At 52.7% G+C, this 57,671-nt stretch carries 49 protein-coding genes and 1 pseudogene (1 of these 50 running past the window's edge); 20 read left to right on the forward strand and 30 right to left on the reverse strand.

The genetic code is table 11. The features are described 5' to 3' along the window. From J4645_RS21215 to torC, 5 genes are all read right to left on the reverse strand, one after another. Positions 1-244: ATP-binding cassette domain-containing protein (locus J4645_RS21215; RefSeq protein ID WP_031617863.1), on the reverse strand; the 244-nt coding region annotated here is incomplete at its 3' end. Between the two features lie 5 nt (positions 245-249). After that, positions 250-1,650, reverse strand: coding sequence for a cytochrome-c peroxidase (locus J4645_RS21220; RefSeq protein ID WP_000724469.1), 1,401 nt, complete (start codon positions 1,648-1,650; stop codon positions 250-252). Between the two features lie 189 nt (positions 1,651-1,839). Continuing rightward, a complete protein-coding gene (gene torD / locus J4645_RS21225) occupies positions 1,840-2,472 on the reverse strand; it encodes a molecular chaperone TorD (protein WP_000595421.1) in 633 nt (210 codons plus the stop codon). After that, positions 2,465-5,017, reverse strand: coding sequence for a trimethylamine-N-oxide reductase TorA (gene torA, locus J4645_RS21230; RefSeq protein WP_001636163.1), 2,553 nt, complete (start codon positions 5,015-5,017; stop codon positions 2,465-2,467). The genes torD and torA overlap by 8 nt, the downstream gene beginning before the upstream one ends. Then, positions 5,007-6,191 (reverse strand): pentaheme c-type cytochrome TorC, encoded by a 1,185-nt coding sequence (gene torC / locus J4645_RS21235; protein WP_001230254.1) that lies wholly within the window; start codon positions 6,189-6,191, stop codon positions 5,007-5,009. The genes torA and torC overlap by 11 nt, the downstream gene beginning before the upstream one ends. Before the next feature lie 129 nt (positions 6,192-6,320). On the opposite strand from torC, the gene torR reads away from it, so the two are divergent. Further along, on the forward strand, positions 6,321-7,013 hold the full coding sequence (torR, locus tag J4645_RS21240; RefSeq protein ID WP_001562512.1) for a two-component system response regulator TorR: 693 nt from the start codon (positions 6,321-6,323) through the stop codon (positions 7,011-7,013). On the opposite strand, the gene torT is transcribed toward torR, so the two are convergent. Further along, positions 6,986-8,026, reverse strand: coding sequence for a TMAO reductase system periplasmic protein TorT (gene torT, locus J4645_RS21245; protein WP_023208229.1), 1,041 nt, complete (start codon positions 8,024-8,026; stop codon positions 6,986-6,988). The genes torR and torT overlap by 28 nt on opposite strands. Positions 8,027-8,105: 79 nt before the next feature. Between torT and torS the strand changes: the two genes are divergently transcribed. After that, the gene (gene torS, locus J4645_RS21250; RefSeq protein ID WP_023214831.1) at positions 8,106-10,841 is read left to right on the forward strand and encodes a TMAO reductase system sensor histidine kinase/response regulator TorS; all 2,736 of its coding nucleotides are present in this window, start codon (positions 8,106-8,108) and stop codon (positions 10,839-10,841) included. A 25-nt stretch (positions 10,842-10,866) separates the two neighbouring features. Here torS and J4645_RS21255 read toward each other — a convergent pair whose 3' ends face one another. The 6 genes from J4645_RS21255 to yidA all read right to left on the reverse strand — a co-directional run bounded on the left by J4645_RS21255 (position 10,867) and on the right by yidA (position 16,705). Continuing rightward, entirely contained in the window at positions 10,867-12,204 is a 1,338-nt protein-coding gene (locus J4645_RS21255; protein ID WP_000253524.1) for an MFS transporter, read from the reverse strand. A gap of 84 nt (positions 12,205-12,288) precedes the next feature. Continuing rightward, a complete protein-coding gene (dgoD, locus tag J4645_RS21260) occupies positions 12,289-13,437 on the reverse strand; it encodes a galactonate dehydratase (RefSeq protein ID WP_000704735.1) in 1,149 nt (382 codons plus the stop codon). Further along, positions 13,434-14,051, reverse strand: a complete 618-nt coding sequence (locus J4645_RS21265) for a 2-dehydro-3-deoxy-6-phosphogalactonate aldolase (protein WP_001636174.1) — start codon at positions 14,049-14,051, stop codon at positions 13,434-13,436. The genes dgoD and J4645_RS21265 overlap by 4 nt, the downstream gene beginning before the upstream one ends. Continuing rightward, positions 14,035-14,913: a 2-dehydro-3-deoxygalactonokinase gene (locus tag J4645_RS21270; RefSeq protein WP_001533869.1), complete on the reverse strand. Its 879-nt coding sequence runs from the start codon at positions 14,911-14,913 to the stop codon at positions 14,035-14,037. The genes J4645_RS21265 and J4645_RS21270 overlap by 17 nt, the downstream gene beginning before the upstream one ends. After that, on the reverse strand, positions 14,910-15,599 hold the full coding sequence (dgoR, locus tag J4645_RS21275; protein ID WP_000174317.1) for a D-galactonate utilization transcriptional regulator DgoR: 690 nt from the start codon (positions 15,597-15,599) through the stop codon (positions 14,910-14,912). Before dgoR ends, J4645_RS21270 begins: the two co-directional genes overlap by 4 nt. A gap of 260 nt (positions 15,600-15,859) precedes the next feature. After that, positions 15,860-16,705 (reverse strand): sugar-phosphatase, encoded by an 846-nt coding sequence (yidA, locus tag J4645_RS21280; RefSeq protein ID WP_000985570.1) that lies wholly within the window; start codon positions 16,703-16,705, stop codon positions 15,860-15,862. 305 nt (positions 16,706-17,010) lie between these two features. Here yidA and J4645_RS21285 point away from each other — a divergent pair, with 305 nt between their 5' ends. The 3 genes from J4645_RS21285 to J4645_RS21295 all read left to right on the forward strand — a co-directional run bounded on the left by J4645_RS21285 (position 17,011) and on the right by J4645_RS21295 (position 20,491). After that, positions 17,011-18,273: an MFS transporter gene (locus J4645_RS21285; protein WP_000061262.1), complete on the forward strand. Its 1,263-nt coding sequence runs from the start codon at positions 17,011-17,013 to the stop codon at positions 18,271-18,273. A gap of 13 nt (positions 18,274-18,286) precedes the next feature. Further along, positions 18,287-19,480 (forward strand): mandelate racemase/muconate lactonizing enzyme family protein, encoded by a 1,194-nt coding sequence (locus J4645_RS21290; protein WP_023197151.1) that lies wholly within the window; start codon positions 18,287-18,289, stop codon positions 19,478-19,480. Between the two features lie 114 nt (positions 19,481-19,594). After that, positions 19,595-20,491 carry a LysR family transcriptional regulator gene (locus J4645_RS21295; RefSeq protein WP_001054589.1) on the forward strand — a complete coding sequence of 299 codons (897 nt, stop codon included), beginning with the start codon at positions 19,595-19,597 and terminating at the stop codon, positions 20,489-20,491. Between the two features lie 18 nt (positions 20,492-20,509). On the opposite strand, the gene gyrB is transcribed toward J4645_RS21295, so the two are convergent. The 4 genes from gyrB to dnaA form a co-directional block, all read right to left on the reverse strand. Next, entirely contained in the window at positions 20,510-22,924 is a 2,415-nt protein-coding gene (gyrB, locus tag J4645_RS21300) for a DNA topoisomerase (ATP-hydrolyzing) subunit B (RefSeq protein WP_000072047.1), read from the reverse strand. A 28-nt stretch (positions 22,925-22,952) separates the two neighbouring features. Beyond that, entirely contained in the window at positions 22,953-24,026 is a 1,074-nt protein-coding gene (gene recF, locus J4645_RS21305) for a DNA replication/repair protein RecF (protein WP_000059372.1), read from the reverse strand. A 197-nt stretch (positions 24,027-24,223) separates the two neighbouring features. After that, a complete protein-coding gene (gene dnaN / locus J4645_RS21310; RefSeq protein WP_000673474.1) occupies positions 24,224-25,324 on the reverse strand; it encodes a DNA polymerase III subunit beta in 1,101 nt (366 codons plus the stop codon). 4 nt (positions 25,325-25,328) lie between these two features. Next, the gene (gene dnaA / locus J4645_RS21315) at positions 25,329-26,729 is read right to left on the reverse strand and encodes a chromosomal replication initiator protein DnaA (RefSeq protein ID WP_000059093.1); all 1,401 of its coding nucleotides are present in this window, start codon (positions 26,727-26,729) and stop codon (positions 25,329-25,331) included. 660 nt (positions 26,730-27,389) lie between these two features. Here dnaA and rpmH point away from each other — a divergent pair. From rpmH to J4645_RS21375, 13 genes and pseudogenes are all read left to right on the forward strand, one after another. Next, positions 27,390-27,530, forward strand: coding sequence for a 50S ribosomal protein L34 (gene rpmH, locus J4645_RS21320; RefSeq protein ID WP_000831330.1), 141 nt, complete (start codon positions 27,390-27,392; stop codon positions 27,528-27,530). 16 nt (positions 27,531-27,546) lie between these two features. Then, positions 27,547-27,906, forward strand: a complete 360-nt coding sequence (rnpA, locus tag J4645_RS21325) for a ribonuclease P protein component (RefSeq protein ID WP_000239725.1) — start codon at positions 27,547-27,549, stop codon at positions 27,904-27,906. Next, positions 27,870-28,127, forward strand: coding sequence for a membrane protein insertion efficiency factor YidD (yidD, locus tag J4645_RS21330; RefSeq protein WP_001307474.1), 258 nt, complete (start codon positions 27,870-27,872; stop codon positions 28,125-28,127). The genes rnpA and yidD overlap by 37 nt, the downstream gene beginning before the upstream one ends. A 2-nt stretch (positions 28,128-28,129) precedes the next feature. Then, the gene (gene yidC / locus J4645_RS21335) at positions 28,130-29,776 is read left to right on the forward strand and encodes a membrane protein insertase YidC (protein ID WP_000378283.1); all 1,647 of its coding nucleotides are present in this window, start codon (positions 28,130-28,132) and stop codon (positions 29,774-29,776) included. Positions 29,777-29,917: 141 nt separating this feature from the next. After that, positions 29,918-31,282: a tRNA uridine-5-carboxymethylaminomethyl(34) synthesis GTPase MnmE gene (mnmE, locus tag J4645_RS21340; RefSeq protein WP_000019081.1), complete on the forward strand. Its 1,365-nt coding sequence runs from the start codon at positions 29,918-29,920 to the stop codon at positions 31,280-31,282. Positions 31,283-31,605: 323 nt separating this feature from the next. Further along, positions 31,606-32,823: pseudogene (locus tag J4645_RS21345) on the forward strand (integrase arm-type DNA-binding domain-containing protein); the annotation flags it as partial. A gap of 324 nt (positions 32,824-33,147) precedes the next feature. Continuing rightward, positions 33,148-34,110: a retron St85 family effector protein gene (locus tag J4645_RS21350; RefSeq protein WP_000461377.1), complete on the forward strand. Its 963-nt coding sequence runs from the start codon at positions 33,148-33,150 to the stop codon at positions 34,108-34,110. Continuing rightward, positions 34,110-35,045, forward strand: coding sequence for a retron St85 family RNA-directed DNA polymerase (locus tag J4645_RS21355; protein ID WP_000353754.1), 936 nt, complete (start codon positions 34,110-34,112; stop codon positions 35,043-35,045). Before J4645_RS21350 ends, J4645_RS21355 begins: the two co-directional genes overlap by 1 nt. Positions 35,046-35,302: 257 nt before the next feature. After that, positions 35,303-35,431: a hypothetical protein gene (locus J4645_RS22365; protein ID WP_001641723.1), complete on the forward strand. Its 129-nt coding sequence runs from the start codon at positions 35,303-35,305 to the stop codon at positions 35,429-35,431. A 514-nt stretch (positions 35,432-35,945) separates the two neighbouring features. Next, complete coding sequence (locus J4645_RS21360) at positions 35,946-37,133, forward strand: MFS transporter (RefSeq protein WP_000819622.1); 1,188 nt, start codon at positions 35,946-35,948, stop codon at positions 37,131-37,133. Then, positions 37,102-38,061, forward strand: a complete 960-nt coding sequence (yidZ, locus tag J4645_RS21365; RefSeq protein WP_000749364.1) for an HTH-type transcriptional regulator YidZ — start codon at positions 37,102-37,104, stop codon at positions 38,059-38,061. The genes J4645_RS21360 and yidZ overlap by 32 nt, the downstream gene beginning before the upstream one ends. Positions 38,062-38,218: 157 nt before the next feature. Further along, a complete protein-coding gene (locus tag J4645_RS21370) occupies positions 38,219-38,974 on the forward strand; it encodes a 4'-phosphopantetheinyl transferase superfamily protein (RefSeq protein WP_000190678.1) in 756 nt (251 codons plus the stop codon). 16 nt (positions 38,975-38,990) lie between these two features. Continuing rightward, positions 38,991-39,557: an NADPH-dependent FMN reductase gene (locus tag J4645_RS21375; RefSeq protein ID WP_023214832.1), complete on the forward strand. Its 567-nt coding sequence runs from the start codon at positions 38,991-38,993 to the stop codon at positions 39,555-39,557. A gap of 44 nt (positions 39,558-39,601) precedes the next feature. On the opposite strand, the gene adeP is transcribed toward J4645_RS21375, so the two are convergent. Further along, positions 39,602-40,939 (reverse strand): adenine permease AdeP, encoded by a 1,338-nt coding sequence (adeP, locus tag J4645_RS21380; RefSeq protein ID WP_001521829.1) that lies wholly within the window; start codon positions 40,937-40,939, stop codon positions 39,602-39,604. Between the two features lie 168 nt (positions 40,940-41,107). Between adeP and yieH the strand changes: the two genes are divergently transcribed. Further along, on the forward strand, positions 41,108-41,773 hold the full coding sequence (yieH, locus tag J4645_RS21385) for a 6-phosphogluconate phosphatase (RefSeq protein WP_000078081.1): 666 nt from the start codon (positions 41,108-41,110) through the stop codon (positions 41,771-41,773). Between the two features lie 94 nt (positions 41,774-41,867). On the opposite strand, the gene phoU is transcribed toward yieH, so the two are convergent. The 7 genes from phoU to J4645_RS21420 all read right to left on the reverse strand — a co-directional run bounded on the left by phoU (position 41,868) and on the right by J4645_RS21420 (position 48,899). Then, entirely contained in the window at positions 41,868-42,593 is a 726-nt protein-coding gene (phoU, locus tag J4645_RS21390) for a phosphate signaling complex protein PhoU (RefSeq protein ID WP_000377800.1), read from the reverse strand. A 14-nt stretch (positions 42,594-42,607) separates the two neighbouring features. Further along, positions 42,608-43,381: a phosphate ABC transporter ATP-binding protein PstB gene (gene pstB / locus J4645_RS21395; RefSeq protein ID WP_000063118.1), complete on the reverse strand. Its 774-nt coding sequence runs from the start codon at positions 43,379-43,381 to the stop codon at positions 42,608-42,610. Between the two features lie 86 nt (positions 43,382-43,467). Then, the gene (gene pstA / locus J4645_RS21400) at positions 43,468-44,358 is read right to left on the reverse strand and encodes a phosphate ABC transporter permease PstA (protein WP_023214827.1); all 891 of its coding nucleotides are present in this window, start codon (positions 44,356-44,358) and stop codon (positions 43,468-43,470) included. Continuing rightward, complete coding sequence (gene pstC / locus J4645_RS21405) at positions 44,358-45,317, reverse strand: phosphate ABC transporter permease PstC (protein WP_000741630.1); 960 nt, start codon at positions 45,315-45,317, stop codon at positions 44,358-44,360. Before pstC ends, pstA begins: the two co-directional genes overlap by 1 nt. A 135-nt stretch (positions 45,318-45,452) precedes the next feature. After that, positions 45,453-46,493, reverse strand: a complete 1,041-nt coding sequence (pstS, locus tag J4645_RS21410; RefSeq protein WP_000867131.1) for a phosphate ABC transporter substrate-binding protein PstS — start codon at positions 46,491-46,493, stop codon at positions 45,453-45,455. 165 nt (positions 46,494-46,658) lie between these two features. Further along, positions 46,659-48,032 carry a fructose-specific PTS transporter subunit EIIC gene (locus tag J4645_RS21415; RefSeq protein ID WP_000162546.1) on the reverse strand — a complete coding sequence of 458 codons (1,374 nt, stop codon included), beginning with the start codon at positions 48,030-48,032 and terminating at the stop codon, positions 46,659-46,661. 48 nt (positions 48,033-48,080) lie between these two features. Continuing rightward, positions 48,081-48,899, reverse strand: coding sequence for a shikimate 5-dehydrogenase (locus tag J4645_RS21420; RefSeq protein WP_000166707.1), 819 nt, complete (start codon positions 48,897-48,899; stop codon positions 48,081-48,083). Between the two features lie 94 nt (positions 48,900-48,993). Between J4645_RS21420 and J4645_RS21425 the strand changes: the two genes are divergently transcribed. Continuing rightward, the gene (locus J4645_RS21425; RefSeq protein ID WP_023214828.1) at positions 48,994-50,751 is read left to right on the forward strand and encodes an SgrR family transcriptional regulator; all 1,758 of its coding nucleotides are present in this window, start codon (positions 48,994-48,996) and stop codon (positions 50,749-50,751) included. 150 nt (positions 50,752-50,901) lie between these two features. Here the strand turns inward: J4645_RS21425 and glmS are convergent, their stop codons facing one another. The 6 genes from glmS to atpG all read right to left on the reverse strand — a co-directional run. Then, a complete protein-coding gene (glmS, locus tag J4645_RS21430; RefSeq protein ID WP_000334059.1) occupies positions 50,902-52,731 on the reverse strand; it encodes a glutamine--fructose-6-phosphate transaminase (isomerizing) in 1,830 nt (609 codons plus the stop codon). Positions 52,732-52,919: 188 nt separating this feature from the next. Continuing rightward, positions 52,920-54,290: a bifunctional UDP-N-acetylglucosamine diphosphorylase/glucosamine-1-phosphate N-acetyltransferase GlmU gene (glmU, locus tag J4645_RS21435; protein ID WP_023214829.1), complete on the reverse strand. Its 1,371-nt coding sequence runs from the start codon at positions 54,288-54,290 to the stop codon at positions 52,920-52,922. A gap of 320 nt (positions 54,291-54,610) precedes the next feature. Beyond that, on the reverse strand, positions 54,611-55,309 hold the full coding sequence (locus J4645_RS21440) for a Bax inhibitor-1 family protein (protein ID WP_000009900.1): 699 nt from the start codon (positions 55,307-55,309) through the stop codon (positions 54,611-54,613). A 229-nt stretch (positions 55,310-55,538) separates the two neighbouring features. Further along, complete coding sequence (locus J4645_RS21445) at positions 55,539-55,958, reverse strand: F0F1 ATP synthase subunit epsilon (protein WP_001251971.1); 420 nt, start codon at positions 55,956-55,958, stop codon at positions 55,539-55,541. Positions 55,959-55,978: 20 nt separating this feature from the next. After that, positions 55,979-57,361, reverse strand: a complete 1,383-nt coding sequence (atpD, locus tag J4645_RS21450; protein WP_000190499.1) for a F0F1 ATP synthase subunit beta — start codon at positions 57,359-57,361, stop codon at positions 55,979-55,981. 26 nt (positions 57,362-57,387) lie between these two features. After that, a protein-coding gene (gene atpG / locus J4645_RS21455; RefSeq protein WP_000896506.1) for a F0F1 ATP synthase subunit gamma crosses the window boundary here: on the reverse strand, positions 57,388-57,671 show its final stretch. 580 nt of this gene lie beyond the right edge of the window; the window shows 284 of its 864 coding nt (coding positions 581-864); its start codon lies off the right edge, out of view — the gene reads right to left on this strand; the stop codon is at positions 57,388-57,390.

Here is a 57,671-nt window from a genome sequence, read left to right on the forward strand (position 1 = left end):
GGTGCCCTATCCACAGCAGGCCGGAATGGAAGCTGTCGCGCACGCGGCGCAGGGGCTCGCCCTGCCAGTACACCTCCCCGCCGTCCGGGCGCGCCAGCCCGGTCAGCAGGCGCAGCAGGGTGGTTTTCCCCGCGCCGTTGCCGCCGGTGACCTGCACCCACTCCCCGGCCTCCACGGTGAACGACAGCCCGCGAAACAGCGTCCTCTCGTCCCGCTCGCAGTACAGATCTCTGGCTTCAAGCATCATTGTCATTGCGCATATTCAGGTTGATATGGCGTATAAACACCGGTCAGGCTTTCCAGGAAGGCGACGATATCGTCAATATCGTTTTGCGGCAGATCGGTGCCAACCTGGTAACGCAGCATCAGTTTTACCGCGCCATCCAGCGTCGGTACGTCGCCCCGATGGAAATAAGGCGCCGTTAACGCGACGTTGCGTAAGCCCGGGACTTTTTGCCGTAATTTATCGCGAACCTCTTTGGTGACGTTCATACGACCAATATCCGCTGCGGTAATTTCGCCAAAATTAAAGTCTCGCTTTAATCCCAATGGTTCAAAAGAGCGCCCGCCTAAAATGATACCGCCGTGACAGGTTGCACATTTATTTTCTTTAAATAATTGATAACCGTGTTTCTGTTGCGCAGTCAGCGCATTTTCATCTCCACGTAGCCATTTATCAAAGGCGGAATCCGGCGTTATCAACGTTTTTTCAAATTCGGCGATCGCATCAGTAATATTTTCCCCGGTAAATCCTTGCGGATAAACCGCCTGGAAATCTTTTTTCAGGACAGGATCTTTATCAAGCTTGCTAATAATTTCATCCCAGGATTTAGAAGCCATTTCAATAGGATTTAACGGCGGTCCGCCTGCTTGCTCCTGCAGAGTTGCAGCACGACCATCCCAAAATTGTTCGATATTAAATACGGAGTTGAATACCGTCGGCGCATTTATTGGTCCTACCGCACCGCCAACGCCAATTGAGGTTTTTCTGCCATCGACACCGCCCGCATTTAACGCGTGACAATGCGCACAGGATATTGTGCTGTCGCCGGATAAACGTTCATCATGATAAAGACGGAAACCTAAGTCGACTTTTTTCGCATCGACGGGAATATTGCGCGGAATAGGCTGAACGGGTTCATTCCGGTGCGCGGCGTCGGTATCGGCGCTGGCATAGTTGCGCTCACGTTGATCGGCTATCCAGTTCAGGATGTCAGTACGCTCTTTATCGCTGACGCCCCCCGCCCAGTGCAGCGCGACATAGCGGGTTGGCGGCATAGTCTGATGTTGCATAACCCATTCAATTTTATTCAGTTCGCTTTGCGGCACCGGCGTATCCGCAATCAGGGCGGCCCGTACCGCCTCCAGGTTAAACGATTTGTAGCCAAGCTGGATATCGTAATCCATTAGCTGCTTCGCCACCGGAAAAGAGGAATAAAAAGGTAATTCAGCGGAAGGCGTATGACAATAATCACATCCTTTCTCCCTGAAATAACCCAGTATTTTATTATTTTCACCCACAACCGAGGCCTGCACATCGCTTTTTTTACTGCGCTGTTTGTCGTAATACCATACATACCCGGACAAACCTAAATAACATAACAGCCCAACGGTGATAACCGTTGTCGCATAGAGGGTAATTTTTTTCATATCACTATCCTTATGGGGTATTGCGGCATGATTAATTAAATTTTATTTTTTTACTCATGAGGCCCGTCAATACTAAATACAAACCCATCATGGATATTGATTGGTATCAATAATTACAATTGGCTAAACCTATAGATATGATAACCCCCGACTATCGTAAGATTTATTTTGCGATGCCCGTCACAGGGTTTATTCAGCCGCAACAATGGATAAATCCTCTTTTCCGTCATCAAAACGAACGATAGCCAACAATAATTGACTTAACGCAGCATAAAAGCCATATGGATCATGCTTAAGGCAATTATTCGTAAATTCCGGAAGCCATTCCAGTAATGACGACAATGTTTTCTGGCGTAATTTATTCATTCTCCGTTGTTGGAACGATTCACCCAATGAAAAATGTAAATGGCTGAGTAACTCCAGATAAATCGCAAGGTGGTCGGTCGGCTCTTTAAAATCGTCGTTGACTTCCATCCCGGCTTCAAGCAATAAATGTTTAATCATGCCGGGTTCCTGCTGCGGGTATTGCGAGGCGTAGGGCAAGGCCGATTTTTTATCCGTCATCAGGAACAATCCGCAAAAATCTGCGGCCAGCTCCAGCTGCGCATCCTGGCGCAGGCTAAGCGCGGCAATTTTTTGTTCGAGTAACGCCACCGACGCCGCCAGCGCAGGCTGACGCTTTAACAGCGCCAGCCAGTCCGCGATCTCCGCGGACTGTAATTGTATTAACCCTTCATCATCCACTTCCCGGAAAAAGAGTAACGCCAGCCATGCATATACGCAGGCGTACTGTTCCTGAGCAAGCGCTGGCTGCTTAATCATGCGGATTCCCCTGCGATGCGGGTACATATTCACACTGCGCGACCATCTCGACCGGACCGTTAAACGCCGTGACGTTATCAATAGGGCCGGTATATTTTTCAATTTCCACCAGCGTCGTATGCGCGCTGGTCGCCTGCGCGAGCTGTGATGTACCGATATCCAGCGTTAATACGTTAGGGTTGCCGTACTTACACAACGCATTGATGTCGCCGCCTTTATCAGGATCGTACCAGGCGCCTTCATGAATTCGCGCCACGCCAGGCGCATAGCGATCGGAAACCACCGCCCCCGCCAGTACCTGCCCGCGTGCATTGAATACCCGCACGATGTCACCGTTGCGGATCCCGCGCGCGCTGGCATCCTGTGGGTTAATAAAGACCGGTTCCTTGCCGCCAACGGCATATTGCTGACGCAGCGTTTCCGACTCGCACAGTTGGGAATGCAGACGGAAATCAGGGTGGACGGATTGTAAGTGCAGCGGCCAGCGCTGCGATCCCGGCCCGCCATGCGAGCGTTCGATTTTTTCGAACCACATGGGATGGCCCTGACAATCGTCGTATTGCATGTCGGCGATCGTTTTGGAGTAAATCTCGATCAAACCGCTTGGCGTGCCCAACGGCTCCAGGTCCGGATCTTCACGGAAAGCCTGATGGCGCACAAACATCTGCGGATGATCAAACTCGATGTACTCCTGTTGATTCCAGAACACCTCGAAAGTCGGTAAGTGGATACCGCGACCTTTTCCCTGCTGGCTCCCTTCCTGCCAGATGCGTTTCAGCCAGCCCATTTCATCAAGACCTTCCGTGAATGCCGCTTCACGGTTAAAGCGTCGGCAGAGATCGCGGAAAATATCAAAGTCGTTACGCGCTTCAAACTGCGGCGACACCACCTGTTTCATGGCGATAATGCCGCGGTTAGAGTGGTTGCCGAACTGATCGAGGTCGTTACGCTCAAATTGGGTGGTAGTCGGCAAAACGATATCCGCAAAACGGCAGGTCGACGTCCACTGGTTATCAATAGCGATGACCGTTTCCAGCTTGCGCCACCCTTCAATTATGCGGTTAATTTGTTGGTGTCGGTGGAACGGGTTGGTCCCGGCGAACACGCACATCTTCAGCGGCGGTAATTTAACCGATTTGCCGTTCCAGTTAATGACCTTGCCCGGTTCAAGAATGGCATCCATAAAACGCGCAATAGGAATGGTGCTGCTGTAGCCTTTGTAATCCGTGCTGTCGTGTACTGGCGGAACGGTCGTCGAACCGGAAAAGCCGCTTAAAATGATCCCTTTACGACCAGGCGTCCCGGCGCCGTTGTAGTGCCAGCCAAAACCAAAGCCGCCGCCCGGTAAACCAATCTGTCCCAGCATTGCCGCCAGCACGACGACCATCCATGACCACTGTTCGCCATGCTGCATACGTTGTACGCACCAGCCAGCGATGATTTGCGTTCTGTCGCCCGCCATCTGCCGCGCCAACGCGCGGATGGTGTCGGCGTCAATACCGCACAGTTTTTCCGCCCAGGCGGCATCTTTGGGCTGTCCATCTTTTTCGCCCAGCAAATAGGGGAGGAACTGGTCAAAACCGACGCAGTAGTTATCGAGGAAATTTTTATCGTACAGTTTCTCACTGTACAGGGTATGCGCCAGCGCCAGTTGTAACGGGACATCCGTCTGCGGGTTAATGGCGATATGTTTGACCTTATCGCGCCCCAGATAATCGTGCGTGGAGGTGACGACCGGGTCGATGCTGATGACCGAGATAGCGCCGCTGGCAACCTTCTCTTTTAATTGTTCATAGTACTGATAGACATCGTGATCCGGGCACCACCAGTTTGCCTGCTGGTTTTTCACCATATCAGAACCCCATAGCACAATCGTTTTACTGTTCTGTAAAACCAGAGGCCATGACGTTTGCTGCTCGTACACTTCCATTGAACCCACCACGCGCGGCAAAATCACCTGCGCCGCGCCGGTCGAATAGTCCCCTCCCGTGCTGACGCTATTGCCATGTAGCGCAATCGCGCGCGCCAGCATCCCGGAGGCGTTATGGAACATGCCGGTAGATTGCCAGCCGCTCGCCGTCAGTAACGCGCTCGGCCCGTAGGTTTTTTGCACCCGCTCCAGTTCCTGATAGAACAGATCCAGCGCTTCATCCCAGGAGACGCGCACAAAACGATTATCGCCGCGCTGCGAGGTGTCGCTTTGATGACCTTTGCGCATCCAGTCGACGCGCACCATCGGATAGCGAATACGCGCCGCGTTGTGGACGTGATCGGGCAGACCGGCGATCATTTTGGACGGGTATTTATCCTGTTCAAACGGTTTTGCCGCCACAAATCGACCGTCAACCACCGTGGCGCGAATCGCCCCCCAGTGAGAGCCGGTAAGGATACCCTCTTTCGTCGCGGCGCCTGGTGCAACGGCATCCGCCGCGCGGGCGCTACGGGGCGTCAGTAGTGACGGCCCCAGCATTCCTGCCACCGTCAAGCCGCCAAGCTGCGCCAGAAAACGTCGACGAGAGACGTGTAACGAGTCCTTATTTTTCATTGTGTTCTCCCTTATCGCTGTGCGGCGTGTTGGTGGTATCAGACGCATTCATCTGGAGATATTTCAACAAGGTACGTTCTTCACGCTTATCCAGACTGGTGAAACCGATCATGCCGTTGAGCGTGCCGATCCAGCCGTTAGCGTCAAAGTGCGCTTTGTCCGGCGCGCCGTGACACTGATTACAGGTGCCGTTATAGAGGGAGTCGGCATAGGCCCAAATCGGTTTAATGTCATTTACCATGTCGCCTTTTTGCATCCACGCGGTTGCCTGTAATTTGCTCCACTGAGTATTGGTCGCCGCGACGGTGGTCTCTTCCAGCGTTTTCACATGCTGTTGCACATCGCCGCGAATCGAGGCGACAAAAATACGTTTACCGGGCAACTGCGTCAGCACGCGCTGGCGACCGTCCGTCTCCGTCCAGCCTTCGATTTGCACTTGCAGCCAGTCACCGTCCCGTTTAAGGACTTTCACTTCAGAAGCAGGTAACAACGAACCTGCCGGTTCTTTATCGCCTTTAGCGGCGTAAATCGGCTTGATATCCAGCGAATAGAGCGTATCGCCGTCATTATGCGTACTGGCGCTGGCGCGCAGTTCATCAAACTGTTTGCGGAAACCGCTGCTCATATCCGGTAGCTGGTGGGCAATCCCTTTATGACAGTCGATGCAGGATTGATTTTCTTTCGCGGCGATTTTCATTTGCCGCGCCGCTTCCGGGTTCTGTTTCGCGTGATCCATCGCATCGTAGTTATGGCAGGAACGACAGGTCGCGGAGTTATTCTCTTTCATGCGCGCCCATTCACGCTCGGCAAGCTCGGCGCGTTTGGCTTCAAATTTTTCCGGGGTATCAATCGAGTGGGCGATAAATGTCTGGTAAAGATCGTTGCTGGCTTCCAGCTTACGTTTCACCATGCCTGGAATATCAGGGGGGATATGGCAATCGTGGCATTCCGCGCGTACGCCGGAAGCGTTCTGGAAATGTACGGACTGTTTATATTCCTGATACACCGGCTGCATACTATGGCAGCTGACGCAAAACTCTGTCGTACTGGTCAGTTTGATACCGACGTGAGGTAACACGATCAGCGCAACGCCGATCACAATCCCGACAATGACCAGCGCCAGTATCGACCAACGGGCGCTTGGCCTGAGTAGCGCTCTCCAGAGTTTTCGCATAATAGCCCCTGTAATTATATGGTTTAATGCGCAGATCTTATTCCGCAAATATGAACAGCGTCACTGGCCAGGATGAACGGGATACGGCAATATATGAACAGATATGAACAGAAAGAGACCGCGCGCAGGATGTCACATCACATTGTTATTGTTGAGGATGAACCTGTTACTCAGGCCAGATTACAGGCCTATTTTGAGCAGGAGGGATATCGCGTTTCGGTGACCGACAGCGGCGCGGGCCTGCGCGACATCATGGAGCATGAGCACGTTTCGCTGATCCTGCTGGATATCAACCTCCCCGATGAAAACGGGTTGATGCTGACCAGGGCGCTACGCGAACGCTCCACGGTGGGCATTATTCTGGTGACGGGGCGTTGCGACCAAATTGACCGCATCGTCGGGCTGGAGATGGGCGCGGACGACTACGTCACCAAGCCGCTGGAACTGCGCGAGCTGGTAGTACGGGTGAAAAATCTTTTGTGGCGCATCGATCTGGCCCGCCCCACGCCGCAAAATGCCAGTGAAAACTGCTATATGTTTTCCGGTTACTGCCTGAACGTGATGAATCACACGCTGGAGCACAATGGTGAAGCCATTAAGCTTACGCGCGCGGAGTACGAGCTACTGCTGGCCTTTGTGACCAACCCAGGCAAAGTGCTGCATCGCGAACGCCTGCTGCGAATGCTTTCCGCCCGCCGCGTAGAGACTCCGGATCTCCGCACGATTGATGTCCTGGTTCGCCGCTTACGCCATAAAATTACGCCGGAGCTGCTGGTCACACAGCATGGCGAAGGCTACTTTTTAGCCTCGGAGGTGTATTGATACAGATAGACGGGCCGAAATCCCGGAGGCGATAGCGAACGGCGAACGCGCGCGCTGTCGGCGTTGTTATGCGTCAAAATAAGTACCGGCGGGCTGATATTTTCAGGCACCGGTTGCCCCTGTAAGACCTTAATCGACTGCGTTATCGCTAATTCTCCCTGCCAGGCCATCTGATCGCTGAGCGCCATCAGGATATGGCCGCGTTTTAAACCGCGATAAACCTGATGCGTCAGATAAAATGAGACGATCGTGAGCGGAGTCGTCAAATTTCGCCCTTCGCCCATCGCCGCCTCCGCCGCTATCGCCGACCCGGCGACCACATTGGCGTCCGGATGACGCTCCAGCATTTCCTGGAGTAAGTTTCGCTGCACTTCAATGTCGTTATCGCCCCAGGCGATATCCACAATGTTGATGGCGCTGCCTTTAATTGCCTGACGAAAACCCGCCACCATCTCCTGACTGCCGCCGGCTTCTTCCGGCCCCGGGAAGAGTAAAACGTTAAGGGCTTTTCCTTTGCTCCACTGCACCAGGAAACGTCCCGGCAGATAACCCATCTGAAACCACGGCAGACCAACGCGGGTTGCGACGCTGGCATCGTGAATCATGTTCACCAGTTCAATAACCGGCACATTACCGGCATACCGTTCCAGTTCCGGGAAACGATCGGTACTGCTGCCAAGCAGAATAGCGTCGGCGCCCCACTCCCGGCATTGCATCATTTGCTGTTGTTGCGTCGCCAGTTGCCGATAGCCATTCGCTTCCAGCACTTTTAAATCAACGCCATACAATTTGGCCGCTTTTTGCATCCCGTAGTTGACGGACAACCAGTAAGAATCTTTCAGGCTGGGGTATAATGCGCACAGTTTCCAGGGCTTACTCGCATTGACTGACGTTTGCCGCCAGGGAATCGCCCGATCGGCGCACGTCCAGTGTAGCAGTCCGGTTTCGGCTGACGCCGTTTCTACATTCGAGACGATGATTATCAAAAAAAAGAACGAAATAAGCGCGCGCATGATAGCCCCACCAGCAACAAGGTTTTATCCTAATGGTTTTTCCGGCGGCAACTCAACCCATTTCACCCGCGGCGCATAAATGTCAACGCCTTCACTGACCCGCAGATTATGGCTGGCCTTCGCCCTGATGGCGACACTAACCCTGCTCAGCACCGTGATCGGCTGGATAAGCCTGCGCGTCATTAGTCAGGTGGAGCAAACCAATACGCAAGCGCTGCTCCCGACGATGAATATGGCCAGGCAGTTAAGCGAAGCCAGCGCTTACGAGCTCTTTTCCGCGCAAAATCTGACCAATGCCGACAGTGAGGGCGTTTGGCTGGCGCAGGGGAAGATGCTGAAAGCGCAAAGCCTTAAAATTAACCATCTTTTGCAGGCATTAAGCGAGCAGGGATTTAATACCTCGGCCATCGCCCGGCAAGAAAAAGAGATTGCGCAAACGCTTGGGCAACAGGGAACGCTGGTCGGTGAAATTCTCACGCTGCGCGCACAGCAACAGCAGTTAAGCCGCCAGATTGCGGAGGCGGCGGAAAGCATTGCCGCCCAGGCTCACGGTCAGGCCAATAATGCCGCGACATCTGCGGGCGCCACCCAGGCCGGTATTTACGATCTTATCGAAAGCGGTAAAGGGGACCAGGCTGAACGCGCGCTTGACCGATTGATTGATATCGACCTTGAGTATGTGAATCAGATGAATGAGCTGCGGGTCAATGCCCTGCGGTTTAAGCAGCTCATTGTGACCTTAAAAGACGCGCAAGGGCTGAGCGATGCCGAGGACACCGATGAAAAACTTAATCAGTTGGTTAAAATTTTATCCCGCCGCCAGCAGCGTATAGAAGATCCTACCGTTCGCGCCCAAATCGCCGACGCGCTGGAGAAAATAAACCAGTACACCACACTAGTTACCCTGTTTCGTAAGGAAAACGCCATCCGCGACCAGCTTCAAACGCTCATGGCCAATAACCTCTTTCAGTTTACCCGCTTCAGTACGGAAGTGTCGCAGTTGGTGAACGCCATCGAAAAACGAAACGAGGCTGGGTTAGCGCGTCTTACACACGCCAGTCAGCGTGGGCAAATAGGGTTAGTGATCTTAGGTATCCTGGCGCTGTGCTCATTAAGTTTTATTCTTTGGCGAGTGGTTTACCGTTCCGTATCCCGCCCGCTGGCGCAACAAACGCAGGCCTTACAGCGGTTACTGGAGGGCGATATTGACTCACCGTTTCCGGAGGCGGCTGGCGTCAGCGAACTGGATACCATCAGCCGTCTGATGGAAGCGTTTCGCGCCAACGTGCGCAAATTAAACCGCCATCGTGAGGATTTGGCGGAACAGGTGCGATCGCAAACGGCGGAGCTTCATGCGCTGGTGCTGGAACACCGGCAGGCGCGCGCCGAAGCGGAAAAGGCCAACGAGGCGAAATCGACGTTCCTTGCCGCCATGAGCCATGAAATTCGCACGCCGCTTTACGGCATTCTCGGTACGGTACAATTGCTGGCCGATAAACCGCTCATGGCAAACTACCGCGACGATTTACAGGCCATTAATGATTCAGGCGAATCGCTACTGGCGATTCTTAACGATATTCTGGATTACTCGGCGATTGAAGTAGGCGGCACCAACGTTTCTATTAGCGAGGAGCCGTTTGAACCGCGACAATTGTTGAATAGCGCGCTGCATTTAATGCACAGCCGCGTGCAGGTGGCGCTCATCGCCGACTTTAGCGAGCAACTCCCCTCCACGCTACAAGGCGATCCGCGCCGGATACGTCAAATTGTGATTAATCTTTTAAGTAATGCGGCGAAATTTACCGATCGCGGCAGCATAGTGCTGCGCACGTTTTGCGACGATCAGAGCTGGTTTATTGAGGTTGAAGATACCGGGTGCGGTATCCCTGAAGCAAAGCTGACGGCTATTTTCAAACCGTTTGTGCAGGCGACAGGACGCCGGGGCGGGACGGGCCTGGGGCTGGCTATCAGCGCCAGCCTGGCAGAAGCGATGGGCGGGACGCTAACCGTCACCAGTACGCTTCATGTTGGCAGTTGTTTTCGCTTACAACTGCCGGTTCGCCACCCCAAACCCGCAAGCAAAAATGCGTTCAGGGAACCGATAAATCTTAACGGACTACGCCTGTTGCTGATTGAAGATAATATGCTGACGCAGCGTATTACCGCTGAAATGCTCACGGGTAAAGGGGTGAAGGTCTCAGTAGCTGAAAGCGCGAATGACGCGCTACGCTGTTTAGCTGAAGGCGAGTCCTTTGATGTGGCGCTGGTGGATTTTGATTTACCGGATTATGACGGCTTAACCCTGGCGCAGCAGTTGATGAGCCTGTATCCCGCCATGAAACGCATTGGTTTTAGCGCGCATGTGATAGACGATAATCTTCGTCAGCGTACCGCCGGTCTTTTTTGCGGGATTATTCAAAAGCCCGTTCCCCGCGAGGAGCTTTACCGCATGATAGCGCACTATTTACAGGGCAAATCTCACAATGCGCGGGCGATGCTGAATGAACATCAGCTTGCCGGCGATATGGCGTCTGTCGGCCCGGAAAAGCTCCGGCAATGGGTCGCGTTATTCAAAGACAGCGCGCTGCCTTTAGTCGAGGAGATCGAGGCGGCGCGCGCCATGAATGACGACGTTAACATTAAGCGGCTGGCGCATAAATTAAAAAGCGGCTGCGCCAGCCTGGGGATGACGCAGGCAACCGAAGCCTGTCGGGAGCTGGAATTGCAACCGCTTAGCGATATAGATATTAAAACTATCGTGACGCAGGGAGTGACGGCGCTCGACGCATGGATAGCCAGTCATCCTTCGCCATAATAGCTTCCGGCTCGCCACGGCCAACTTATCCGACGCGTTTCACATCGCCCACTAACAGGATGTAAGACAGCGCACCCAGCAGAGCCACAACGGAGATATAGACCAGCGCCGGAGCAAAACCGTAGCTTTGCGCCAGATAACCAATCACTAACGGTACGCTAATCCCGCCCAACCCACCGATAAAGTTAAACATACCGCCGGTAAGGCCAATCAACCGCATCGGCGCAAGGGAAGAGATTAACGACCAGGTAATGGACGCAAATCCATTGCCGAAGAAAGCTATCGCCATCAATGCCATAATCCACAACGGATCGTTAGTGTAGTTAGCGCCCATAATGCACGTGGAGATGAGCAAACCGCAAATAATCGGCGTTTTGCGCGCCACGCCCAGCGAGAAGCCTTTTTTCACCAGTTTATCCGCCAGCCAGCCGGAGAGCAGTACGCCAAAAAAGGCAGCCAGGAACGGTACGGTCGTCATAAAGCCCGCTTTTAGCGCGGTAATGCCTTTTTCCTGGGTCAGATAATTAGGGAACCAGGTCAGAAAGAACCATAGCGTAGAGTTTACGGCGAACTGACCGAGGTAGACGCCCACCAGCTTACGATGGAACACCAGTTTCCAGTCGGCTTTCGTCAACGGCTGGCGGGCCTCTTTTTTCGCTGGCGCATCGCCATCCACCAGACCGCCGCCATCGCGAATATACTCCAGCTCCGCTTGGCTAAGGCTTTTCGTCAAACGCGGCGGTTGATAAACCTTAAACCAGACCAATGACCAGATAATCCCGATACCGCCGGTGACGATAAAGACCCAGTGCCAGCTCAGCATTTCCTGAATCCAGATCAGCAGCGGCGTAAGGAATGCCAGTCCGACGAACTGTCCGGAGGTGTAGAACCCGACTGCGGATGCGCGCTCATGCTCCGGAAACCAGCTAGTGACCATCCGGTTATTTGCCGGAAAGGCTGGTGCCTCGAAAATCCCGGTAATAGCGCGCAGGCCGATAAGCGACAATAGTCCCGTCGCAAATCCCTGCAATAGCGTCGCGACTGACCAGCCGAAGATAGCGATAAAATAGGTCAGCCGGGACCCAATACGGTCGAGAAACCAGCCGCCAGGGATCTGGCATAACGTATAGAGCCAGGCAAAAGCGGAGAAGACATAGCCCATTTCCGCTTTGGTAATGCCGAATTCTTTTTGAATATGCATGGAAGCCACGGCAAGGTTGGCGCGATCGACGTAGCAAATCACCACGGTAATAAAGATCATCACCAGCGTCAGATAGCGGCGACGCCCCGGCTGTGCTGCTGTAACTGAAATATCCATCGTCATCTGTCTCCAGATTCTGGGCATAGCGAGGCCGCTCACCATGCCCTGTAAATTACAGAGGGTGTGTTTTTATATTTAAATTGGGTTGCCCGGAGGGCGACGTTTGTTGAGCCTACAGCGTGGCGATCACCACTCGGCTACCGATCCGTCAGCGTGCCGCCACAACGGATTACGCCAGTCCGGCGCGCTTTTGCTAAGTTCAATCACCCTGGCCTCGTCAATGTCTACGCCAAGACCCGGTTTGGTTAAGGGTTTAAAGAAGCCGCCGTCCATGCTGAAGTCTTCTTTGTTTTTCACAAAGTCGAGCAGCTCCGCGCCCTTGTTATAGTGAATGCCCATGCTCTGCTCCTGGAATACCGCGTTGCGCGAAACAAAATCGATATGCAGGCAGGCAGCCAGGGCGATTGGACCCAGCGGGCAATGCGGTGCCAGCGCCACGTCATATGCTTCCGCCATTCCGGCGATTTTATAGCATTCGGTAATGCCGCCCGCGTGGGATAAATCCGGCTGTAGAATCGCCAGCCCGCCCGCGTCCAGCACGCGTTTAAATTCAAAACGCGAGAACATACGCTCGCCTGCGGCAATCGGAATATGCGTTTGCGCTGCCAGGCGCGGATAATATTCCGCCTGTTCCGCCAGCACCGGCTCTTCAATAAACAGCGGACGATAGGGTTCCAGTTCTTTAATCAGCACCTTAGCCATCGGCGCGCTAACGCGACCGTGGAAATCGAGCCCAAACTCAATTTCACTGCCGAAAGCTTCGCGGATTTGCGCCACGGTATTGACCGCCGCATCCACCGCACGGGAATTATCAATCACGCCCATCTCTTCACAGCCGTTCAGCTTGAAGGTGTCAAAACCAATACCGCGCAATTTTTCAATACCGTCAATGACGTCTGCCGGACGATCGCCACCCACCCAGCTATAGGCCTTGATTTTGTCGCGCACCAGGCCGCCCATGAGCTGCCAGACCGGCGCATTCAACACCTTGCCTTTGATATCCCACAATGCCTGGTCAATACCGGCGATGGCGCTCATCATAATCGGGCCGCCGCGATAAAAACCGGCCCGGTACATTACCTGCCACAGGTCGTTGATACGCGCCGGATCTTTCCCTATCAGGTAGTCGGCAAACTCATGTACTGCCGCCTCTACAGTACGTGCCCGACCTTCAATGACCGGCTCTCCCCAGCCAACCACGCCTTCATCCGTTTCGATTTTCAGGAACATCCAACGTGGAGGTAAACGGTACGTGGTGATGTGAGTTATTTTCATTTCACTGCCTCTCGATACGCATTAACAAATGCCGCAGCCTGCTGCGCGGTGCATTCAACGGATTGCCCGGCGCGATAGAGATCGCTACCCAGTCCCGCGCCCACACAGCCTGCTTTAATCCATTGCGCCAGGTTTTCCGGCGTCACGCCGCCGACGGCAAATAGCGGAACATCCGGCGGAAGTACCGCTTTCAGCGCGCTGATGTAGCCCGGACCAAACGCCGATGATGGGAAAATTTTTAACGCCTGTGCGCCAGCATCCAGCGCAGCAAAGGCTTCTGTTGCCGTGGCGCAGCCCGGACACACGGTCATGCCATAGCTCACTGCCCGGCGGATCACCTCCGGTTGGATATTTGGCGTGACGATCAGCTTGCAGCCCATCCCGGCAAGCTGGTCTACCTGTTCCGGTTTCAGTACGGTACCAGCGCCAATAAGCGCCCTGCCGCCATACGCCTTCACCACGGAAGAAATGCTTTTTTCCCACTGTGGGGAGTTAAGCGGAATTTCTATAGCGTCAAATCCCGCATCCACCACCGCGCCAACGTGCGCCAGGGCATCATCGGGCGTAATACCGCGTAAGATAGCGATGAGAGGGAGATTAGTTTGCCACTGCATGAGCGATGCTCCTTATTCCAGCCTGAAATGCCATGTCGCCATCCACGGTTGAAACATCACGCCCAATAGCACGAAACGCCTGTTGGTAACGTGAGATCAGCGCGGGTCCAGCGACGAGAGTGATAGCCTGTTGCGCCGCGAAGGATTCGCTCATGCTGGCGACTTCCGCGCCAATCAACAGGCCGGAGAGGAAGTCGCTGACCTGCTCACGCGCAAGATGTCCCAACACGTGCGAGGCGCGAACCTCAAAAAGAGAAGGCAGGACGGCAGGAGAATTAAGACCGCGCTCCAGCCCCGCGGCATAGGCGTCGCCAGAAGCTTCCTGTTCCGGCAAACCAGCCCCGACCAGCGAGTGACGCAGCAACAAGTGATGGAGTTCGCCTGTCATCACAGTACGAAAATCATGAATTTGTTGCGTATCAGTCTGTACCCATTTGCAATGCGTGCCGGGCATGACATAGACAGAAGAAGGAGAAAGTTCGCGGGCGCCAAGCAGTTGCGTCTCTTCGCCGCGCATCACGTTGTGGTTATCCTCGCGTGAGACACACAATCCGGGGATGATCCAGATGTTGTCGCCAACGGCGGTTAACTGTTCGCCAATAGCGGAGAACAGGGCGGGAACCGGCAGATAAGGCGCATTTTGCCAGCCTACGTTACTGCCGATCATGCCCGCCATTACCACGGGGGTGGCGCTGTTGCGCCAGTGTGTTGTGATTTCTGCTAACACCGCGTCAGGAGATTTACCGTTCAGGCGTGTAACGCCTGCTTCTGATTGCCTGCTCTCCAGGCATTTGTCGCCCTGGTAAAGCCAGGCGCGCAGATTGGTCGATCCCCAGTCAATTGCGATGTAGCGAGCTGTCATGTGATTTCCTTTAACCTTCGTGTCGAGCTGGCGATCATGGTTAATGCCGCCTGCTCTGCCGCATCGCCATCCTGATGCCGTATCGCATCGAATAGCGCCTTATGTTCCTGGAGCGTTTTCGGCATGTTGGCCGCATCGCCCATCCAGGTCCGTTCAAATACCGCTCGCTGTAGCGAGCTGATCGCTACATTTAACTGTTGCAGCACCGGGTTATGCACCGACTGCAACACTGCCTCGTGATAGCGAATATCCGCCTCGTTAAACGCTTCCCGGTCCTGGTTGTTGGCAATCATGTCGTTTAGCGCCGACTCAATTTCAGCCAGATCGCTTGATGTTGCCCGTTCCGCCGCCCAGCGTGCTATTGCTGGCTCCACCAGGTTTCGTATTTCGCTCATCGCGCTGATAAGCCTCGGGTCGTAGTCATTTTCCAGCACCCATTGCAGCACGTCGGTATCGAGATAATTCCACTGGTTACGCGGTGCGATAAACGCGCCGCGATAGCGCTTCATTTCAATTAGCCGCTTCGCCATAAGCGAACGAAACACTTCGCGAATGATGTTGCGCGACGTTTCAAACTCCTCGCACAGATCCGCTTCCGCTGGCAGCGCCGAACCGGGTACGTATTTACCGCTGACAATCTGTTTGCCCAGCGTGATAACGATGCGATCGGTTTTATTGAGAGTCATAGAGAGTCCTTGTGCTCGATGTGAACTCTCTTACTTTACCGCGATAGCTGAATTACGCCGCAATTTTGTAGTACTAGCGTGATATCAACCGTCGTTATCATGTCATTAATGTAGTACAACACAATTATGTTGTACTACAATTTAGATCACAAAAACAACAATTGGTTATGGGGACGTTATAAGACGTAAACGAAAGACATAAAAAAACCCGCAGCAAGTGCGGGTCGTTAAGCGCGTATTTGCCCGATGGCGACTATGCCTTATCGGGCGGGGAAATGGCCGGATGAGTGATCGGGGTTCAGCACAAATTTTTCAATCGCCCAGGCAACACCATCTTCAAGGTTCGATTTAGTCACAAAGTTAGCCACCTCTTTGACCGACGGAATGGCGTTGTCCATTGCCACGCCCATACCGGCGTATTCGATCATCGCAATGTCGTTTTCCTGATCGCCAATCGCCATCACCTCCTCTGGCTTAATACCCAGCGCCTCGGCCAGTGATTTTACGCCGGTGCCTTTATTAACCCGTTTATCGAGGATTTCAAGGAAGTACGGCGCGCTTTTCAGCACGGTATACTTTTCCTTCACCTCTGCCGGTATACGCGCAATCGCCCGGTCGAGAACGGCAGGCTCATCGATCATCATAACTTTCAGGAACTGGGTGTTCGGGTCCATCTTCTCCGCTTCACAAAATACCAGCGGAATGGTCGCCACATACGACTCATGCACCGTGTAGTAGCTGATATCGCGGTTAGCGGTATAAAGCGTATTTCGGTCTAATGCGTGGAAGTGAGAACCCACCTCACGGGACAGTTTTTCCAGGTAACGGTAGTCATCATAGCTGAGCGCCGTTTGCGCAACCGTACTGCCATCCCCTGCTTTCTGCACCAGCGCCCCGTTATAGGTGATGCAATAATCGCCGGGCTGTTCCATGTGAAGTTCTTTCAGGTAACTGTGCACACCCGCATACGGACGGCCTGTGGTCAGCACCACGTTTACCCCTTTTTCACGCGCAGCGGCAATCGCGTTTTTAACCGCCGGAGAAATGGTGTGATCGGGCAGCAGAAGGGTGCCATCCATGTCGATAGCAATAAGTTTGATAGCCATGAAATCCCCGCATTAAATGAGTCCTGACTCATGCTAACGCGATTCCGCTCAAAAAACAGTAAAGAATCCGAGAGAAAGGGGGATAAGATTCACAAACGGGATTCCCCTTTTCAGGCCGTATTCTCCCATCCTGATGTATTAGATAACCTCATTAATCAAACAGAAAATACCGTTTTTCTAAAAGAATGTGTATTGCTACTTTGGACATCATCACTTAGAGCCTAATGGGATTGGTTCTTAATCAGTAAAAATCAACAAAAACTTATATTTTAAAATAACCTTATCCGATGAGAAGGAGATCGCTAATGTCGATGGCCCTTACCGCCCCCCCAACCAGGAAAAGATTTTTAATCGTTGCCTGTCTGTTTATTGGAATATTTATTGCTTATCTCGATCGCGTTAATGTTTCGGTATTAGCCGCGAATGAACCCTTCTTAGCCTATATGGGTATTGAAGGTATGCCATTGCAAATCGGCATGATGATGACCGTCTTTCTGGCCGCTTATGGTATCGCTAACGTTGTATTATCACCGCTTGGCGATTATCTCGGCCCCAGAAAAGCAATGATGCTTTGTATTCTGATCTGGACTATCGCTTTAATGGTTGGCGGCGTAGCAACATCATTCGCTCTAATTATTATTTGCCGTATATTACTGGGCATCGGAGAGGGATTTTATTATCCACTGCAAAGCGTATTTATTAAAAACTGGTTCCCGAAGCAGGAGCGCGGCAGAGCAAACGCGGCGTGGATCGTCGGCCAGTCGGTGGCACCCGCCATTGCGATGCCTTTTTTCACCTGGTGGATAGGCACCCACGGCTGGCGTTCCAACTTCTTTTTATGCGCCGCTCTCGGGTTAATCCCACTCTGGCTACTCTGGCGATATGTTGCTGATAAACCAGAACAACATAAAAGTATCAGCGAACAGGAACTGGCTTATATCAAAGCCGGACAGGAAACGGAAAGCGCAGGCAACAGCGAAAGTTTTATGTTGCGGGTCAAACCGGTGATCACCAACTATTGCTACTGGTTGCTGGTGCTGTGGTACCTGTGCCTGCAATGCCTGTACTGGGGGATGATTACCTGGCTGCCGACCTATCTTAAATCAGCCAGAGGATTTAGCTGGGCGGAAATGGGCTGGCTGGCGTCGCTTCCCTTTGTCCTGTCAATATTTTCTAAAGCCGCTGCGGGGATCTTCGTCGATAAAATAGGACGCAGCGCCCCCATATTAATGGTATTAATGTTTTTCGCTGGCGTCAGTATCTATTTCGGTACCATAACCGAACATAAATATATGTCAGCAGTACTCCTCTCCTTTGCTGTTGCTTTCTGTACGATGGGTACGCCCGTTGCCTGGACGTTATTACAGGGAATGATACCCGGAAAATCTATTTCCGCCGCCAGCGGCGTAATGAACGGCGTCGCCAATGGACTCTCTTCATTATCTCCCGTATTTATCGGCTTATTTATTTCTATCACTGGAACTTATACCGGCGGCTTACTATGCCTGGTTTTTATCAGCGCTATCGCCGTGGTATCGGCATTAATCTTAACAATTAAAAAATATTAATTACGAGGAGTAAATGATGAAAATTACCAGCGTTGATATTATTGATGTGGCGAACGATTTTGCGTCCGCCACCAGCAAATGGCGTCCGGTGGTGGTAAAAATTAATACCGACGAAGGCATTTCCGGTTTTGGCGAAGTCGGGCTGGCTTACGGCGTCGGCGCCTCTGCGGGCATCGGCATGGCAAAAGATTTAGCCGCCATTATCATCGGCATGGACCCGATGAATAACGAAGCTATCTGGGAAAAGATGCTCAAAAAAACCTTCTGGGGGCAGGGCGGCGGCGGCATCTTTTCCGCGGCGATGAGCGGCATCGATATCGCGCTGTGGGATATCAAAGGCAAAGCGTGGGGCGTACCGCTGTATAAAATGCTTGGCGGCAAAAGCCGCGAGAAAATCAGAACCTACGCCAGTCAGCTACAGTTTGGTTGGGGGGACGGCAGCGATAAAGATATGCTGACCGAGCCGGAGCAGTATGCACAGGCGGCGCTGACCGCCGTCAGCGAAGGCTATGACGCAATAAAAGTGGATACCGTCGCAATGGATCGCCACGGCAACTGGAACCAGCAAAACCTCAACGGGCCTCTCACCGATAAAATCCTGCGTCTGGGCTACGACCGTATGGCCGCCATTCGTGATGCGGTCGGCCCGGACGTGGATATCATCGCCGAAATGCACGCCTTTACGGATACTACATCCGCAATTCAGTTTGGTCGCATGATAGAAGAACTGGGTATTTTCTACTACGAAGAACCAGTCATGCCGTTAAACCCCGGACAAATGAAACAAGTAGCTGATAAAGTTAATATTCCACTGGCGGCTGGCGAACGCATTTACTGGCGCTGGGGATACCGTCCTTTCCTGGAAAACGGCAGCCTGAGCGTTATTCAGCCCGATATCTGCACCTGCGGCGGCATTACCGAAGTGAAGAAAATCTGCGATATGGCGCACGTTTACGACAAAACGGTGCAAATCCACGTTTGCGGCGGGCCGATTTCCACAGCGGTGGCGCTGCATATGGAAATCGCAATCCCCAACTTCGTCATCCACGAACTGCACCGGTATGCGCTGCTGGAACCGAATACACAGACCTGTAAATACAACTATCTACCCAAGAACGGCATGTACGAAGTCCCGGAGCTTCCTGGTATCGGCCAGGAGCTGACCGAGGAAACCATGAAAAAATCACCAACCATCACCGTAAAATAAGCCAACTGTCTGCCTGCGCCGCAGGCAGACCCCCTGTATTTGCGAGTCGTATCAACACGACCTTATCCAGCCTGAGATAAAATCCTCTCTGTAAAGGGGTAAGACAGGTGGCAAATGAATTTAACTATCCGGCAATTTCGCGCGTTTCTGGCCGTCGCGGATTTGCGTAGTTTTACCGCCGCCAGCAAATATCTGTGCATCACGCAGGGCGCCGTTAGCGGTTTAATCAACGAAATGGAAAGCCAGATGGAGGTTTCCCTTTTCGACCGCACTTCGCGCGTGGTGAAGCTATCGCCCGACGGCGAAAAGTTTTTACCCGCCGCCATGCGGGTTGTTGAAGAGTTTCAACGGGCCGAAAATTATGCCCGCGACCTGAAAGAGATCAAAAAATCCCTGGTGCGGGTTGTTGGCGCGCCGCTGATCGCCTGTGCTTTTCTGCCGCAAATCATCCATGCCTTTAAGCGGCAGCATCCGCATACCCACGTACAGCTTATTGATAAGCCCATGTCGCAATTACAAAAAAGCATTATGCTGGGAGAAGCGGATTTCGGTATCGGCCCTGAGCGGCCGCTGGAACCGGAAATCGATAAACAAACGCTGTTCACAACGGAAATCGCCCTGTACTGCCATCCGGACTATCGGCTGCATAAAAAAACGGTTCGCTGGGAAGAGATTCAGAGCGAAGAGCTGATCGCCGTTGGCAACGAATCCATTCCGATGATCTCCGCGACCGCTGGCGTGCGCATTAAGCCCAAAATGACGGTGGAACATATGGCGACCGCCATGTCGCTGGCGGCGCAGTGTGAAGGCGTGGTGATCGCCGGAACCTTTTCCCGCCATTACGCCAAAAGCTACCAATTAGCGACCTGTTCGCTCACGCCTCCGCTGCGGCGCAATATGAACCTTTATTTCCATGCGTGGCGCGCACAAACGCCCGCCACGCAGCGCTTTAGAGATTTTTTATTTAGCTATGTCGATGAACATCATGATGCCCCGGCCAACCAGCGGTAGGCCGGGGATTAAGGCAGGTTAAATATCGATATTCGCTGCTTTCAGGGCGTTCTCTTCGATAAAGGCACGACGCGGCTCAACGGCGTCGCCCATCAGCGTGGTGAACAACTGATCGGCAGCAATCGCATCTTTAACGGTCACACGCAGCATACGGCGGCTTTCCGGGTCCATGGTGGTTTCCCACAGCTGATCCGGGTTCATTTCACCCAGACCTTTATAACGCTGGATAGCCAGACCGCGACGTGATTCTTTCACCAGCCACTCCAGCGCCTGCTCGAAGCTGGTTACCGGCTGGCGACGCTCGCCGCGTTCGATGAACGCGTCCTCTTCAATCAGACCGCGCAGCTTCTCGCCCAGCGTGCAGATACGACGATATTCCGCGCCGGTCACAAACTCGTGATCCAACGGATAGTCGGTATCCACGCCATGCGTACGCACGCGAACGATCGGCTCGAACAGATTCTGTTCCGTATTAGTATGAACATCGAACTTCCACTGGCTGCCGTGCTGCTCTTTCTCGTTCAGCTCGGTAATCAGCGCATTCACCCAGCGCGTTACAGTCTGCTCATCAGAAAGATCGGCTTCGGTCAGAGTTGGCTGATACACCAGCTCTTTGAGCAGCGCTTTCGGGAAGCGACGCTCCATACGACCAATCATTTTCTGCGTGGCGTTATATTCAGAGACCAGTTTTTCTAACGCTTCGCCGGATAGCGCCGGCGCATGGGCGTTCGCGTGCAGAGTCGCACCGTCAAGCGCGATGGAAATCTGGTACTGATCCATCGCTTCATCGTCTTTAATGTACTGTTCCTGCTTGCCTTTCTTCACTTTGTACAGCGGCGGCTGGGCAATGTAAACGTGGCCGCGTTCAACGATTTCCGGCATCTGACGATAGAAGAAGGTCAACAGCAGCGTACGGATGTGCGAGCCGTCGACGTCCGCATCGGTCATGATGATGATGCTGTGGTAACGCAGTTTGTCCGGGTTGTACTCGTCGCGACCGATACCGCAGCCCAGTGCGGTGATCAGAGTCGCCACTTCCTGAGAGGAGAGCATCTTGTCGAAGCGCGCTTTCTCGACGTTGAGGATTTTACCCTTCAGCGGCAGAATCGCCTGGTTCTTGCGGTTACGCCCCTGCTTCGCAGAGCCGCCCGCGGAGTCCCCTTCCACCAGGTACAGTTCGGACAGCGCCGGGTCGCGTTCCTGGCAGTCCGCCAGTTTGCCCGGCAGACCGGCTAAATCGAGCGCGCCTTTACGACGGGTCATTTCACGGGCGCGACGCGCCGCTTCACGCGCACGCGCGGCGTCGATAATTTTGCCGACGACAATTTTCGCGTCAGATGGGTTTTCCAGCAGGTATTCGCTCAGCAATTCGTTCATCTGCTGTTCTACCGCCGATTTCACCTCGGAAGAGACCAGCTTATCTTTGGTCTGCGAGGAGAATTTCGGGTCCGGCACCTTCACGGAAACCACCGCAATCAGACCTTCACGGGCATCGTCGCCGGTGGCGCTGACTTTGGCTTTTTTGCTGTAGCCTTCTTTGTCCATGTAGGCGTTCAGCGTGCGGGTCATCGCCGCACGGAAGCCTGCCAGGTGAGTACCGCCGTCGCGCTGCGGAATGTTGTTGGTAAAGCAGTAGATGTTTTCCTGGAAACCATCGTTCCACTGCAGCGCTACTTCCACGCCGATACCGTCTTTTTCGGTGGAGAAGTAGAAGATATTCGGGTGGATCGGCGTTTTATTCTTGTTGAGATATTCAACAAACGCCTTGATGCCGCCTTCGTAGTGGAAATGATCTTCTTTGCCATCGCGCTTGTCGCGCAGGCGGATAGAGACGCCTGAGTTCAGGAATGACAGTTCACGCAGGCGTTTCGCCAGGATCTCATATTCAAATTCAGTGACGTTGGTGAAGGTTTCGTGGCTCGGCCAGAAACGTACCATCGTACCGGTTTTATCGGTATCGCCAGTGACGGCCAGGGGTGCCTGCGGCACGCCGTGCTCGTAGATCTGACGGTGAATTTTGCCATCTCGCTGGATAACCAGTTCCAGTTTTTGCGACAGAGCGTTGACTACCGAGACGCCCACGCCGTGCAGACCACCGGAGACTTTATAGGAGTTATCGTCAAATTTACCGCCCGCGTGCAGAACGGTCATGATCACTTCCGCCGCCGAGACGCCTTCTTCCGGGTGAATCCCGGTCGGAATGCCACGGCCATCATCCGTTACGGACACGGAGTTATCGGCGTGAATAGTCACGACGATATCTTTACAGTGACCTGCGAGCGCTTCGTCGATAGCGTTATCTACCACCTCGAATACCATGTGGTGCAGACCGGTGCCGTCATCCGTGTCGCCGATATACATACCCGGGCGCTTACGCACCGCATCCAGCCCTTTCAGGACTTTGATACTGGAGGAGTCATAAGAATTCGACATCAACGTTTCTCGCTCATTTAATCTTGGGTTAATCCGTTATTTTACCCTTTTCCACGGTAAACATCTTCGAATTTTCATCCGACATGTCTATAACGTGTTCAGCGCTAATTGCGCTGACAAAGACCTGCGATTGCGTGGCTTTTAAGCGGCTGGCCAGCAGTCCGCGACGCGCATCGTCAAGTTCAGAGGCAAAATCATCTATCAGGTACAGGCAGCGCCGCCCGCTTTCGCGGGTGAGGAACTCGCCCTGCGCCAGACGTAAGGCGCACATCAATAACTTTAGCTGCCCGCGCGACAGGGTATCTTCCACCGGCGCGCCGTCAGCGCGAATGCGAAAGTCCGCTTTATGCGGCCCGTGCGCGGTGTAGGTCAACATACGGTCACGCTCAAAGCTTCGCTCCAGCACGTCCGCATAGTCTGTCTCTTTCTCCCAGCCGCGCTGGAAAGAGAACGTCAGGGAAAATTCAGGTAAAAACTGCTGACAGGTATCCGCCATGTCCTGTGCGATAGCGATGCTGTACTCCGCCCGCCAGGTACTAATTTGTTCCGCCAACGGGATCAGCTCTTTATCCCACGGGCGCAATTGCTCATAACGACTCACCTGGCGCAGCGCAGCATTACGCTGTTTCAGCAATCGTTTCAGGTTACTCCAGGCGGTGAAGAATCCGGCTTCGTTGTGAAAGCATCCCCAGTCAAGGAACGCTCTTCTGTATTTGGGGCCGCCGTTGAGTAAAGTAAACCCCTCCGGCGTAATCAACTGCATCGGCATTAAATGCGCCAGCTCCGCGATCTTGTGACCGTCGGTACCGTCGATACGGACTTTGCTGTCGCCCTGCTTATCTTTGGTTAAGCCAATCGACGTCTCACGCTCTTCGCCCTGTAATCGCCCGTGGAGAACAAACGCTTCCTGCTCATGACGAATCACGCGGCCAGGCTGCAAACTGCGAAACGCCCGACCGTGGCCAAGCGTATAGATAGCTTCCAGCACGCTGGTTTTGCCGCTACCGTTGGCGCCAACCAGGAAGTTAAAGCCGGGGGATAAAGCGAGATCCGCATTTTCTATGTTGCGGAAGTCTTTGATTAGCAGTCTGGATAGCGACATATCAACTCATAACCAGGGCGTTATCGGCGCAGTTAGTCTGGTTACGGCCAGCGCACAGCAACCGGAGCGTACTGGAGTACGTGAGGATTGCTCGCTGCGCTCGCCCTTCGGGCCGTCCATAAGACGTCCAAAATACTTCGTATTTTGTGCGAGCACTGCCCGGAGCCAGAATAACAAGTAAGATAGCCCGATATTCTTTACAAGCGCATTGGCATAACAACATAGGCAGCCGACTGTGACGCCGCATCCTCAATCTGTACGCTGGATACGGAATCCGTCAGCATAATGCGCACGGTTTCGCACTTCAGCGCATTGAGCACGTCCAGCACGTAACTGACGTTAAAGCCGATTTCCATCTCCGTCCCGCCGTAGCTCACGTCCAGAATCTCTTCCGCTTCTTCCTGTTCCGGGTTATTGGCGGTGATTTTGAGCTGATTCTCACTGACATACAGACGCACGCCGCGGAATTTCTCATTCGAGAGGATTGCCGCGCGGGCAAACGCCTGCTTGAGGATATCGCAGCCCGCTTCCAGATGTTTATCCGGATTCTTCGGCAGAACGCGACGGTAATCCGGGAAACGACCATCCACCAGCTTCGAGGTAAAGATAAAGTCGCCGACGTGCGCGCGGATATTATTACTGCCGATCTGCACGCGCAGCGGGTTTTCGCCGCCGTCGAGCATACGCATCAGTTCAATCACGCCTTTACGCGGCACAATCACCGAGTGGCTGGGTAAAGACGCCTCCAGCGGCATTGAGCACACCGCCAGACGGTGGCCGTCGGTCGCAACAGTGCGCAGTTCGCTGCCTTCCGTTTCAAACAGCATACCGTTTAAGTAGTAGCGCACATCCTGATGGGCCATCGAAAACTGGGTCGCTTCAATCAGGCGCTTCATCGTGGCCTGCGGCAGCGTAAATTCAACTTCGCTTTGCCAGTCGTCAAGATTCGGGAAATCGGCGGCAGGCAGCGTAGACAGCGAGAAGCGGCTACGGCCAGAACGCACCAGCATCCGATCACCTTCCAACTGAACGGCAATCTCCGCGCCCTCCGGCAGGCCGCGGCAGATATCAAAGAATTTCCGCGCCGGCACGGTAGTAGCACCCGGCTCATGCGGCTGAGAAAGCGTAACGCGCGCGACCATCTCCATTTCAAGATCGGTGCCGGTCAGAGAAAGCGTACCGTCCGCTACCTGGAGGAGCAGGTTACCGAGAATCGGCAGCGTAGGACGACCGCCCAGCGGGCCGCTGACCTGCTGAAGCGGTTTTAATAAATGTTCACGTTCAACGGTAAATTTCATAGGATCACGACGACAATGTTCTGATTAAATTCGAAAAATCTTCTTTGATATCGTGGCTTTCTTCACGCAGTTGCTCAATTTTACGACAGGCATGAAGTACGGTAGTGTGGTCGCGCCCGCCAAACGCATCGCCGATTTCCGGCAGACTGTGGTTGGTGAGCTCTTTTGCCAGCGCCATAGCCATCTGGCGCGGACGTGCTACCGAGCGAGATCGACGCTTAGAAAGCAGATCCGCAATTTTGATTTTGTAATACTCCGCCACCGTCTTCTGAATATTGTCGATGGTGACCAGTTTTTCCTGCAACGCCAGTAAATCGCGCAGCGCTTCGCGCACAAAGTCGATAGTAATCGCCCGGCCGGTAAAGTTGGCATTGGCGATCACCCGGTTCAGCGCGCCTTCCAGCTCACGCACGTTAGAGCGTAGACGCTTGGCGATAAAGAACGCGACCTCGCCTGGCAGACGAATATCATTTTCGTCCGCTTTTTTCATCAGGATCGCCACGCGGGTTTCCAGTTCTGGCGGTTCGATCGCCACTGTTAGCCCCCAACCAAAGCGGGACTTGAGACGATCCTCAACGCCGTTGATCTCTTTCGGATAGCGATCCGACGTCAAAATGATCTGCTGATTGCCTTCCAGCAGAGCGTTAAAGGTATGGAAAAACTCTTCCTGGGATCGTTCTTTATTGGCGAAGAATTGAATATCGTCGATCAGCAATGCGTCAACGGAGCGGTAGTAGCGTTTAAACTCTTCGATGGCGTTATTTTGCAGGGCTTTTACCATGTCCTGCACAAAGCGCTCGGAGTGCATATACACGACTTTCGCGTTGGGTTTACGCGCCATAATGCCGTTACCCACCGCGTGCAGCAGGTGAGTTTTACCCAGACCGGTGCCGCCATAGAGGAATAACGGGTTATAAGCGCCGCCAGGATTATCCGCCACCTGACGTGCCGCCGCGCGCGCCAGTTGGTTGGATTTACCTTCGACGAAGTTATCAAATGTATGTTTAACATTGACGTTGGAGCGGTAGGTCGGCTCCGCCGGCGCTGGTACGTTATCCCAGCCCGAACGGGCCGCAGGCGCTACGCGCTGCGGCTGCGCCGTTGTTGTCTGCGCAGGCGCGACAACGTTATGCACAGGCGTTTTTAGCGTTTGCGTAACGGGCTTTGTTCCCACTTCAAAACGCAGTTGTGGGGCATCCGCGCCGCAGAATGTGTTGAGTAATCCATTGATATTGTTGAGGTACTTATCTCTTACCCAATCGAGCACAAAACGGTTTGGCGCATACAAAGCCAGCGTGTTATCGCTCAGTTCCGCCTGCAACGGGCGTATCCACATACTGAATTCTGTGGCTGGTAACTCATCCTGCAATCGGGCAAGACACTGCTGCCAAAGCGAAAGTGACACGGCGGACTCCACTCGAACAAAAGTCGATAAATGACAAAGGCTGATACATTAATGATTGTTGGCGCACGTCGATAAGACCCTGCATGAAGGGTGACGCACGAACCGCTGTCTGCGGTTTTCACGGATCTTTCAAACGATCGCGACTTCACGCAGTCTGAAAGATTTCGTGTTCATGCCTGACCAGGATCGTTTGAAACGATCAGGACCGCGGATCATAGCCTAAACTGAGCAAGAGATCTTCTGTTTCTCACAGATTCTTCCCGATTTATCCACAGGACTTTCCAGGAAAGGATAAGTGTAATCGATCCTGGGGAACTCCTGTACGCTTTCGCGCGCATATTGAAAAAATTAATAGGTAAAGGTGAGCAGACGCCTAAAAGATCGCATAAAGATCCAGGGCGATCCTTGCGCTTTACCTGGCAGTCCGTATAATTCTCCACCCGTCGCGCAATGCCCGTCATATGGCGTCAACGCTGCTTATTTTCCGCACAAAAAGGCGTGGAAAATCGCGGGAAAATAAGGAAAGAGAATTGACTCCGGAGTGTACAATTATTACAATCCGGCCTCTTTAATCACCCACACTGTGGCGTAAGTCGTTCAAAGTTTGTTCGGGTATACGCAAAAGTCAGTGAATTTATTCAAGTTTAGGTAGAAATCGCCATGAAACGCACTTTTCAACCGTCTGTACTGAAGCGCAACCGTTCTCACGGCTTCCGTGCTCGTATGGCTACTAAAAATGGTCGTCAGGTTCTGGCACGTCGTCGTGCTAAAGGCCGCGCTCGTCTGACCGTTTCCAAGTAATAAAGCTAACCCCTGAGTGGTTAAGCTCGCATTTCCCAGGGAGTTACGTTTGTTAACTCCCGCTCATTTCACATTCGTCTTCCAGCAACCTCAACGGGCTGGCACGCCGCAAATCACCATCCTCGGCCGCCTGAATTCGCTGGGGCATCCCCGTATCGGTCTTACCGTCGCCAAGAAAAATGTTCGACGTGCGCATGAACGCAACCGGATTAAACGTCTGACGCGTGAAAGCTTCCGTCTGCGCCAGCATGAACTTCCTGCAATGGATTTCGTGGTGGTGGCGAAAAAAGGGGTTGCCGACCTCGATAACCGTGCTCTCTCGGAAGCGTTGGAAAAATTATGGCGCCGCCACTGTCGCCTGGCTCGCGGGTCCTGATAGCCCTTATTCGGGTCTATCAACGCCTGATCAGTCCGCTGCTTGGGCCGCATTGTCGTTTCACGCCAACGTGCTCAAGCTACGGAATTGAGGCATTGCGCAGGTTTGGAGTGATAAAAGGCAGTTGGTTGACGGTGAAACGCGTATTAAAATGCCACCCTTTACACCCTGGTGGTGACGATCCCGTCCCGCCCGGACCATTTGATACCAGAGAACACTAACGATGGATTCGCAACGCAATCTTTTAGTCATCGCTTTGCTGTTCGTGTCTTTCATGATCTGGCAAGCCTGGGAGCAGGATAAAAATCCGCAACCTCAGACTCAACAGACCACGCAGACAACGACCACCGCAGCGGGTAGCGCCGCCGACCAGGGCGTACCAGCCAGTGGCCAGGGGAAAATGATTACGGTGAAAACCGATGTGCTTGATTTGACTATCAACACCCGTGGTGGTGATGTCGAGCAGGCCTTGCTCCCGGCTTACCCGAAAGAACTGGGTTCCAACGAACCGTTCCAGCTGCTGGAAACCACCCCGCAGTTTATCTATCAGGCGCAAAGCGGCCTGACAGGCCGTGACGGCCCGGATAACCCGGCGAACGGCCCGCGTCCGCTGTACAACGTCGAGAAAGAGGCGTTTGTACTGGCCGACGGTCAGAACGAACTGCAGGTTCCGATGACTTATACTGACGCCGCAGGCAACACGTTTACCAAAACGTTTGTCTTTAAGCGTGGCGATTATGCGGTTAACGTGAACTATAGCGTGCAGAACACCGGCGAAAAACCGCTGGAAGTCTCCACCTTTGGTCAGTTAAAACAATCCGTCAACCTGCCTCCTCATCGCGACACCGGCAGCAGCAACTTTGCGCTGCATACGTTCCGCGGCGCAGCGTACTCCACGCCGGATGAGAAGTATGAGAAATACAAATTCGACACTATTGCCGATAACGAAAACCTCAACGTCAGCTCCAAAGGCGGTTGGGTGGCAATGTTGCAGCAGTATTTCGCTACCGCATGGATTCCGCGTAACGACGGCACCAACAATTTCTACACCGCCAATCTGGGTAACGGCATTGTCGCTATCGGCTATAAAGCGCAGCCGGTACTGGTACAGCCAGGCCAGACTGGCGCGATGACCAGCACCCTGTGGGTCGGCCCGGAAATTCAGGATAAAATGGCGGCTGTTGCACCGCACCTGGATTTGACCGTGGACTACGGCTGGTTGTGGTTCATCTCTCAGCCGCTGTTCAAGTTGCTGAAGTGGATCCACAGCTTTGTGGGCAACTGGGGCTTCTCCATTATCATCATTACCTTTATCGTTCGCGGTATCATGTACCCGCTGACCAAAGCGCAGTACACGTCAATGGCGAAGATGCGTATGCTGCAGCCGAAAATTCAGGCGATGCGCGAACGTCTTGGCGATGATAAACAGCGCCAAAGCCAGGAGATGATGGCCCTGTACAAAGCGGAGAAGGTTAACCCACTGGGCGGCTGCTTCCCGCTGATCATCCAGATGCCTATCTTCCTGGCGTTGTACTACATGCTGATGGGTTCCATTGAACTGCGTCATGCGCCGTTCGCGCTGTGGATTCATGACCTGTCCGCACAGGACCCGTACTACATTCTGCCGATCCTGATGGGCGTAACGATGTTCTTCATTCAGAAGATGTCGCCGACCACCGTGACCGACCCGATGCAGCAGAAGATCATGACCTTTATGCCGGTCATCTTTACGGTGTTCTTCCTGTGGTTCCCGTCAGGTCTGGTGCTGTACTATATCGTCAGCAACCTGGTCACCATCATTCAGCAGCAGCTGATTTACCGTGGTCTGGAGAAGCGTGGCCTGCATAGCCGCGAGAAGAAAAAATCCTGATTCGGTGTAGGCCGGATAAGGCGAAGCCGCCATCCGGCAAGGCGCGCCGGTCAGCCTGATGGCGCTAACGCTTATCAGGCCTACAATCAAAAGGCGGTCATATGACCGCCTTTTTTTATTGCAACAAAGTTGAGACTAACCATGAGCCATAACGACACTATCGTCGCCCAGGCAACCCCACCGGGACGCGGTGGCGTGGGTATCCTGCGTATCTCTGGTCTGAAGGCGCGAGACGTTGCGCAAGAGGTGCTGGGCAAGCTGCCGAAGCCGCGCTATGCCGACTACCTGCCGTTTAAAGACGTTGACGGCAGCGCGCTGGATCAGGGTATTGCGCTGTGGTTCCCCGGCCCGAACTCCTTCACCGGTGAAGATGTGCTGGAGCTACAAGGGCACGGCGGTCCGGTGATCCTGGACCTGCTGTTAAAACGTATCCTGACGCTTCCAGGCGTGCGCATTGCCCGACCGGGCGAGTTCTCCGAGCGAGCGTTCCTCAACGATAAGCTCGATTTAGCCCAGGCGGAAGCCATTGCCGACCTGATCGATGCCAGTTCCGAACAGGCGGCGCGTTCGGCGCTAAACTCGTTACAGGGGGCATTTTCCGCCCGCGTTAACCACCTTGTGGAAGCACTTACTCACCTGCGAATCTACGTCGAAGCGGCTATTGATTTTCCGGATGAGGAGATCGACTTTCTCTCTGACGGCAAAATCGAAGCGCAGCTCAATGGCGTCATCGCCGATCTTGACGCCGTGCGCACCGAAGCGCGCCAGGGTAGCCTGCTGCGCGAAGGGATGAAGGTAGTGATTGCCGGACGCCCGAATGCCGGGAAATCCAGCCTGCTGAATGCGCTGGCAGGCCGTGAAGCTGCCATTGTCACCGATATCGCCGGTACCACGCGCGACGTGTTGCGCGAGCATATTCACATCGACGGGATGCCGCTGCATATCATCGATACCGCCGGACTGCGCGACGCCAGCGACGAAGTTGAGCGTATCGGCATCGAACGCGCCTGGCAGGAGATTGAACAGGCCGATCGCGTGCTGTTTATGGTGGATGGCACCACGACGGACGCCGTTGACCCTGCCGACATCTGGCCGGACTTTATCGCCCGTCTGCCCAAAAATCTACCGATTACCGTGGTACGTAACAAGGCGGATATCACCGGCGAAACGCTGGGTATTAGTGAAGTAAATGGTCACTCACTGGTTCGCCTCTCGGCGCGTACCGGCGAAGGCGTCGACGTGCTGCGTAACCACCTCAAGCAGAGCATGGGTTTTGATACCAATATGGAAGGCGGCTTCCTGGCCCGCCGCCGTCACCTGCAGGCGCTGGCGGAAGCCGCTGAACATCTTGAGCAGGGCAAAGCACAGCTATTAGGCGCGTGGGCGGGGGAACTGCTGGCGGAAGAGTTGCGCCTGGCGCAGCAAAGCTTAAGCGAGATTACCGGCGAGTTTACCTCCGACGACCTGCTGGGACGGATTTTCTCCAGCTTCTGTATCGGTAAGTAAGTTTTAGTCCATCCTCGTCCGTGAACGTTCACTAACCCGCATTAACTGCCTGTTAATGCGGGTTTTTACTTTCCATACTCGTCCATAGTCGTGCGGGTTCATCCGCGATTTTTGTGTCCTGAATTGTGCCCATCTTTAAATTTCCCGTGTGCCATTGTTTATTTTTTGAGCTAAAAATCACATCAAATGGACACAAAAAACGGTATAAAAAACGCTCAAATCTGCCTTCTCATGGACACAGTGAAAAAGAAGGCGTTAATAATCCAATATTAAACAATCTATTAGAAAGGATGCTCATGGACACACTGTAGAGGTGAGATACGGCACTTTCAGATACCAAACTACGCACACTTGCCCCCAGAAACCGCCCCTGGCAACTTGCCGATCATGACGGGTTGGTGATTGAAGTTCTTCCCACCGGACGAAAAATCTGGCGTTTCCGCTACCGCTTTGACAACAAATCGCAAAAGATCACGCTGGGCGAATACCCTGCTTTCTCACTTGCAGAAGCGCGGCTTTGGCGTGAAAAGTGCCGCTCAATGGTTGCCCATGGCATCAATCCCGCGCAGAAAAAGCAGGAAGAAAAGCTTAAACAGAAAGACCCAACGACAGTCAAAACATTCGCCAAACGCTGGCTGACCGATATCGTTGAAAAAAGTAACCGCGATCCGCGCAACATCACTCGCGTTATCGAGAAGGACATCATTCCCATCATCGGGAAGCTGGAACTCGAAGAACTCACAACTGCCCACATTCAGGTCGTGCTCGACCGTATCAAGCAACGAGGTTCGGATCACGTCGCGCTACTGACGCGAAACGTGCTTAAACGCATGCTGGCCTATGCGATTTCCAGGGGAATCATATTCAACAACCCGGCAGCCGCTATCGAGGCCCGTTATATCGCACAAGCAACAAGCCGCGACGTGGCGCTAACAGCAGAAGAGATCGGCATCCTGCTACGGGGGATATACACCTCTAATATGAACCGACGCCACAAGCTGGCCCTGCACCTGTTAATCATCTGCATGGTGCGTAAATCGGAGATGATTGAAGCGACATGGAGTGAAGTTAACTTCAACGCGCTGGAATGGCGTATCCCCGGCGAAAGAATGAAGATGGATAACCCGCATATTGTTCCGCTGTCAAAGCAGGCGCTGGCGATGTTCGAAGAGCTAAAATTTCTGGCCGGAGATTCTCCATACGTCTTCCCCAGCCGAAACGACCACCGACGCCCGATCTCCAAAACAACGCTGAACTGCGCGGTGCGTACGCTGGATCTAAACGTCAGGGATTTTGTTATTCATGACTTCCGGCGTACTGCCAGCACTTTGCTCCATGAGCAGGGCTACAACTCCGACTGGGTAGAGAAATGCCTGGCGCATAAGATCGGCGGCGTTCGCGGCATCTACAACCGTGCGGAGTACCTGAATCAGCGCCGGGAGATGCTTCAGTCCTGGGCTGATTTTGTTGATGCGCAGATTGAGACTGGAAGGAAGGTTATCATTGGACAATTCGGGAAGTCTTACAATGTAACCGTATGAATAATATGGAAAATATAACAATAATAGTTTCTGATTAGAATATACTATCTAACCGGTTGAAAAAGATGCACTTCTCAACCATAATAACATCACTCTTTAGCGTTAGGCTTTGATTTATAGCCTTGTCGAGCGTTTCGCCAGACACTAACTTATTGAGTACTTTTAGGGTTGCGCTAGAAAGTTTTCTACCGATCCTAGAAGTCTCTAGGATCGGTAGAAAACTTTCTAGCGCCTCCTCTAGTAAAGAGTAAAAAACGAGCAAAAAACATTGCTCGTTTTTTTCATCAACGGAAGACAAATCAAAAATACATAACGTTTAAATCAATGTTTGAAGAAACTATTAAAAAACAATTTGAATTGTTAGACATAAGTAACTTCAATGTTGATATATCTCATCGTCTCCTTTTCGTGTGTGGTGGCAAAGTCGATGTACGTGCACCAATTCCCCCCAGTTTTAGGGATAGACTACTCACTTACACAGCAAAACATGCCTCTGAGCTTCACGAACATTTCATTCTAGCTGAGACATTCAAGGATTATTTTAAAGAGAATGCCTATCCGGACCTTCTGGTGTTTGAAGATGATATAGCCAGTATTTCATCTCTTATTATCATTTTTTTAGAAAGTCCAGGATCATTAGTTGAGTTAGGTATATTTTGCAACAAATCAGAACTATTTAAAAAAATACTGATTGTTGCTTCAGCGGAAGAAGTATCCGGTGAGGACTCATTCATTTATTTAGGCCCACTAGAGTATATTAAGAAGAAAGTCTCATCCTCTGTTGTAATCTATCCTTGGCCGGATCCTGAAGTCTTAAAATACGATAATGATTTTCTTGATGATTTATGTGTAAATATAAAAGAAAAACTTTCATCAATCCCAAAAACAGAACAATTCAGTAAGGATAATTCTGGACATATAGCACTTCTAATTACTGAAATTATATCTCTTTGCGCCCCAATACAACTTAGTGAAATAGAATCAGCCCTAAACTCATTAGGGTTTAATATTTCAACAAAAATTATTAACAGATCAATTTATTTACTTCAGAAAGTTGGTTTTATAGACGTTTTATCATATAGCTCAAACAAATATTACTTTCCATTAAAAGAGCGCAAATGGGTAAAATTTGGTAAAACTAAAGATAATAAACTCATAGATAATCAACAATTAAAAATGAAGGTTAGACAATCTTTTGTAACATTAACCGATCCATTATCAAAACGAAGAATTACAGCGCTGCGTCAAATAATAGCAAAAAAAGAAATGGCTGAGGAGATTAATTAATGGACATATTACAGCATATTTCAGATTTACTATTAACCAAGAAAAGTGAAATCATTTCCTTTTCATTGACGGCACCTTATCGCTATAAAATATATAAAATTGCAAAAAGAAACTCAGATAAGAAGAGAACTATTGCTCATCCTTCGAAAGAACTAAAATTTATACAACGTGAAATTACTGAGTATTTAACCGATAAATTACCCGTTCATGAATGCGCATTTGCATATAAAAAGGGCAGTAGCATTAAGACCAACGCTCAAGTTCATCTTCATACAAAATACTTGTTGAAGATGGATTTTGAGAATTTTTTCCCTAGCATAACACCACGTCTATTTTTCTCAAAGTTACGACTTGCAAATATTGATTTAACTGCAGATGATAAAGTACTACTTGAGAATATATTATTCTTCAAATCCAAGAGAAATAGTAATTTAAGATTAAGTATTGGAGCACCAAGCTCACCTTTAATATCAAATTTTGTGATGTATTTTTGGGATATTGAGGTTCAAGAGATATGCTCTAAAATAGGCGTTAACTATACTCGTTATGCTGATGATTTAACCTTTTCAACAAATAATAAAGATGTTTTGTTTGATATACCTGACATGCTTGAAAACGTACTGCCTAAATATTCTTTAGGTAGGATTAGAATCAATCATGAAAAAACAGTGTTTTCTTCAAAAGGACATAACCGTCACGTTACTGGTATAACTCTAACAAACGATAACAAATTATCCATAGGTAGAGAAAGGAAAAGAAAAATCTCTGCCATGATCCATCATTTTATAAATGGGAAATTATCTACTGACGAATGCAATAAATTAGTCGGGCTACTTGCATTTGCTAAAAATATTGAGCCTTCGTTTTATAAAAGCATGGTCATTAAATATGGATCTGATAATATTTATAAATTACAAAAACAAAAAGACAAATAACTTCTGCTGCACTTTTATAGACACCAGTGTTTTGTTGATTATGCCCAGAACAACTTGGAATAAGTTTTCCTAAGCGTATTACATTATACGCTTGGCCTAACTTAATCATAGATTTTCCAGAAAAATAAATTTTTCAAATCCCATAAACAATTCCCCACAGCTTCCCTACGCCCCCCGCTCTACCCTATCCCCAACTCATAGCAGTACCCCTAAAAGCTTCCTGTTCTAAGACGAACTGCGACCTGTAAGAAGCGCCTTTGGCGGTCAGCCCCCCGGTCAACCAGGGAGCGAAGCGTGGTCTGAAACTGACCTCCTGTCTCGATACAGGTGACCACACCCTTTATCGCTACCCTGTTGCAAGCGTAGCGACAGACAGAACGCTGTAGAGAAGTCGGACGGCATTGCCGAAGGCTTTGCGTCCGTACTTCCTGCTGAATGTGCAAAACGCGGCGTCACTTTTAAGAGCGTAAGCGAGTGAAAGTGACGCCAGCGCGCAGATCAGCTTCAACCCGGCTACTGCCTGCAAATCCACTGCAACAAACTGGCTGACACTCAAACAGATGTCAGAAATTCACTTACCAGGGTCAATCTGGCCGGGATCTCAAAAAATGCATGGAACTAAAACGGGTCTATTTACAGTTTCACCAGCTACTTGGTTTTTGTGTCCTTTAATGTGCCCATAGCCATGTTTTCAAGGCAAATTATAGATTATATATCAACGAATTATCTAGATTTTCCAGTTTCTGTATTGGTGTCGGGTGACGGCTGACGCCATCCGGCTTACGTCACTGCCGGGGTGATATCTCATTGCCTCATAGGAAATCACTGTTGTCCAAATGGCAACTCGTCTCGCGCAACGTCGCCCCGTATTCTTAGCGCCACACTTTTCGTGAGGCCGCTATGAAACGTTTTCTACTGTGTAGTTTTGCCCTGGTTTTACTCTATCCTGCCGGTATTGATATGTATCTGGTCGGTTTACCGCGTATAGCCGCCGATCTGAACGCCAGCGAGGCGCAGTTGCATATCGCCTTCTCCGTTTACCTGGCCGGAATGGCGACGGCCATGCTGTTTGCCGGGAAGATAGCCGACCAGTCAGGCCGCAAGCCGGTCGCGATCGTCGGCGCGCTCGTCTTTATGATGGCCTCACTGCTTTGTTCATGGGCGTCGGAAGGCTCGCTATTTCTGAGTGGGCGTTTTCTTCAGGGGGTAGGAGCAGGCGGCTGCTATGTGGTGGCGTTCGCCATTCTGCGCGACACGCTCGACGAGTATCGCCGGGCAAAAGTGCTGTCATTATTGAATGGGATTACCTGTATTGTGCCGGTACTCGCCCCGGTGGTGGGGCATTTGATTATGCTTCGTTTCCCCTGGCAAAGTCTGTTCTATACGATGTCCGCGATGGGCATTATTGTGGGCCTGTTATCACTGTTTATCCTGCGCGAGACGCGCCCGGCAAGGCTGGCTCCACGCGATTTATCACGATCGTCGCCCGCCGCCGAGTCGCTGGTTAACCGTTTTTTCGTCAGTCGACTGGCGATCACCACCCTTAGCGTGTCGGTGATCCTGACCTTCGTCAATGCCTCTCCAGTGCTACTGATGGAGGTGATGGGATTTAGCCGTGGCGACTATGCCATGACCATGGCGCTCACCGCAGGCGTCAGCATGGTCGTCTCTTTTTCTACCCCTTTTGCGCTTGGGTTATTTAAGCCGCGAACCTTAATGCTCGTCTCACAGGGGCTGTTTTTGACGGCTGGCGTGACGTTAAGCCTTGCTCATACCAATACCGTCACGCTCTTTGGCCTGACGCTTATCTGCGCCGGATTCTCGGTTGGTTTTGGCGTCGCGATGAGCCAGGCGCTGGGGCCGTTTTCGCTGCGCGCCGGAGTAGCCAGTTCCACGCTGGGTATCGCGCAGGTTTGCGGTTCATCACTGTGGATTTGGCTGGCGGCAATACTCGGTATCAGCGCGATGAATATGCTGATCGGGATTCTGATTGGTTGTAGCATAGTGAGTATTCTGCTGATCTTCTCCGTCGCGCCCAACAGGTCCGTAGCCGAGCATGAAGAAATCCCTTACCAATCTCGATCTTAATCTGCTGTTATGCCTACAGTTACTCATGCAGGAGCGCAGCGTCACTAAAGCTGCAAAACGGATGAACGTAACGCCCTCTGCGGTCAGCAAATCGCTGGCGAAACTCCGGGCATGGTTTGACGATCCGCTGTTCGTCAATACGCCGCTGGGTCTGGCGCCGACGCCGCTGATGGTCAGTATGGAGCAAAGTCTGGCGGACTGGATGCAGATGGGGAATCAACTGCTTGATAAGCCGCATCATCAAACGCCGCGCGGTTTAAAATTTGAGTTGGCGGCAGAGTCGCCGCTGATGATGATTATGTTTAATTCACTGTCGCAGCAGATTTATCAACGCTATCCGCAGGCTACCATTAAGGTTCGCAACTGGGATTATGACTCACTGGAGGCGATTACGCGTGGGGAAGTCGATATCGGATTTACCGGACGCGAAAGCCATCCCCGCTCGCGAGAATTGCTCAGTCTGTTGCCGCTCGCGATTGATTTTGAGGTGTTGTTTAGCGATTTGCCGTGGGTCTGGCTGCGGGAAGATCATCCGGCGCTGCGCGAAGCGTGGGATCTGGACACATTTCTGCGCTACCCGCATATCAGTATTTGCTGGGAGCAAAGCGATACCTGGGCGCTGGATGATGTCCTGCAAGAAATGGGACGCAAACGCCATATCGCGTTGAGCCTGCCGGGGTTCGAGCAGTCGCTCTTTATGGCCGCCCAGCCGGATCACACCCTGATAGCAACCGCGCCGCGCTATTGCCAGCACTACAATCAGCTCCACCAGCTACCGTTAGTGGCGCGCCCCCTGCCTTTTGATGCGCAACAGCGGGAAAAGCTGTTGGTGCCGTTTACCCTATTATGGCACAAACGTAATAGTCATAATCCCAAGATTGTGTGGCTACGACAGGCTATCAACACGCTCTGCCGTCGCCTTATCTGACCACCTGCGTTGATAAATTAACCTTCCTCTTACCAGAAATGTCACCGTCTGATTAAAGAACGTTCTGAAATTGAATTTTTAGCGCGTAAAACCTGTCCATAATTTACGTTAATGTTACTCTCGTCATTATCACGGCCCATTAATCACGGAGCGAAAAATGGCGACTCACTTTGCCAGAGGGATACTTACGGAGGGACAGTTGGTTTCAATTCGTCTCTCTTCGTCTTGCCATATTGAAGCCAGAAACCTGCCTGCTCACCGACGAACGCGTTTTCTCGCCTCCAGAGGCCTTCTTGCCGAACTGATGTTTATGCTGTACGGAATTAGCGAGCTGCCGGAAATCATTATTCAGGCGAAAGGTAAACCCGCGTTTCGTGACAAAAATCTGCCAGGTTTTTCTATCTCCTACGCCGGAAATATGGTTGGCGTGGCGTTGACCACCGAAGGAGAGTGCGGGCTGGATATGGAATTACAGCGCACCTCCCGCGGCTTTCACCATCCGCATTCGCTCGAACGCCACCCTTTCTCCCGTAATGAAAACTTATGGGTAGCCAATCAAAACGATCCCAACGAAGCGCGAGCGCAACTCATCACATTGCGCCAGAGCGTGTTAAAACTCACCGGCGATGTCATGAATGACGATCCGCGGGAGCTGCAACTTTTACCCGTTGCCGGACGCCTGAAGTGCGCGCATGTCACACAGCTTGAAGCCGTATGCGATGCGGAAGATGTGCTGGTATGGTCCGTAACCGTTACGCCAGCGATAGAAAAATTAAAAGTGTGGGAGTTCGATGGCAAACTGGGCTGGAAAAGCCTGCCCGATATCCAGACGCGCGCCAATGAGCCAACCGGGCGTCTGATGCGATTCGCCCAACTCCCCGCCGCCAAATCGTATACGCTTAATCGTTCATAATGAAAAAGGGGCACGTATGTCTGAAACGCTGAATGTGGTTACATTGCTGGGAAGTTTACGCAAAGGTTCCTTTAACGGGATGGTGGCGCGTACTCTGCCTAAAGTCGCGCCGACAGGAATGACGGTATCGCCGCTGCCTTCGATCGGGGATATTCCGCTGTATGACGCCGATATCCAGCAGGAAGAGGGATTTCCAGCCAGCGTAGAGGCGCTGGCGGAGCAGATTCGCAACGCCGACGGCGTCGTCATTGTGACGCCGGAATATAACTATTCCGTTCCCGGCGGCCTGAAGAATGCCATCGACTGGCTATCCCGTCTGCCTGAGCAGCCGCTGGCGGGTAAACCCGTTCTTATCCAGACCAGTTCAATGGGGGCGATTGGCGGCGCGCGCTGCCAGTATCATCTGCGCCAGATTCTGGTGTTCCTTGATGCAATGGTGATGAATAAACCGGAATTTATGGGCGGCGTGATTCAGAATAAAGTCGACCCGCAACTGGGCGAAGTGATTGAGCAGGGAACGTTAGATCATTTGACCGGTCAGCTGACCGCATTTGGTGAGTTTATTCAGCGCGTTAAAGCGTAAGCTCGTTAAAAACCCTCACCCCGATGGGGCGAGGGTTCATTTCATCAGTGTGCGTCAATAAACACAATCTTCAGCACGAATAACAGCGCGACAATCACTACGCACGGGCTAAGGTCGCGCAGGCGACCGGTACCGATTTTCATCACGCAGTAAGAGATAAAGCCCAGCGCGATACCTTCGGTGATCGAGAAGCTAAACGGCATCATTACCGCCGTAATAAACGCCGGGACCGATTCGGTTAAATCCTGCCAGTTTACCCGCGCCAGGCTGGAGGTCATCAGCACGCCGACGTAAATCAGCGCGCCCGCCGCCGCGTAAGGCGGCACCATGCCCGCCAGCGGCGACAGGAAGATAACCAGCAGGAACAAAATACCGACCACTACTGCCGTCAAACCGGTGCGACCGCCCACCGAAACGCCGGAAGACGATTCAATATAAGCGGTCACAGAAGAGGTTCCGACAAATGCGCCAGTGACGGAAGAGATACTATCAACAAACAGCGCCTGCTTCATGCGCGGGAATTTGCCTTTCGCATCCGCCAGGCCGGCTTTATCGGTCACGCCAATCAGCGTACCGGAGGAGTCAAACAGGTTTACCAGCATGAAGGAGAAAATAACCCCCGCCAGGCCAAGATTGAACGAGCCTGCCAAATCGACATGCCCGACCACGCTGGTGACGCTTGGCGGCGCGGAGACAATGCCGTTGTAGTGCACATCGCCCATCATCCAGCCAAGCAGCGTCGTGACGATGATGGACACCAGCACCGCCGCATGAATGTTGCGCGAAGCGAGAATCGCAATAATAAAGAATCCGAGAACCCCCAGCAGCACGCTGTGCGAGGTCAGGTTGCCGATGCTGACCAGCGTTTCTGGATTGGCGACAATCACGCCGGCGTTTTTTAGCCCCATCATGCCGATAAACAGGCCGATGCCGCTGGTGATGCCCACGCGCAGGCTGACCGGAATGTTGGCGATCATCCAGTAACGCACGCGGAAGATAGTCAGCAATAAAAGACCAACAGCGCCCCAGAAAATGGCGCCCATGCCTACCTGCCACGGCAGTCCCATTGCCTGAACAACCACGAAGGCAAAGAACGCATTCAGCCCCATCGCGGGCGCCAGCGCCACCGGCAGGTTAGCGAACAGGCCCATCAGAATACTGCCAAAGGCTGCAATCAGACAGGTGGTCACAAAGACGGCGCTGGTGTCCATGCCAGCTACGCCCAGAATTTGCGGGTTAACAAAAACGATATAAACCATCGTCAGGAAAGTGGTAAAACCGGCGATCACTTCGGTTCGTGCCGTCGTGCCATGTTCGCGCAGTTTAAACACGCGTTCCAGCATACCCTGACCAGAAGCCTGGGTGGTGTGTTGTTGACTCATTATCAATTTCCGGAGAAAGGAGGGAAAATTCGCCGTTATCCTATACCAAAATGCGACACCTGGCGCAGTTGTGTGGTAATTTTTTTCACTCAATTTGTTAGTACGGCAACGATTGCGTCCCCTCATTCAGCATTACGTAAACGTTAAACTTGTTAAAATGGAAATGACATGTCCCAAATCGAAGCAGTGTTTTTTGACTGTGACGGCACGCTGGTCGACAGTGAAGTAATTTGCTCGCGCGCCTATGTCACTATGTTCCGGCAGTTCGGCATTACGCTTGAGCTCACGGAAGTATTCAGACGCTTTAAAGGCGTAAAGCTCTACGAAATTATCGATACCATCAGTAAAGAGCATGGCGTTGCGCTGGCAAAGGCGGAGCTGGAACCCGTGTATCGCGCCGAGGTTGCGCGCCTGTTCGATACCGAACTGGAAGCGATCGCGGGCGCAAATACCCTGCTGGAGAGCATTAAGACGCCCATGTGCGTGGTATCCAACGGGCCGGTCAGTAAGATGCAGCATTCGCTGGGTAAACTGGGCATGTTGCATCATTTTCCCGATTTGCTGTTTAGCGGTTACGATATTCAACGCTGGAAGCCCGATCCGGCGCTGATGCTCCATGCGGCGAACGCCATGAAGGTCAATGTTGAGAAGTGTATTCTGGTGGATGATTCCAGCGCAGGCGCGCAGTCAGGAATTGCAGCGGGAATGGAAGTGTTTTATTTCTGCGCCGATCCGCATAACAAGCCGATCGATCACCCTAACGTGACGACGTTTACCGATTTGGCGCAGTTGCCGGGATTGTGGAAAGCGCGCGGGTGGGAGATTACGCGTTAACTGAAATGCCGGATGGCGCTGACGCTTATCCGGCCTACAGCATCTGTACCTGTAGGCCCGGTAAGCGCAGCGCCACCGGGCAAAAGAATGAGATTTACTCTTTCGGATCTTTCCCCGCCAGCAGCTTATCCAGCTCATCTCCGCCCACGTGACGGAAATCCTGCCCCTTCACGAAGTAGAAGATGTATTCGCAAATATTCTGGCAACGGTCACCGATACGCTCGATAGAGCGCGCGCAGAATAACGCGGTCAGCACGCTGGGAATCGTGCGCGAGTCTTCCATCATGTAGGTCATCAGCTGACGCACGATGCCTTCGTACTCCTGGTCAACCTTCTTATCTTCACGATAAATGCGCACCGCTTCATCGAGATCCATCCGCGCGAACGCATCCAGAACGTCGTGTAGCATCTGCACGGTGTGGCGACCCAGCGACTCCAGGCTGACCAGCAGCGGCTGGTGCTGCTGGGAGAATTTCTCCAGCGCGGTACGGCAGATTTTATCCGCCACGTCGCCAATGCGCTCCAGTTCGGCGATGGTTTTGATAATCGCCATTACCAGACGCAGGTCACTCGCCGTCGGCTGGCGCTTGGCGATAATACGCACGCAGGCTTCATCGATGGCGACTTCCATCATATTAACCTGATGATCGCCTTCTACCACGCGCTTCGCCAGCTCGCTGTCCTGGTTGTGCATGGCGGTGATAGCGTCAGAAAGCTGCTGCTCCACCATGCCGCCCATGGTCATTACCTGAGTGCGGATGCTTTCCAGTTCTGCGTTGAACTGGCCGGAAATATGTTTATTAAGGTTCAGACTGTCCATTACGCACTCCTGAATTAACCGTAACGACCGGTGATATAGTCTTCTGTTTGTTTCTTCGCGGGCTTGGTGAACAGATCGTCCGTGTTGCTGAACTCAATCAACTCGCCCAGGTACATAAACGCCGTATGATCGGAGCAACGTGCCGCCTGCTGCATGTTGTGGGTCACGATCACCACGGTGTAATCCTGTTTCAGCTCGGTGATCAGCTCTTCAATACGCCCGGTGGATATCGGATCCAGAGCTGAACATGGCTCATCCAGCAGCAACACTTCCGGGCGAATAGCGATACCACGCGCAATGCACAGGCGCTGCTGCTGACCACCGGAGAGAGAGTACCCGCTCTGGTGCAATTTATCTTTGGTTTCGTTCCATAATGCGGCTTTGGTCAACGCCCACTGCACGCGCTCGTCCATATCGGCGCGAGACAGCTTCTCAAACAGACGCACGCCAAAGGCGATATTGTCATAGATGGACATCGGGAACGGCGTCGGCTTCTGGAATACCATCCCCACTTTTGCGCGCAGTAGCGCGATATCCTGGGTGTTGGTGAGAATATTGTCGCCATCCAGCAGAATTTCACCTTCCGCGCGCTGCTCCGGATAAAGCGAATACATTTTATTGAAGGTACGCAGTAGCGTTGATTTACCGCAGCCGGATGGCCCGATAAATGCCGTTACCTGATTCTTCGCGATATCCAGATTAATGTTCTTCAGGGCATGGAATTTGCCGTAGTAGAAGTTCAAATCACGAACCTGAATCTTACTCGGGGCAGTTTCAACCATACTCATTTCACTCTTTTCCTCATCCAGCGCCGCATCCGCCACGCCGTAAAATAATGCCTGATGGCGCTACGCTTATCAGGCCTACAATGTCTTTAACCGTGTTTTTTCTTCGCGAAAACAACACGCGCCAGAATATTCAGCAGCAGTACGCACAGGGTAATAATCAGCACGCCCGCCCAGGCTAATTGTTGCCATTCGGCAAACGGGCTCATCGCGAATTTAAAGATGGTCACCGGCAGGTTGGCGATAGGCTGCATCATGTCGGTGCTCCAGAACTGGTTCGAGAGCGCGGTAAACAACAATGGCGCCGTTTCCCCGGCGATACGGGCAATGGCCAGCAGAATACCGGTCATAATTCCGGAGATAGACGCCTTCAGCGTAATCGCAGAGATCATTCGCCATTTTGGCGTACCCAGCGCGTAGGCGGCTTCACGCAGGCTATCCGGCACCAGCTTGAGCATGTTTTCAGTGGTACGGATAACGATCGGCACCTGCAACAGCGCCAGCGCAATCACCCCAGCCCAACCAGAGAAGTGCTGCATCTGCGCCACCACGATGGTGTAAACAAACAGCCCCACAACAATTGACGGCGCGGAAAGCAGAATGTCGTTAATAAAGCGAATAATTTCCGCCAGCCAGGATTTACGGCCATATTCCGCCAGATAGATCCCGGCCATAATCCCCAGCGGCGTACCCAATACGGTAGCCCAGAGAATCAATAATCCACTCCCTGCCAGGGCGTTCGCCAGCCCGCCGCCCGCCGTGTTCGGCGGCGGCGTCATTTCGGTAAACAGCGCCAGCGACATACCATCAATGCCGCGCGTGATGGTGGACATCAAAATCCAGATCAGCCAGAACAGGCCAAATGCCATCGTCGCCATTGAGAGCGTTAGTGCGATACGGTTCTTCATGCGGCGACGCGCCTGCATCTTGCGACGGGATTCCGCGAGCTGCGCGGTGTTCTGCATATCAAGCGTAGCCATTAACGTGCTCCCTCGTTCTTCGCCAGACGCATAATCATGAACTTAGACGCCGCCAGGACGATAAAGGTGATCACAAACAGAATCAGCCCCAGTTCCATCAACGCTGCCACGTGCAGACCCGATTCCGCCTCAGCGAATTCGTTCGCCAGTGCGGAAGTGATGCTGTTGCCCGGCATATACAGCGACGCGCTGTCGAGCTGGTAGGTGTTGCCGATGATAAAAGTGACCGCCATCGTTTCACCCAGAGCACGGCCCAGTCCCAGCATAATGCCGCCGATCACGCCATTTTTGGTGAACGGTAGCACGATGCGCCAGATAACTTCCCAGGTAGTGCAGCCGATACCGTAAGCGGACTCTTTCATCATTACCGGCGTTTGCTCGAAGACGTCGCGCATAACCGCCGCAATGTAGGGGATGATCATGATGGCGAGGATGACGCCCGCCGCCAGAATGCCGATACCAAACGCCGGGCCGGAGAACAGCGCGCCGACAAAAGGAATGTTGGAAAGAATATTGCCGACCGGCTCCTGGAAGTACGTCGCAAACAGCGGCGCGAAGATAAACAGCCCCCACATGCCGTACACGATACTGGGAATTGCCGCCAGCAGTTCAATGGCGATGCCGAGCGGACGCTTTAGCCAGCCTGGCGCCAGCTCGGTTAAAAACAGGGCAATGCCGAAACTGACCGGAACGGCGATCAGCAGTGCGATAAAGGAGGTCACCAGCGTGCCGTAAATGGGCACCAGTGCGCCGTAGATATCGTTTGGCGCGTCCCATTCCTTAGTCCAAAGAAATGAGAAACCAAATTTCTGAATACTTGGCCAGGAGGAGATGATCAATGAGACGATAATACCGCCCAACATCAATAGCACAATCAGCGCAGCCAGTTTTACCAGCGCGCTGAAAATCATGTCGCCTTTTTTACCCGGCGGGTTAAAAGCAGGCTTGGTTGCAGCCATAAATTACTCTTTCCATTAAACGCGTTTTACGACGTTGCCCCTGCCGGATGGCGCTACGCTTATCCGGCCTACAACGTGGGCCTGCGGTCGAAACCGTAGGGCGGATAAGCGTAGCGCCATCCGCCAATTCGTTAATTAATACAGCGCCTTACCGTTGCTGTCTTTTATACTGGTCTTCCAGGCGGTACGAACCTGCTCAACAACGTTATCCGGCAGGCTGGCGTAGTCCAGATCATTCGCTTGCTTAGCGCCATTTTTGTAGGCCCAGTCGAAGAACTTCAACACTTCAGCACCCTGCTCAGGTTTCTTCTGCGCTTTGTGGACCAGGATAAAGGTGGTGGAGGTGATTGGCCACACATCGTCACCTTTCTGGTTGGTCAGATCCTGCGCGAAGGTTTTGCTCCAGTCTGCGCCTTTCGCCGCATTAGAGAAGCTCTCTTCCGTCGGGCTTACCGGTTTGCCGTCGGCAGAAACCAGTTTGGTGTAGGCCAGGTTGTTCTGCTTGGCATACGCATACTCAACGTAGCCAATAGCGCCTGGCAGACGCTGTACAAATGCCGCGATGCCGTCGTTACCTTTACCGCCCAGGCCGGTTGGCCAGTTCACGGTAGAACCCGCGCCCACTTTCGACTTCCACTCGTCGTTGACTTTCGCCAGGTAACTGGTGAACACGAAGGAGGTACCGGAACCGTCAGCGCGACGCACCACAGCGATGTTCTGAGAAGGCAGCTTCACGCCTGGGTTCAGTTTGGTGATGGCTTCATCATCCCACTTTTTGATTTTACCGAGGTAGATGTCACCCAGCGTTTTACCATCCAGCACCAGTTCGCCGGATTTGAGGCCTGGAATATTCACCGCCAGCACCACGCCGCCGATCACAGTCGGAAACTGGAACAGGCCTTCCTGATTCAGTTTTTCGTCAGACAGCGGCGCATCGGAAGCGCCAAAATCAACGGTATTCGCGGTGATTTGTTTCACGCCGCCGGAAGAGCCTATCCCCTGGTAATTGACTTTGTTACCGGTTTCTTTCTGGTAGGTATCCGCCCATTTGGCATACACCGGTGCAGGAAACGTTGCACCGGCACCTGTCAGGCTTGCTGCTGCAAAGGCAGAGAACGCGCTCATCGATAAGGTCGCGGCGACAACAGTTGCGACAGTGGTACGCATAACTTTCATAATGTCTCCTGCACGGTTTCGGTAAATCATTGTTTGAGTTGCTACGATGAGCAAAATAGGACAAATTGATGACAGTTATATGTCTTGATTATGACGGTTTGATGACAATGGAAATAAAAAAGCTGGCCCGGGGAGACACCAGACCAGCCTGCAGGGGGAGATGAATTAAACTGTTTGCGCAACCACAGACGGTTTCAATAGCGCGTACATCAGGCCGCAGACAATCGTGCCCAGGGCAATCGAGAGCAGGTACTGCATCACATGTTCCACCGCATGCGGGATCGCCAGGACAAAGAGGCCGCCGTGTGGCGCCATCAGTGTACAACCGAAATACATGGACAGTCCCCCGGCGATTGCGCCACCGACCATCGTGGAAGGGATGACGCGCATCGGGTCTCGCGCGGCGAAGGGAATCGCCCCTTCAGAGATAAAGCACAGCCCCAGGATAAAAGATGCATTACCCGCTTCATGCTCAGCGGCATTGAATTTCGCTCTGGCCGCCCAGGTTGCGACGCCCATTCCTAATGCCGGTACCATCCCTGCCGCCATAATAGCCGCCATTGGCATATAAGAATGAGAAGCCAGTAAACCAACGCCGAAGGTATACGCAGCTTTATTCACCGGCCCGCCAAGGTCAAAACCTTGCATTGCGCCCAGCAACATTCCCAGCAAGATAGCATTCGTAGAGGTCATATTCCCCAGGAACGTCGTCAGCCCCTCCATCACCGCAGAAACGGGGCCACCCACCACGTAAATCATGATAAGGCCGGTAATCAGCGTAGACAGTAGCGGCAGAACCAGCACAGGTTTAAGCGCTTCCATCGACGCCGGCAGCTTAATATTTTGCGCCAGAAACCGTACGCTGTAACCGGCCAGAAAACCGGCCACAATCCCACCCAGGAAACCAGCGCCGCACAGGCTGGCCAACATCCCGCCAATAAGCCCCGGGGCCAGACCCGGACGATCGGCAATTGAGAAGGCAATAAACCCAGCCAGTACCGGCACCATCAGCGCAAAGGCCGCCTTACCGCCGATTTGAAATAACGCAGCCGCCAGCGTGCCCGGCTCATTGAAGGCCTGGATACCGAAGACAAAAGAGAGCGCGATACACAACCCTCCCGCCACCACCAAAGGAAGCATATGGGATACGCCGGTCATTAAATGCTTATAAACGCCGGGTAGCTCTGTTTTACCAGCTGAAGAAGAGCGCCCGGCACTCCCCTGATAGACCTCGGCGCTATTGAAAGCATTATCCATTTCCTGCGCACTCTTTTTTAGCGCCGCGCCGGTACTGGTGCGATAGAGTCTTTTGCCAACAAAGCCTGACAGATCCAGTTCAATATCCGCCGCGATAATCACCACATCCGCTTGCGCTATCTCTTCCGCGGTCAGCGTGTTCTTCGCCCCGACGGAACCGCGGGTTTCAACCTTGATCCAGTCACCACGCTTGCGGGCTTCAATTTCCAACGCTTCTGCCGCCATAAAGGTATGGGCGACGCCCGTCGGACAGGCCGTCACAGCAACAATTTTTTTAGTCATAGTAGGGTACCCTGTTCTTTTAATTTAAAGAAAAAGCGGGAAAAAATGTTACAGACGTGACCAGGCCGCGGCTTTCTGGAACAGTGCGTCATCCGGGCGAATCCCGGTATAAAGGACAAATTGCTCCACGGCCTGAATAGCAAACACTTCGGAACCGGTAATCACGGTTTTACCGCATTCACGGGCGTAGCGGATTAGCGGCGTGACGGGCGGTAGCGCCACCACATCAAAGATAACGCTCGCCTTATCCACTTCTTGTTCGGAATAAGAGAGTTTGTCGGCATCATTACCGCCAGCCATTCCGATAGGCGTGGCGTTAATTAACAAATCGGCTTCAATACCGTCGGTATCCGGGCGCCATTCATAGCCATAGAGTTCGGCCAGTTGTTTACCTGACGCTTCATCAATCGCGACAATATAACCACGGGTAAACCCCGCATCCTTCAGCGCGCAGGCCACCGCCTTTGCCATACCACCGCTGCCACGCAAAGCAAACACCAGGTCGGGAGAGACCTTGTAATTCGCCAGCAAGCGAGCTATTGCAATGTAATCGGTGTTGTACGCCTTCAGATGGCCATTGGTATTCACAATGGTATTAACTGAGTGAATGGCCTGAGCGGAAGCATCCAGTTCATCCACCAGCGGAATGCAGGCTTCTTTAAATGGCATAGAGATCGCGCACCCACGGATCCCCAGCCCGCGCACGCCGCTAATGGCCTGCGTAAGATCGGTCGGCGAAAAGGCTTTGTAGAGATAATTGAGATCCAGCGCTTCGTACAGATAGTTGTGAAAGCGTGTACCGAAGTTACTCGGGCGTGCCGCCAGGGACATGCAGACCTGAGTATCTTTATTAATGCGCTTTGTCATGATGAATCCTCATAGAAGTTGCGATAGAGAAAATCATCGGCTAAAAAGGGGATATTAAAAATTGCTCATTCCCGTTCGGGAAATTTCACCTTTTATGACAACCCGGCACACTGAACAAAAATACTTAAAGCTACTCCAGCACTATGGCGACAAGCCCGTTAGCGTGACGCTACAGGAGCTGGCGGATGTGTTGTTCTGCACCCGGCGGCATATGCGTAATCTGTTGCTTCAGATGCAGGAGGCAAAGTGGCTCATCTGGCAATCACAGGCCGGACGTGGGCATCGCGCCCGGCTTCACCTGCGCTATAAACCAGAACAGCTGTTAAGCGAAAAGGCGGAGCAGTTACTGGAGTCTGGTCATATTGATCAGGCCATTCAGCTGCTGGGTAAAAATAAGCACCAGGTGGCGCAACTGCTGCGTTCAAAGCTGGGCTATAGCGTGCGGGCAGACTATCAGCGGCTGTGCATCCCCTATTATCGGACAATGCCGTCGCTGTGCCCCGGCATACCGTTGCGTCGCTCTGAGCAGCATCTGGTCAGGCAGATTTTTAGCGGCCTGACGCGCATAAATGAGGAAAAAGGTGAAGTCGAAGCCGATCTTGCCCACCACTGGCGGCAGATTGATCCGCTGCGCTGGCGTTTTTATCTGCGCCCCGCCGTCCTCTGGCATGATGGCCAGGAGCTGACGATCGACGCGGTTATCGCTTCACTGACCCGCAGCGCTAAGCTGCCGCTGTTCTCGCACTTGCAGACCATTCAGGCCACCGGGCCGCTGAGCCTTGAAATTACGCTGGCGCACCCGGATAACCGACTGCCGCTGCTGCTCAGCCATATTGATGCCATGATCCTACCGCCTGACCATACACAACGCGCTGATTTCCCGGCACATCCTGTGGGGACTGGCCCTTATGAGGTGGTGGAAAACAATGGCTTTCATCTGCAAATGAAGGCCTTTGACCACTATTTCGGTCTGCGTGGGCTGCTGGATGAAGTGGAGGTCTTTATCTGGCCGAATTTAACGGAGACAGACAACCTGGCGGAATCGCTGTCGGATAACGACACGGCAGCCTGGCTCAGCTCCAGCCTGAGCGATGAGGATTACGTTTCCGGACGGCTTAGCCAGGTATCAGGCAAACCTTCTGACAACCTGCGCGAGATGTTTCTTGAGCGTGGAGGATATTTTTTATTATGCGACAGCCGCTCCCCGCACTGGCATACCGCCGAACATCGCCGCTGGCTGCGGGAAACACTCAGCCCTTACGCCTTACTCCAGCATCTGAGTGAGGCAATTCGCCCCTTCTGGGTACCGGGCGGCAGCCTACTGTCCTCCTGGTTTCATACTATTGAGGCGGGCCCAGCCTGTTCACCTTTTATCTCGTCGTCGCCCTACGCAAAACTGCGTCTGGCCTATCACGATCAGCACCCTGAATTTCCGATGCTCCTGGATATCATGCAAGAGATCATGCGCCAGCAGGGCATTTTACTTGAGGGCGTGGAGCTGAATTATGATGACTGGGCGAATGGCAAAGCCAATGTGGATCTCTGGCTGGGGACGGTCAATTTCCCCATTCCCGAAGAGTGGAACGTCGGTACATGGCTGCTGGGCTCCCCTTTACTGCGCCACGCCATCAGCGGTGGGGATGATGCGCTGCTGGCCCAATGGGAAACCCAGTGGCATGCCGAAACCATCAGCGCGGAACAACTGGTCAGGGAAACCACCCGTTCAGGCTGGCTACAGCCGCTTTTTCACCACTGGATGCGACTCAAAAGCCCCGACCGGGCCAGGGGGATCCACCTGAATAACCTGGGGTGGTTTGATTTCCGATCCACCTGGATTGAGCCAGGGCCTTAAAGAAGAGAATGTGACCGGGTGCCCGTAGCGCAGGCAGGCGTAGCACCTCTTAGTCGCTCTTCAGCCACCATAGAGAAAGAACAGCGCCTGTCACAGCGCACAAAAAAAGGCCGTCTGTCGACGGCCTTCTGCCTGGTGCAACATTTGTACTTACTCTACCGTCACCGATTTCGCCAGGTTACGCGGCTGGTCAACGTCGGTGCCTTTAATCAGCGCCACGTGATACGCCAGCAGTTGCAGCGGAACGGTGTAGAAGATAGGCGCGATCACTTCTTCCACATGCGGCATCTCGATGATGTGCATGTTGTCGCTGCTCACAAAACCCGCATCCTGATCGGCGAAGACGTACAACTGACCGCCACGTGCGCGAACTTCTTCGATGTTGGATTTCAGTTTCTCCAGCAGTTCGTTGTTCGGCGCCACCACAATCACCGGCATATCGGCGTCAATCAGCGCCAACGGCCCGTGTTTCAGCTCGCCTGCAGCATAGGCTTCCGCGTGAATGTAAGAGATCTCTTTCAGCTTCAGCGCGCCTTCGAGCGCAATCGGATATTGATCGCCACGCCCCAGGAACAGCGCATGGTGTTTGTCAGAGAAATCTTCCGCCAGGGCTTCGATACGTTTGTCCTGCGACAGCATCTGCTCAATACGGCTCGGCAGCGCCTGTAGGCCATGCACGATATCATGCTCAATGGACGCATCCAGACCTTTCAGACGCGCCAGTTTCGCCACCAGCATCAACAGCACGGTTAACTGGGTGGTAAAGGCTTTGGTAGATGCTACGCCAATTTCCGTACCCGCGTTGGTCATCAGCGCCAGATCGGATTCACGTACCAGCGAAGAGCCCGGCACGTTACAAATGGCGAGCGATCCGAGGTAGCCCAATTCTTTGGATAAACGCAGGCCCGCTAAGGTATCTGCCGTTTCGCCAGACTGGGAGAGTGTGATCATCAGGCTATTACGGCGCACGGCAGATTTGCGATAGCGGAATTCAGAGGCGATTTCAACGTCGCACGGAATACCTGCCAGCGATTCAAACCAGTAACGGGAAACCATACCGGAGTTGTAAGACGTACCGCAGGCGAGGATCTGAATATGCTCAACCTTTGACAGCAGTTCGTCGGCGTTCGGTCCCAGCTCGCTTAAATCCACCTGACCGTGGCTGATGCGCCCGGTAAGGGTGTTTTTGATCGCGTTCGGCTGTTCGTAGATTTCTTTCTGCATGTAGTGGCGGTAAATACCTTTATCGCCCGCGTCATATTGCAGATTGGATTCGATATCCTGACGTTTTACTTCCGCGCCGGTGTTATCGAAGATATTTACCGAACGGCGAGTGATTTCAGCGATATCGCCCTCTTCAAGGAAGATAAAGCGACGAGTCACTGGCAACAGCGCCAGCTGGTCAGAAGCGATAAAGTTTTCGCCCATACCCAGGCCAATCACCAGCGGGCTGCCAGAACGTGCCGCCAGTAGGGTATCCGGGTGACGGGTATCCATGATCACTGTACCGTACGCACCACGCAGTTGCGGGATAGCACGCAGAACAGCCTCACGCAGAGTACCTCCCTGTTTCAGTTCCCAGTTTACCAGGTGTGCAATCACTTCGGTGTCGGTTTCAGAAACGAAGGTATAGCCACGCGCTTTTAATGCTTCACGCAGCGGTTCATGGTTTTCGATGATGCCGTTATGCACCACCACAATGTGTTCAGAAACATGCGGATGCGCGTTAGCTTCTGAAGGTTCACCGTGCGTCGCCCAACGCGTGTGAGCAATACCGGTGCCGCCATGCAGAGGATGTTCTTCCGCTGCCTGAGCCAGCATCTGGACTTTACCGAGGCGACGCAGACGGGTCATATGACCTTCTGCATCAACCACGGCCAGACCGGCAGAGTCATATCCGCGGTATTCCAGACGACGTAAACCTTCGAGAAGGATTTCAGCTACATCACGCTGCGCGATAGCGCCAACAATTCCACACATAGTTTTATTTCCTGATTATGGCATTACGCCATGCGTTGTCGCTGACCTGTATGCCCGTCGTTGCGGGCGCCCCGAGCCTTGTAGAGAGTGGGGTTATTTTTATAAGTACTGCTCATGGAGCGGAGGATTATTTTATCCTCTCATCTCCGGTCTGCCGGATGGCGCTGACGCTTATCCGGCCTACAAAATCACTTTTTCTTCACCGGACGCTGCCAGCCTTGCTTATGCACCTGCGGCACGCGGCTTAATACCAGCTCATTGTCGGCTACATTACGGGTGACGGTAGTCCCTGCGGCGATGGTAGCCCCTTTACCAACAGTAACCGGCGCCACCAGTTGGGTATCGGAGCCGACAAACACATCGTCGCCAATAACCGTTTTGAATTTGTTCGCGCCATCATAGTTACAGGTGATGGTCCCCGCGCCGATATTCACGTTGTCGCCAATTTCCGCATCGCCCAGGTAGGTCAGATGGCCGGCTTTAGAACCTTTACCCAGACGCGCTTTTTTCATCTCAACAAAATTGCCGACGTGAGCGCCCGCTAACAGCTCTGCGCCGGGACGCAGGCGAGCAAACGGGCCGATGGTGCAGGCCGCTTCCAGATGCGCATCTTCCACCACGCTGTATGGGCTAATTTCGCAGTCATCGCCAATAACGCTGTTTTTAATAATGCACCCCGCGCCGATCTTCACGCGGTGACCGAGCGTCACGTTACCTTCGATGATAACGTTAGCGTCAATTTCCACATCACGCCCGTGAGCCAGATTACCGCGCAGATCAAAACGAGCCGGATCGCGCAACATAACGCCGGATAACAGCAGTTTCTCCGCCTGTTCGGCCTGGTAAATACGCTCCAGACGAGAAAGCTGTAGACGGTTATTCACGCCGTCCGTTTCGCTGATGCGAGCCGGATGCACCGCGGCGATTTCCCGTCCTTCATGATAAGCCAGCGCAATGATATCAGTGATGTAATATTCACCCTGCGCATTATTGTTAGTCAGCTTAGACAACCAGCGTTTCAGGTCCGCGCCGTTGGCGATCAGAATACCGGTGTTAATTTCCTGGATCTGACGCTGTTCATCAGTGGCGTCTTTATGTTCAACGATGCCGGTCACTTTACCGTTTTCACGCGTAATACGGCCATAGCCGCTCGGATCGTCCAGCTTCACGGTTAATAACCCAATACCACCCTGCGGTTTGGCATCGCGCAGGCGCTGTAAGGTTTCAACCGAAATCAGCGGCACGTCGCCGTAAAGCATTAAAATATCTTCATCGTCGCTAAAGAAGGGCGCGGCCTGCTGCATTGCGTGACCTGTTCCCAACTGTTCCGCCTGAAGCACCCAGTTCAGCTTGTCATCTTTCAGGGTCTTTTTTAACAACTCGCCACCGTGGCCATAGACCAGATGAACCTGTGCGGCCCCTAATTTAGTTGCTGCATCAATGACATGCTGCACCATGGGTTTACCCGCCAGCGTGTGCAGCACTTTAGGAATATCGGAATACATGCGCGTGCCTTTACCTGCGGCAAGGATCACTACGCTCATAGCACTATTTAACATACGCGTCCTGACTGTAATTTGAGAACGAATTTATACTGTTTCACGTTGAAAATACTACATTTTTTTCATCGTAAAATGGAAGAAGGATAAAACGCTCACCGGGATAACATCCCCGCCTGCTAATGAATCATTTTCGTTCATTACCGCGCCTCTTGTCTCCTGAAAAGTAAAAACACCCGCGTATTGGCAACGTAGCCCGATGTTTTTGCTGTTTTTTTACTCCATAAATAAAGAAGATAACGTAATAAAGCGCAGGGGAGCCAGAAAAGCAAAAACCAGCGACAGAGGCCGCTGGTTTTCCGTTGCGCGTATTTTTTTACTTAATTACGCGACATAAAAATCCGCAAAATATACCAGAACATGGTCGCGATAGAAGCGAACAGATGTAATGCCGCGCCAGCAGGGCGATCGGTAGGGTAATGGTGAATAATGTTAGAAGTATCGTAAAGTATAAACCCGGCGCACAGCAGTACCATTAGCGCAGAAAACCAGACACCCAGCGAGAAGCCGCAGATGACGCTGGCAATAATCGCGCCAAAAGCAATGAACCCAGCCATAGTCAGAAACGAGCGCAGAAAAGAAAAGTCTTTTTTTATGGAAAAAGCGGTAAACGTCAGACCGCCAACCAGCAACAGAGTCGTTATTGCCGCCGCGCCAATGCTCGACGGGTTAATATACGCCGCCACCGTTAACAGGGGGGCAAAAATCAGGGATTCTGCCAACACATAAATCCCCAGCCCGATAAGTTGCGTTTGATTATTCCCCGCATTATCCGCCAGACGAGTCGCCAGCATTCCCACCAGCATAAAAGCGCCGAGAACAACCAACCAGCTATATCTTCCACCAGCCAGCAGCACATCAAGCGCATACTCCCCGACCCCTATAAAACTCCACGCCGCACTCAATACGATAAAACCGACGATGGCGCCGGCGAGATGAAGATAAGCGCGACGGATAAAGGTAGTACGATCAATCCTTGAGTCGGGTTGTGGACCCGCAAAGGATGGCTGAAATGACATAGTAATAATCCCTCATTTTATGCAATAAAAACGCATCCATTCCTTCCTTCTTCGCACAATGTGCAGATGCCAATGCCAGAAAGAAGGATTTAATGAAAACAGCGCTGTCGCTGAAAACGCGTCGCCTTCAGCCGCTTGTTTTTGTCGTTGCTAGTTTATCGAATAAAAATTGAGAGGATAAAAAAAAACCAGTCCGCAATCAGACTGGTTTTATGCTTTCAAGCCGGTGTTACATCGCTTTTTTGGTCAACTCGATAACGCGCAGTTTAGCGATCGCTTTGGCCAGTTCCGCAGACGCCTGAGCGTAATCCACGTCACCGTGCGAGCTCTTAATGTGCTCTTCGGCTTTACGCTTCGCTTCCAGGGCTCGCGCTTCGTCGAGATCCTGACCGCGAATCGCGGTATCCGCCAGAACGGTCACACTGCCAGGCTGCACTTCCAGAATGCCGCCGGACAGATAGATAAACTCTTCATGACCGTGCTGCTTAACGATGCGAATCATACCAGGCTTAATGGCGGTGAGCAGCGGCGCGTGCCCCGGGTAAATCCCCAGTTCGCCTTCGCTACCCGTAACCTGGATTTTCTCGACCAGACCGGAGAACATTTGTTGCTCCGCGCTGACGACATCCAGGTGGTAAGTCATTGCCATATCACCCTCCGATTAAGGCGTTAAAGTTTTTTGGCTTTTTCCACGGCTTCGTCGATGGAACCGACCATGTAGAACGCCTGCTCCGGCAGGTGATCGTATTCGCCTTCCATAATGCCTTTAAAGCCACGGATGGTGTCTTTCAGGGAAACGTATTTGCCCGGAGAACCGGTAAATACTTCCGCCACGAAGAACGGCTGGGACAGGAAGCGCTGAATTTTACGCGCGCGAGCTACCACCAGTTTATCTTCTTCAGACAGTTCATCCATACCGAGGATGGCGATGATGTCTTTCAGTTCCTGATAACGCTGCAGGATGGACTGAACGCCACGCGCGGTGTCGTAGTGTTCCTGACCAACAACCAGCGGATCCAGCTGACGGCTGGTGGAGTCCAGCGGGTCAACGGCCGGGTAGATACCCAGGGATGCGATCTGACGGCTCAGTACCACGGTTGCATCTAAGTGCGCAAAGGTGGTGGCTGGAGACGGGTCAGTCAAGTCATCCGCCGGTACGTATACCGCCTGTACGGAGGTGATAGAACCGGTTTTGGTGGAGGTGATACGTTCCTGCAGAACGCCCATCTCTTCCGCCAGAGTCGGCTGGTAACCTACCGCGGAAGGCATACGACCCAGCAGTGCGGATACTTCCGTACCGGCCAGGGTGTAACGATAGATGTTATCGACGAACAGCAGTACGTCACGACCTTCGTCACGGAATTTCTCCGCCATGGTCAGACCGGTCAATGCAACGCGCAGACGGTTTCCCGGCGGTTCGTTCATCTGGCCATACACCAGGGATACTTTATCGATAACGTTGGAGTCGGTCATTTCGTGGTAGAAGTCGTTACCCTCACGAGTACGTTCACCTACGCCCGCAAACACTGAGTAACCGGAGTGCTCGATCGCGATGTTACGAATAAGCTCCATCATGTTTACGGTTTTACCTACACCCGCACCACCGAACAGACCGACTTTACCGCCCTTCGCGAACGGACACATCAGGTCGATAACTTTGATACCGGTTTCCAGCAGTTCCTGAGAGTTTGACAACTCTTCGTAGGAAGGCGCTGCGCGGTGAATCGCCCAACGTTCTTCTTCGCCGATCTCGCCTTTCATGTCGACCGGTTCGCCCAGGACGTTCATGATACGACCCAGCGTGGCTTTACCTACCGGGACTTCGATCGGGTGTTCGAGATCTTTTACATCCAGACCGCGACGCAGACCGTCAGAAGACCCCATCGCGATGGTACGCACGATACCGCCGCCAAGCTGCTGCTGAACTTCCAGCACCAGCTTCTCATTACCATTCTGCACCTCAAGGGCATCGTACACGCGTGGTACGGCATCCTGAGGGAACTCGACGTCGACCACGGCGCCGATTACCTGGACAATCTTTCCAGTAGCCATCTTAAATCCTCTACGAAATAACCTGGTTAAACCGCGGCGGCCCCCGAGACGATCTCGGTGAGTTCCTGAGTAATGCTGGCCTGACGAGCTTTGTTGTATACCAACTGCAGCTCTTTAATCAGGCTGCCGCCATTATCGGTTGCGGCTTTCATCGCCACCATTCGGGCGGCCTGCTCGCTGGCCAGGTTTTCTACCACGCCCTGATAAACCTGAGACTCCACATAACGACGCAGGAGAGTATCCAGCAGCGCTTTCGGGTCTGGTTCATACAGGTAATCCCAGGCTTTACGCTTCAGATCATCATCTTCTG

This window comes from Salmonella sp. 32082101201600294FB01SM01 (assembly GCF_017572865.1).
Classification (GTDB): Bacteria; Pseudomonadota; Gammaproteobacteria; order Enterobacterales; family Enterobacteriaceae; genus Salmonella; species Salmonella enterica.

Coding starts and splice junctions, on each gene's coding strand:
- J4645_RS21420 (WP_000166707.1), bottom strand. CDS start 48,899: ATGACAAAGCGCATTAATAAAGATACTCAGGTCTGCATGTCCCTGGCG.
- yidA (WP_000985570.1), bottom strand. CDS start 16,705: ATGGCTATCAAACTTATTGCTATCGACATGGATGGCACCCTTCTGCTG.
- pstS (WP_000867131.1), bottom strand. CDS start 46,493: ATGAAAGTTATGCGTACCACTGTCGCAACTGTTGTCGCCGCGACCTTA.
- torD (WP_000595421.1), bottom strand. CDS start 2,472: ATGATTAAGCAGCCAGCGCTTGCTCAGGAACAGTACGCCTGCGTATAT.
- J4645_RS21285 (WP_000061262.1), top strand. CDS start 17,011: ATGTCGATGGCCCTTACCGCCCCCCCAACCAGGAAAAGATTTTTAATC.
- dgoR (WP_000174317.1), bottom strand. CDS start 15,599: ATGACTCTCAATAAAACCGATCGCATCGTTATCACGCTGGGCAAACAG.
- J4645_RS21445 (WP_001251971.1), bottom strand. CDS start 55,958: ATGGCAATGACTTACCACCTGGATGTCGTCAGCGCGGAGCAACAAATG.
- J4645_RS21255 (WP_000253524.1), bottom strand. CDS start 12,204: ATGGTGAGCGGCCTCGCTATGCCCAGAATCTGGAGACAGATGACGATG.
- J4645_RS21270 (WP_001533869.1), bottom strand. CDS start 14,913: ATGACAGCTCGCTACATCGCAATTGACTGGGGATCGACCAATCTGCGC.
- pstA (WP_023214827.1), bottom strand. CDS start 44,358: ATGGCTACGCTTGATATGCAGAACACCGCGCAGCTCGCGGAATCCCGT.
- mnmE (WP_000019081.1), top strand. CDS start 29,918: ATGAGCCATAACGACACTATCGTCGCCCAGGCAACCCCACCGGGACGC.
- rpmH (WP_000831330.1), top strand. CDS start 27,390: ATGAAACGCACTTTTCAACCGTCTGTACTGAAGCGCAACCGTTCTCAC.
- dgoD (WP_000704735.1), bottom strand. CDS start 13,437: ATGAAAATAACTCACATCACCACGTACCGTTTACCTCCACGTTGGATG.
- J4645_RS21375 (WP_023214832.1), top strand. CDS start 38,991: ATGTCTGAAACGCTGAATGTGGTTACATTGCTGGGAAGTTTACGCAAA.
- yidD (WP_001307474.1), top strand. CDS start 27,870: ATGGCGCCGCCACTGTCGCCTGGCTCGCGGGTCCTGATAGCCCTTATT.
- pstC (WP_000741630.1), bottom strand. CDS start 45,317: ATGGCTGCAACCAAGCCTGCTTTTAACCCGCCGGGTAAAAAAGGCGAC.
- yieH (WP_000078081.1), top strand. CDS start 41,108: ATGTCCCAAATCGAAGCAGTGTTTTTTGACTGTGACGGCACGCTGGTC.
- J4645_RS21295 (WP_001054589.1), top strand. CDS start 19,595: ATGAATTTAACTATCCGGCAATTTCGCGCGTTTCTGGCCGTCGCGGAT.
- torA (WP_001636163.1), bottom strand. CDS start 5,017: ATGAAAAATAAGGACTCGTTACACGTCTCTCGTCGACGTTTTCTGGCG.
- pstB (WP_000063118.1), bottom strand. CDS start 43,381: ATGAGTATGGTTGAAACTGCCCCGAGTAAGATTCAGGTTCGTGATTTG.
- J4645_RS21265 (WP_001636174.1), bottom strand. CDS start 14,051: ATGCAGTGGCAAACTAATCTCCCTCTCATCGCTATCTTACGCGGTATT.
- dnaN (WP_000673474.1), bottom strand. CDS start 25,324: ATGAAATTTACCGTTGAACGTGAACATTTATTAAAACCGCTTCAGCAG.
- J4645_RS21355 (WP_000353754.1), top strand. CDS start 34,110: ATGGACATATTACAGCATATTTCAGATTTACTATTAACCAAGAAAAGT.
- recF (WP_000059372.1), bottom strand. CDS start 24,026: ATGTCGCTATCCAGACTGCTAATCAAAGACTTCCGCAACATAGAAAAT.
- J4645_RS21350 (WP_000461377.1), top strand. CDS start 33,148: ATGTTTGAAGAAACTATTAAAAAACAATTTGAATTGTTAGACATAAGT.
- J4645_RS21360 (WP_000819622.1), top strand. CDS start 35,946: ATGAAACGTTTTCTACTGTGTAGTTTTGCCCTGGTTTTACTCTATCCT.
- glmU (WP_023214829.1), bottom strand. CDS start 54,290: ATGTTAAATAGTGCTATGAGCGTAGTGATCCTTGCCGCAGGTAAAGGC.
- adeP (WP_001521829.1), bottom strand. CDS start 40,939: ATGAGTCAACAACACACCACCCAGGCTTCTGGTCAGGGTATGCTGGAA.
- gyrB (WP_000072047.1), bottom strand. CDS start 22,924: ATGTCGAATTCTTATGACTCCTCCAGTATCAAAGTCCTGAAAGGGCTG.
- J4645_RS21425 (WP_023214828.1), top strand. CDS start 48,994: ATGACAACCCGGCACACTGAACAAAAATACTTAAAGCTACTCCAGCAC.
- torT (WP_023208229.1), bottom strand. CDS start 8,026: ATGCGCGCGCTTATTTCGTTCTTTTTTTTGATAATCATCGTCTCGAAT.
- J4645_RS21290 (WP_023197151.1), top strand. CDS start 18,287: ATGATGAAAATTACCAGCGTTGATATTATTGATGTGGCGAACGATTTT.
- yidC (WP_000378283.1), top strand. CDS start 28,130: ATGGATTCGCAACGCAATCTTTTAGTCATCGCTTTGCTGTTCGTGTCT.
- torC (WP_001230254.1), bottom strand. CDS start 6,191: ATGCGAAAACTCTGGAGAGCGCTACTCAGGCCAAGCGCCCGTTGGTCG.
- yidZ (WP_000749364.1), top strand. CDS start 37,102: ATGAAGAAATCCCTTACCAATCTCGATCTTAATCTGCTGTTATGCCTA.
- torR (WP_001562512.1), top strand. CDS start 6,321: ATGTCACATCACATTGTTATTGTTGAGGATGAACCTGTTACTCAGGCC.
- atpD (WP_000190499.1), bottom strand. CDS start 57,361: ATGGCTACTGGAAAGATTGTCCAGGTAATCGGCGCCGTGGTCGACGTC.
- J4645_RS21415 (WP_000162546.1), bottom strand. CDS start 48,032: ATGACTAAAAAAATTGTTGCTGTGACGGCCTGTCCGACGGGCGTCGCC.
- J4645_RS21220 (WP_000724469.1), bottom strand. CDS start 1,650: ATGAAAAAAATTACCCTCTATGCGACAACGGTTATCACCGTTGGGCTG.
- phoU (WP_000377800.1), bottom strand. CDS start 42,593: ATGGACAGTCTGAACCTTAATAAACATATTTCCGGCCAGTTCAACGCA.
- glmS (WP_000334059.1), bottom strand. CDS start 52,731: ATGTGTGGAATTGTTGGCGCTATCGCGCAGCGTGATGTAGCTGAAATC.
- J4645_RS21370 (WP_000190678.1), top strand. CDS start 38,219: ATGGCGACTCACTTTGCCAGAGGGATACTTACGGAGGGACAGTTGGTT.
- J4645_RS21440 (WP_000009900.1), bottom strand. CDS start 55,309: ATGTCATTTCAGCCATCCTTTGCGGGTCCACAACCCGACTCAAGGATT.
- torS (WP_023214831.1), top strand. CDS start 8,106: ATGTCAACGCCTTCACTGACCCGCAGATTATGGCTGGCCTTCGCCCTG.